The sequence below is a fragment of the Hymenobacter rigui genome, assembly GCF_003944715.1.
Lineage (GTDB): Bacteria > Bacteroidota > Bacteroidia > Cytophagales > Hymenobacteraceae > Hymenobacter > Hymenobacter rigui.
In genome coordinates this window covers 285,379-343,049 of record NZ_RWIT01000004.1, presented here as the reverse complement: position 1 = coordinate 343,049, position 57,671 = coordinate 285,379, and the positions used below count along the sequence as shown (strand labels likewise).

General features: G+C 60.0%; 47 protein-coding genes (2 of these 47 only partly in view). 20 read left to right on the top strand and 27 right to left on the bottom strand.

The window, feature by feature from the left end; translation table 11 throughout:
* The 5 genes from EI291_RS10535 to EI291_RS10515 all read left to right on the top strand — a co-directional run.
* Window positions 1–2,390 carry the 3' portion of an Ig-like domain-containing protein gene (locus tag EI291_RS10535; RefSeq protein WP_125419775.1) on the top strand. Its footprint begins 817 nt before the window's first position, so only the last 2,390 of its 3,207 coding nucleotides appear in the window; its start codon lies off the left edge, out of view; it ends in the stop codon at window positions 2,388–2,390.
* A 234-nt stretch (window positions 2,391–2,624) separates the two neighbouring features.
* Window positions 2,625–3,737, top strand: a complete 1,113-nt coding sequence (gmd, locus tag EI291_RS10530) for a GDP-mannose 4,6-dehydratase (protein WP_125419774.1) — start codon at window positions 2,625–2,627, stop codon at window positions 3,735–3,737.
* Between the two features lie 138 nt (window positions 3,738–3,875).
* Complete coding sequence (locus EI291_RS10525) at window positions 3,876–4,832, top strand: GDP-L-fucose synthase family protein (RefSeq protein ID WP_125419773.1); 957 nt, start codon at window positions 3,876–3,878, stop codon at window positions 4,830–4,832.
* 58 nt (window positions 4,833–4,890) lie between these two features.
* On the top strand, window positions 4,891–6,135 hold the full coding sequence (locus EI291_RS10520; RefSeq protein WP_125419772.1) for a glycosyltransferase family 61 protein: 1,245 nt from the start codon (window positions 4,891–4,893) through the stop codon (window positions 6,133–6,135).
* A 23-nt stretch (window positions 6,136–6,158) separates the two neighbouring features.
* Window positions 6,159–8,117, top strand: a complete 1,959-nt coding sequence (locus EI291_RS10515; protein WP_125419771.1) for a glycosyltransferase family 2 protein — start codon at window positions 6,159–6,161, stop codon at window positions 8,115–8,117.
* 142 nt (window positions 8,118–8,259) lie between these two features.
* On the opposite strand, the gene EI291_RS10510 is transcribed toward EI291_RS10515, so the two are convergent.
* The 12 genes from EI291_RS10510 to EI291_RS10455 form a co-directional block, all read right to left on the bottom strand.
* Window positions 8,260–9,627 (bottom strand): glutamate-1-semialdehyde 2,1-aminomutase, encoded by a 1,368-nt coding sequence (locus tag EI291_RS10510; protein WP_125419770.1) that lies wholly within the window; start codon window positions 9,625–9,627, stop codon window positions 8,260–8,262.
* 1 nt (window position 9,628) lies between these two features.
* Window positions 9,629–10,561: a hypothetical protein gene (locus EI291_RS10505; RefSeq protein WP_125419769.1), complete on the bottom strand. Its 933-nt coding sequence runs from the start codon at window positions 10,559–10,561 to the stop codon at window positions 9,629–9,631.
* A 34-nt stretch (window positions 10,562–10,595) separates the two neighbouring features.
* A complete protein-coding gene (locus EI291_RS10500) occupies window positions 10,596–11,924 on the bottom strand; it encodes a DUF4910 domain-containing protein (protein WP_205701590.1) in 1,329 nt (442 codons plus the stop codon).
* 35 nt (window positions 11,925–11,959) lie between these two features.
* The gene (locus tag EI291_RS10495; RefSeq protein WP_125419768.1) at window positions 11,960–12,616 is read right to left on the bottom strand and encodes a PIG-L deacetylase family protein; all 657 of its coding nucleotides are present in this window, start codon (window positions 12,614–12,616) and stop codon (window positions 11,960–11,962) included.
* Window positions 12,604–13,449 (bottom strand): sugar phosphate nucleotidyltransferase, encoded by an 846-nt coding sequence (locus EI291_RS10490; RefSeq protein ID WP_125419767.1) that lies wholly within the window; start codon window positions 13,447–13,449, stop codon window positions 12,604–12,606. Before EI291_RS10490 ends, EI291_RS10495 begins: the two co-directional genes overlap by 13 nt.
* Before the next feature lie 94 nt (window positions 13,450–13,543).
* Window positions 13,544–14,887, bottom strand: coding sequence for a class I SAM-dependent methyltransferase (locus EI291_RS10485; RefSeq protein WP_125419766.1), 1,344 nt, complete (start codon window positions 14,885–14,887; stop codon window positions 13,544–13,546).
* A 55-nt stretch (window positions 14,888–14,942) separates the two neighbouring features.
* Window positions 14,943–16,283 carry an NAD(P)H-dependent oxidoreductase gene (locus tag EI291_RS10480; RefSeq protein WP_125419765.1) on the bottom strand — a complete coding sequence of 447 codons (1,341 nt, stop codon included), beginning with the start codon at window positions 16,281–16,283 and terminating at the stop codon, window positions 14,943–14,945.
* A 106-nt stretch (window positions 16,284–16,389) separates the two neighbouring features.
* Window positions 16,390–16,944 carry a dTDP-4-dehydrorhamnose 3,5-epimerase gene (gene rfbC, locus EI291_RS10475; protein WP_125419764.1) on the bottom strand — a complete coding sequence of 185 codons (555 nt, stop codon included), beginning with the start codon at window positions 16,942–16,944 and terminating at the stop codon, window positions 16,390–16,392.
* 54 nt (window positions 16,945–16,998) lie between these two features.
* The gene (locus EI291_RS10470; RefSeq protein ID WP_125419763.1) at window positions 16,999–18,093 is read right to left on the bottom strand and encodes an NAD-dependent epimerase/dehydratase family protein; all 1,095 of its coding nucleotides are present in this window, start codon (window positions 18,091–18,093) and stop codon (window positions 16,999–17,001) included.
* A 130-nt stretch (window positions 18,094–18,223) separates the two neighbouring features.
* Window positions 18,224–19,117 carry a glucose-1-phosphate cytidylyltransferase gene (gene rfbF / locus EI291_RS10465; protein ID WP_125419762.1) on the bottom strand — a complete coding sequence of 298 codons (894 nt, stop codon included), beginning with the start codon at window positions 19,115–19,117 and terminating at the stop codon, window positions 18,224–18,226.
* A 265-nt stretch (window positions 19,118–19,382) separates the two neighbouring features.
* Window positions 19,383–20,165, bottom strand: a complete 783-nt coding sequence (locus EI291_RS10460) for a WecB/TagA/CpsF family glycosyltransferase (RefSeq protein ID WP_125419761.1) — start codon at window positions 20,163–20,165, stop codon at window positions 19,383–19,385.
* A gap of 107 nt (window positions 20,166–20,272) precedes the next feature.
* A complete protein-coding gene (locus tag EI291_RS10455) occupies window positions 20,273–21,676 on the bottom strand; it encodes an undecaprenyl-phosphate glucose phosphotransferase (RefSeq protein WP_125419760.1) in 1,404 nt (467 codons plus the stop codon).
* 949 nt (window positions 21,677–22,625) lie between these two features.
* Between EI291_RS10455 and EI291_RS10450 the strand changes: the two genes are divergently transcribed.
* Window positions 22,626–23,051 (top strand): Fur family transcriptional regulator, encoded by a 426-nt coding sequence (locus EI291_RS10450; protein WP_125419759.1) that lies wholly within the window; start codon window positions 22,626–22,628, stop codon window positions 23,049–23,051.
* Window positions 23,052–23,122: 71 nt separating this feature from the next.
* Here EI291_RS10450 and EI291_RS10445 read toward each other — a convergent pair whose 3' ends face one another.
* The 6 genes from EI291_RS10445 to EI291_RS10420 all read right to left on the bottom strand — a co-directional run bounded on the left by EI291_RS10445 (window position 23,123) and on the right by EI291_RS10420 (window position 35,629).
* On the bottom strand, window positions 23,123–24,646 hold the full coding sequence (locus EI291_RS10445) for a glycoside hydrolase family 32 protein (RefSeq protein ID WP_125419758.1): 1,524 nt from the start codon (window positions 24,644–24,646) through the stop codon (window positions 23,123–23,125).
* 240 nt (window positions 24,647–24,886) lie between these two features.
* Window positions 24,887–25,777 carry a carbohydrate kinase family protein gene (locus EI291_RS10440; RefSeq protein WP_170172595.1) on the bottom strand — a complete coding sequence of 297 codons (891 nt, stop codon included), beginning with the start codon at window positions 25,775–25,777 and terminating at the stop codon, window positions 24,887–24,889.
* Between the two features lie 130 nt (window positions 25,778–25,907).
* Complete coding sequence (locus tag EI291_RS10435; protein WP_125419757.1) at window positions 25,908–27,242, bottom strand: sugar porter family MFS transporter; 1,335 nt, start codon at window positions 27,240–27,242, stop codon at window positions 25,908–25,910.
* A gap of 149 nt (window positions 27,243–27,391) precedes the next feature.
* Entirely contained in the window at window positions 27,392–29,113 is a 1,722-nt protein-coding gene (locus EI291_RS10430; protein ID WP_125419756.1) for a RagB/SusD family nutrient uptake outer membrane protein, read from the bottom strand.
* Between the two features lie 117 nt (window positions 29,114–29,230).
* Window positions 29,231–32,386 (bottom strand): SusC/RagA family TonB-linked outer membrane protein, encoded by a 3,156-nt coding sequence (locus EI291_RS10425; RefSeq protein ID WP_125419755.1) that lies wholly within the window; start codon window positions 32,384–32,386, stop codon window positions 29,231–29,233.
* 474 nt (window positions 32,387–32,860) lie between these two features.
* A complete protein-coding gene (locus EI291_RS10420; RefSeq protein WP_125419754.1) occupies window positions 32,861–35,629 on the bottom strand; it encodes a substrate-binding domain-containing protein in 2,769 nt (922 codons plus the stop codon).
* A gap of 72 nt (window positions 35,630–35,701) precedes the next feature.
* Between EI291_RS10420 and EI291_RS10415 the strand changes: the two genes are divergently transcribed.
* Entirely contained in the window at window positions 35,702–36,124 is a 423-nt protein-coding gene (locus tag EI291_RS10415) for a DUF3592 domain-containing protein (protein ID WP_125419753.1), read from the top strand.
* Window positions 36,125–36,134: 10 nt separating this feature from the next.
* Window positions 36,135–36,611 (top strand): hypothetical protein, encoded by a 477-nt coding sequence (locus EI291_RS10410; RefSeq protein WP_125419752.1) that lies wholly within the window; start codon window positions 36,135–36,137, stop codon window positions 36,609–36,611.
* Between the two features lie 79 nt (window positions 36,612–36,690).
* Here the strand turns inward: EI291_RS10410 and EI291_RS10405 are convergent, their stop codons facing one another.
* Window positions 36,691–37,692, bottom strand: coding sequence for an SDR family oxidoreductase (locus tag EI291_RS10405; RefSeq protein WP_125419751.1), 1,002 nt, complete (start codon window positions 37,690–37,692; stop codon window positions 36,691–36,693).
* 207 nt (window positions 37,693–37,899) lie between these two features.
* Here EI291_RS10405 and purU point away from each other — a divergent pair, with 207 nt between their 5' ends.
* Entirely contained in the window at window positions 37,900–38,733 is an 834-nt protein-coding gene (gene purU, locus EI291_RS10400) for a formyltetrahydrofolate deformylase (RefSeq protein WP_125419750.1), read from the top strand.
* A gap of 133 nt (window positions 38,734–38,866) precedes the next feature.
* On the opposite strand, the gene EI291_RS10395 is transcribed toward purU, so the two are convergent.
* The 4 genes from EI291_RS10395 to uvrA form a co-directional block, all read right to left on the bottom strand.
* A complete protein-coding gene (locus EI291_RS10395; RefSeq protein WP_125419749.1) occupies window positions 38,867–39,142 on the bottom strand; it encodes a hypothetical protein in 276 nt (91 codons plus the stop codon).
* Window positions 39,143–39,191: 49 nt separating this feature from the next.
* A complete protein-coding gene (locus tag EI291_RS10390) occupies window positions 39,192–39,533 on the bottom strand; it encodes a hypothetical protein (RefSeq protein ID WP_125419748.1) in 342 nt (113 codons plus the stop codon).
* 29 nt (window positions 39,534–39,562) lie between these two features.
* On the bottom strand, window positions 39,563–39,829 hold the full coding sequence (locus EI291_RS10385) for a hypothetical protein (RefSeq protein WP_125419747.1): 267 nt from the start codon (window positions 39,827–39,829) through the stop codon (window positions 39,563–39,565).
* A gap of 227 nt (window positions 39,830–40,056) precedes the next feature.
* Entirely contained in the window at window positions 40,057–42,594 is a 2,538-nt protein-coding gene (gene uvrA, locus EI291_RS10380; RefSeq protein WP_125419746.1) for an excinuclease ABC subunit UvrA, read from the bottom strand.
* Window positions 42,595–42,693: 99 nt separating this feature from the next.
* Between uvrA and EI291_RS10375 the strand changes: the two genes are divergently transcribed.
* Together EI291_RS10375 and EI291_RS10370 are read left to right on the top strand one after the other, a co-directional pair.
* Complete coding sequence (locus tag EI291_RS10375; RefSeq protein WP_125419745.1) at window positions 42,694–43,623, top strand: peptidase associated/transthyretin-like domain-containing protein; 930 nt, start codon at window positions 42,694–42,696, stop codon at window positions 43,621–43,623.
* The gene (locus EI291_RS10370; protein ID WP_125419744.1) at window positions 43,620–44,204 is read left to right on the top strand and encodes a hypothetical protein; all 585 of its coding nucleotides are present in this window, start codon (window positions 43,620–43,622) and stop codon (window positions 44,202–44,204) included. The genes EI291_RS10375 and EI291_RS10370 overlap by 4 nt, the downstream gene beginning before the upstream one ends.
* Before the next feature lie 12 nt (window positions 44,205–44,216).
* Here the strand turns inward: EI291_RS10370 and EI291_RS10365 are convergent, their stop codons facing one another.
* Together EI291_RS10365 and EI291_RS10360 are read right to left on the bottom strand one after the other, a co-directional pair.
* The gene (locus tag EI291_RS10365; protein ID WP_125419743.1) at window positions 44,217–44,957 is read right to left on the bottom strand and encodes a hypothetical protein; all 741 of its coding nucleotides are present in this window, start codon (window positions 44,955–44,957) and stop codon (window positions 44,217–44,219) included.
* Between the two features lie 37 nt (window positions 44,958–44,994).
* Window positions 44,995–46,506, bottom strand: coding sequence for an NCS1 family nucleobase:cation symporter-1 (locus tag EI291_RS10360; protein WP_125419742.1), 1,512 nt, complete (start codon window positions 46,504–46,506; stop codon window positions 44,995–44,997).
* Window positions 46,507–46,895: 389 nt separating this feature from the next.
* Between EI291_RS10360 and EI291_RS10355 the strand changes: the two genes are divergently transcribed.
* The 7 genes from EI291_RS10355 (at window position 46,896) to EI291_RS10325 (ending at window position 52,040) form a co-directional block, all read left to right on the top strand.
* Complete coding sequence (locus EI291_RS10355) at window positions 46,896–47,213, top strand: ArsR/SmtB family transcription factor (RefSeq protein WP_240635485.1); 318 nt, start codon at window positions 46,896–46,898, stop codon at window positions 47,211–47,213.
* A 70-nt stretch (window positions 47,214–47,283) separates the two neighbouring features.
* Window positions 47,284–48,099, top strand: coding sequence for a sulfite exporter TauE/SafE family protein (locus tag EI291_RS10350; RefSeq protein WP_125419741.1), 816 nt, complete (start codon window positions 47,284–47,286; stop codon window positions 48,097–48,099).
* Between the two features lie 87 nt (window positions 48,100–48,186).
* Entirely contained in the window at window positions 48,187–49,542 is a 1,356-nt protein-coding gene (locus tag EI291_RS10345) for an MBL fold metallo-hydrolase (protein WP_125419740.1), read from the top strand.
* Window positions 49,543–49,584: 42 nt separating this feature from the next.
* Window positions 49,585–49,923: a rhodanese-like domain-containing protein gene (locus EI291_RS10340; protein WP_125419739.1), complete on the top strand. Its 339-nt coding sequence runs from the start codon at window positions 49,585–49,587 to the stop codon at window positions 49,921–49,923.
* 108 nt (window positions 49,924–50,031) lie between these two features.
* Window positions 50,032–50,592, top strand: a complete 561-nt coding sequence (locus EI291_RS10335; protein WP_125419738.1) for a YeeE/YedE family protein — start codon at window positions 50,032–50,034, stop codon at window positions 50,590–50,592.
* An 11-nt stretch (window positions 50,593–50,603) separates the two neighbouring features.
* Window positions 50,604–51,014 (top strand): DUF6691 family protein, encoded by a 411-nt coding sequence (locus EI291_RS10330; RefSeq protein WP_125419737.1) that lies wholly within the window; start codon window positions 50,604–50,606, stop codon window positions 51,012–51,014.
* A 633-nt stretch (window positions 51,015–51,647) separates the two neighbouring features.
* Window positions 51,648–52,040, top strand: a complete 393-nt coding sequence (locus tag EI291_RS10325; RefSeq protein WP_125419736.1) for an STAS/SEC14 domain-containing protein — start codon at window positions 51,648–51,650, stop codon at window positions 52,038–52,040.
* 54 nt (window positions 52,041–52,094) lie between these two features.
* On the opposite strand, the gene EI291_RS10320 is transcribed toward EI291_RS10325, so the two are convergent.
* Window positions 52,095–53,702, bottom strand: coding sequence for a protein adenylyltransferase SelO (locus tag EI291_RS10320; protein ID WP_125419735.1), 1,608 nt, complete (start codon window positions 53,700–53,702; stop codon window positions 52,095–52,097).
* A gap of 323 nt (window positions 53,703–54,025) precedes the next feature.
* Here EI291_RS10320 and EI291_RS10315 point away from each other — a divergent pair, with 323 nt between their 5' ends.
* Entirely contained in the window at window positions 54,026–54,871 is an 846-nt protein-coding gene (locus EI291_RS10315) for a universal stress protein (RefSeq protein ID WP_125419734.1), read from the top strand.
* A gap of 8 nt (window positions 54,872–54,879) precedes the next feature.
* Here EI291_RS10315 and EI291_RS10310 read toward each other — a convergent pair whose 3' ends face one another.
* Window positions 54,880–56,172, bottom strand: a complete 1,293-nt coding sequence (locus EI291_RS10310) for a hypothetical protein (protein WP_125419733.1) — start codon at window positions 56,170–56,172, stop codon at window positions 54,880–54,882.
* A 366-nt stretch (window positions 56,173–56,538) separates the two neighbouring features.
* Here EI291_RS10310 and EI291_RS10305 point away from each other — a divergent pair, with 366 nt between their 5' ends.
* Window positions 56,539–57,671, top strand: partial view of a SulP family inorganic anion transporter gene (locus EI291_RS10305; protein WP_125419732.1) — the 5' portion only. 406 nt of this gene lie beyond the right edge of the window; the window shows 1,133 of its 1,539 coding nt (coding positions 1–1,133); its start codon is at window positions 56,539–56,541; its stop codon lies off the right edge, out of view.

Sequence of the window (57,671 nt, the reverse complement as noted above, 5' to 3'; positions counted from 1 at the left end):
CCACGGCGGCCTTCATTGAGGCCTACAACAACCAGTTCATCAGCACGTGTAATGCGGCAATGAACATTGCCGCCGGCCACGACATCTATTACCACGACAACCGGATGATCACCAGTGCACTGATGCCTGATGGCTCGCCCCTGAACGCCACGTATGCGGCCACGGCCGTGTTCAACGCGTATCAGCAGCCCGGCTCGGTATTCTACGGTAACCGCATCCAGAATAACACCATTGGCTTCGTGAAGAATGGGTACAACGTGCCCTACCCTAACCGCCACGACCTGAGCACGGGTGCTTGCTCTACCTGCTCGGGCACCAACCACCTGCCCAACCCCATCACGCTCCAGACGGAAACGGATGAGATGACCCGCTGGCAGCAGAAACTCCAGCAGAACGGTATTACTATTGGTGCGGGTGGTACTAACACGGGTGGCACTACTACCACCCCGACTACGCCTACCACGCCCACTACCCCAACTACGCCCACTACCACCACCCCGCTCCCCACGCCCACTAACGCTACGTTTGTTCGGGCCATCAACATCAACGGTGGTGCTGCCACTATTGATGGCAAGAGCTGGGACGCTGGCAACGGTGCTACCGGTTTCCAGATCAACGGTACGCCTTTTGCCAACCAGGGCGTAACCCTGAACCCGGCCACTGACGCCGCCCGCGCTAATCTGATTCGGTCCTCGGTGTATGGCAATGCCTTGTCGGCTAACGTGACCGTGGCTAATGGTACATACCAGGTGTACACCTACGTGTGGGAAGACAACAATGCCGAAACCTACAGCCTGGCGCTGGAAGGCCAGACGGTGCAGAGCAACTTCAACAGTGGCTCGGCCGGTAGCTGGAGCCGCCTCGGTCCCTTCACGGCTAACGTAACCGACGGTAACCTCACGCTGACGTCTTCGGGTGGTACTATCAACCTCTCGGGCATTGAAATCTGGAAGTCGAACACGACTACTCCTACCACGCCCACTACCCCTACCACGCCTACCTCGCCTGCTCCTACCTTCACCGGACCGGCTAACGCATCGTTCTTCCGCGCCATCAACCTGGGCGGCACTGCCTCTACGCTGGACGGCAACAGCTGGGAAGCTTCGGCCGGCGCTACTAACCTCCAGGTAACGGGTATGGCCTTCAGCAACACCTCTACCACGCTGGAGCCCAGCACCGACGCGGCGCACGCCAGCATGCTGAACACGGCTATTGGCGGCACCAACGTGGGCGCTACGCTCAGCAACGTGGCTAACGGCACCTACAGCGTGTATGCCTACATCTGGGAAGACAACGGTCCGGAAACCACGAATCTGGTGGTGGAAGGCCAGACGGTACGCGCCAACTACAACACTGGCGCGGCCGGTCACTGGGAGCGTCTGGGCCCGTACCAGGTTAACGTAACCGATGGCAACATCGTCGTGGCTACTTCCGGTGGTCACCCCAACCTCTCGGGCATTGAAGTGTGGAAGCACAACAGCACCACCCAGAACCAGGCCCCGACGGTAAGTCTGGCCGCTGCCAGCACCACGGTAACGGTGAACACGGCTCTGGCCCTGACGGCTACGGCGGCCGATGCCGATGGCTCGGTAGCAAAAGTGGAGTTCTTCAACGGCTCAACCAAGCTGGGCGAAGACACTTCGGCTCCCTTCCAGCTGAGCTGGACGCCCACGGCCGCCGGCACGGTTGCCCTCACGGCTAAAGCCACCGACAACGCCGGTGCCACTACTACCTCCGCTGCTGTTAACGTAACCGTAAACACGGCCTCAGTTGCCACGGCCACGTTCTACCGTGCTATCAACCTCAACGGTGCCGCTACCTCCCTGGATGGCAACGCCTGGCAGGCCAGCACGGCGGCTAACTACAGCACCAACGGCACGCCCTTCGCCAACCAGGGCGTAACCCTGAACCCGGCCACCACTACGGCCCGGGCGCAGATGATCCGCTCTTCGGTGTATAGCCGCAACCTGAGCTTCACGATGACCAGCGTGCCGAACGGCTCGTACGACGTGTATGCGTATGTATGGGAAGACAATGCGGCCCAGACGGTGAGCATTGCCTTGAACGGCCAGACGGTGCTGAGCAACTACAACACCGGCGCGGCGGGCAACTGGAAGAAGATTGGTCCTTTCGCTGTAACGGTAACCAACGGCTCTATCCAGCTGACCAGCAGCGGCGGCGACCTGAACCTTTCGGGCGTGGAAGTATGGAGCAAAACGGGCGGTACGGCTTTCCAGCCGCTGAACCCCTTCCAGCCCGCTACGTCGGCTATGGCTACGGTACTGAACCCGGCCACGGGTAACGCTTCGGCTCCGGCGGCCCTGCGCCCCACGCTGGTTGCTACCCCGGCTTCGGTTTCGCGCCAGCGCGTTGCCACCCGCCTGATCTAAGCATCAGCTAATCACGCAGCAGGCTTCGGCGGCTGACCATAGAAAAAGCCCGGTTTCTCAGGAAGCCGGGCTTTTTCTATGGTCAGCCGCTTTTATTTTACTTATTCAATATTTAAAATAAATATTTCCATAGATGAAGTTGGAAATATGGTTTATAATACAATAATTTGTCGTAAAAGTTCTACACGTGAATAACACGTGTCTCCTGCTGTATCACTCCTCACTTCACTTCTTATGAAGCGCGCACTTATTACAGGCATCACGGGCCAGGACGGCTCTTATCTGGCAGAATTGCTGCTGAGCAAGGGCTACGAAGTACACGGCATCAAGCGCCGCTCCTCCATGTTCAATACCGAGCGGGTTGACCATCTGTACCAAGACCCCCACGAGGAGCACGTGCGCTTCAAGCTGCACTACGGCGACCTGACCGACTCCACCAACCTGATCCGGATTGTGCAGGAAGTGCAGCCCGATGAGATTTACAACCTGGGGGCTATGTCGCACGTGAAGGTGAGCTTCGACACGCCCGAGTACACGGCCGACGTGGATGGCATTGGCACGCTGCGGCTGCTGGAAGCAGTACGCATTCTGGGCCTCACGCACAAAACGCGCATCTACCAGGCCAGCACCTCCGAGCTGTACGGGCTGGTACAGGAAGTTCCCCAGCGCGAAACTACGCCCTTTTATCCCCGCTCACCCTACGCCGTGGCCAAGCTCTACGGCTTCTGGATTACGGTGAACTACCGTGAGGCCTACGGCATGTATGCCTGCAACGGCATCCTGTTCAACCACGAAAGCCCGCAGCGCGGCGAAACCTTCGTAACCCGCAAGATTACCCGTGCCGCTGCCCGCATTGCTCTGGGCCTGCAGGACAAGCTGTACCTGGGCAACCTAGATGCCAAGCGCGACTGGGGCCATGCCAAGGACTACGTGGAAGCCATGTGGCGCATGCTCCAGCAGCAGCACCCCCGCGACTACGTGGTGGCTACCGGCGTAACTACTACTGTGCGCGAGTTTGTGCGCCTGGCTTTTGCTGAGTTGGGCATTGAAGTAGGCTTCAGCGGTACCGGCGCGCAGGAAACGGGCTTTGTGGCGGCGTGCAATCATCCTGATTTTCAACTGCCGCTGGGGCAGGAAGTAGTAGCCGTGGACCCCGCTTATTTCCGGCCGACTGAAGTGGAACTGCTCATTGGCGACCCGACCCGCGCTAAAACGGAACTGGGCTGGGAGCCTCAGTACGACTTACCGGCCTTGGTGCAGGATATGGTGCAGGCCGATTTGCGCCTGTTCCGCCGCGACGCCGTGCTACTGGAAGCGGGCCACCAGATCATGTACCACGATGAGTAGGCGGTGAACTGGTGAGCTGGTGAAATGGTGAGTTTGACGGGCTGATGACGCCACTTGCGCAGCTTGCCCTGATATAACCGCCAGAACATCAAACTCACCATTTCACCACCTCACCATTTCACCTATTCTCTCTCCCTCATGGAACAGAATGCCAAAATATACGTGGCTGGCCACCGGGGCATGGTGGGCGCGGCCCTCATGCGCCGCCTGAAACAGGCTGGCTACCACAACCTGGTCACGCGCACTTCCCAGGAGCTGGACCTGCGCGACCAAGCCGCTGTGGAGGATTTTTTCGCGCTGGAAAACCCGGATTACGTGCTGCTGGCGGCCGCCAAGGTGGGCGGCATCGTGGCCAACAACACGTACCGGGCCGATTTTCTTTACGATAACCTGATGATTCAGAACAACATCCTCAGCCAGAGCCACCAGCACGGGGTGAAGAAGCTGTTGTTTCTGGGGTCCTCCTGCATCTACCCAAAACTGGCACCGCAGCCCATTAAGGAGGAGTACCTGCTTACCGGCCTATTGGAGCCCACCAATGAACCCTACGCCATTGCCAAAATAGCCGGCCTCAAACTCTGCGAAGCCTATCGGAGCCAGTATGGGTGCCACTTTATTTCGGTGATGCCGACCAACCTCTACGGCCCCGGCGACAACTACGACCTGCAGAACTCCCACGTGCTGCCGGCCCTGTTGCGCAAGTTTTCCGAGGCGGTAGCCCTGGGTCTGCCCCGGGTACAGGTGTGGGGCACGGGCACCCCGCGCCGCGAGTTCCTGCACGTGGATGACCTGGCCGACGCCTGCCTGCACCTGCTGCTGCACTACGATGAGGCCGGACCCGTTAACATCGGAACCGGCCGCGACATCAGCATTCAGGAACTGGCCGATTTGATTGCCGAGCTGACGGGCTACGCCGGGGAAATCCTGTTCGACTTCTCTAAACCCGATGGCACCCCCCGTAAGCTACTGGATGTAAGCAAGCTGCACGGCCTGGGCTGGCAACACGCCATTGGCCTGCGCGAGGGCATAACGGCCGTGCTGGAATCGGCGGAGTGGCAGCAGGCTACCCGGCTACCCGAGCCCCAGCTGGCCTGAGCTGCCGGCTTCCGCCAGGCCCATTTCTGAGTTAGTATTCCTCAACATACTGGTTGCTATGCACGACACTTTACTCAGAGCCCGGCGCAAAGCGGGCCGCCTGCTCCGCGAATGGGTTCCGCTCAATGGCCAGTACCGCCCTACTGGCGTACATATCAGCAGCTGGGTGCTGGCAGCCATGCCGGGCAGCACGGCCTCGTACTACGGCGTAGTGCCCGCGTACATTTCCCGCCTGGTTATTCCGAACGACTTCTACGAGCAGGCCTCCGTGTACGAGGGGCTGCACGATAAGCCGCACCGGGAAGAGTCGGTGCCGGAAGCTTTTGTGGTAGCCCTGCGCGGTGGCCGCGTGTACGCCGATAACTTCGACAGCGTAGCCATAATTGCGGCTGATAACAAGCTGGTGGGCGACGCGTCCTTCCAGTACGATAAGCAGCACTGGGACCTGACGCCTCCGCAGCGTAACAACATCTTCCAGCAGCGGTATTTTTTGCCTCCTTTGGAAGTACCGGGCACTGTGTGCTCCCTGCTTTCGGGGGGTGGGGCGGCCAGTGGCAACTACTATCACTGGCTTATCGACTCGCTGCCCAAGCTGTACTTAGTGCGGGAAGCGGGGCTGCTGGATACGGTGGACTACTTTCTGGTGTACGACAAATCCAGGCAGTTTGTGGTTGACTCGCTGGCGGCGCTGGGTATTGTCCCGGAGCGAATCTTGGACATTCGGACCTCTCCGCACATCCGGGCGCGCACCTTGCTGGCTACCTCCGCCGTGCGCGGCCGCCTCACGCACACACCGGTGTGGGCCTGTGATTTTCTGCGTACCCTGCTGCTGCCACCACCGGTGGTAAACCGCTCCTTCGGCCCGCTTATCTACATCAGCCGCCGCGATGCACCGGGCCGGCACATTCTGAATGAGCCGGAGCTGGAGGCTATGCTGCAGGAATATGGTTTCGAAACGCACGTCCTCACGCCCTATACTCAGGATGAGAAAACGGCTTTGTTTGCCCAGGCCCGCGTTATCGTGTCATCGGTAGGGGCCGGTTTGGCCAACATTGTGGTGAGTCCGCCCGGCGCGGAGCTGATTGAGCTATTCCCGACCAGTTTTGTGGTGGCCGATTACCTCGAATTCACTTCACGCCTGAGTATTGGCCATCAGTTTCTAGTGTGCGAAACACCCAACGCCAGCACCACGCGCACCAACGCCCAGCGCGACGATTTGCGGGTGGACCTAACCGCGCTGCGCCGGCTGGTGGTGAAGGCCCTCAGCCGCCAGCCAGTGGCTGCTGAAACTTCCACTTCCTGATTTTTTCTTGCCCCTGAACTGCTATGCCTACCGTTTTACTTTCGCTGGTAACCTGGAATAGCGCCGACACCATTGAGGCCTGCCTGACCTCCGTACTGGCCCAGTCGTACCCTGATTTTGAGGTGTGGGTGGTGGACAATGACTCGCACGATGACACCTGCAGCCGGGTGGCAGCTCTGGCCGCAACCGATGCCCGCCTGAGCTTGCATCAGTTGCCCCGCAACACGGGTTTCTGCGGGGGCCACAACTTTTCGCTGGACCGTACCAACCACGAGCTGGTGCTGCTGGTGAACCCCGATGTGGAAATGGAGCCCGACTACCTGGCGCGGGCCGTGGCTGCTATCCGGCAGCACGAGCAGATTGGCACCGTATGCGGCCTGCTACTGCAAAGCCAGGAAGATGACCCACGCATCGACAGCGCCGGGATGAACGCCCTGCCCGACGGCCGCTTCGGCCTGCGCCTGCACGGTCAGCGCCTGAGCGAGGCCGGTCCACTGTCTGCCACCTACGTAGATGGTGCCGATGGTGCATTACCCCTGTTCCGGCGGCGGTTCATTGACGACCTGCGGGTGCAGGGTGAGTTTTTTGACTCCCGTTTTTTTGCCCACAAGGAGGACTGGGACATTGCCTGGCGCGGCCACCTGTACGGGTGGAAAACCCTGTTTGAGCCCGCCTGCCGGGCCCTGCATCCCCGGCAGTTTCTGCCCGCCAACCTGCGCCTGCGCCGCCGCCTCAGTGGCGCTATCCGCACGGATGCCGTGAAGAACCAGTGGCTGCTGCTGCTGAAGAACACCACGGCCCGCCAGGCACCGGGGCTGTTGCTGCGGGCCATTCCCCGCCAACTGGCTATTCTGGGCTATGCGGCCCTGGCCGAGCGGGAATCGTTGCAGGCGGTGCGCTACCTGTGGCAACACTGGCGGGAAATAAAAGCCACCCGGCAGCTGGTGCAGCTGCGCGCCCACCAGCCCTGGCTACCGGTTGCAACACCAGGGGCCGCTCCCCTACTCAGCATCTGTGTACCCACGTACCACCGGCCAGAGCTGCTGGCCCGCACCTTACGCTCACTTGGCCCACTGCCCGCAGAGGTGGAAGTCATCATTTCCGACAACTCCACTGACAACGACTTCAGCCAGAAGGTCTGCGCACACGTGCTGCAGGATCAGCCGGCAACCCAATGGCGCTACTTCCGCAACCCCGCCGGCGGCAGTGCCGCCACCAACTGGGTAGCCTGCGTGGAAAGAGCCCGGGGGCAGTACATTCTGATGCTGCACGACGACGACTACCTGCTGCCGGGGGGGCTGCTCACGATGCTGCATACCCTGCGCCGTGTACGGCAGCAGCAGCACGCTGTATTATTTGGCGTGAGTGTGGTTGATAGTGGCCGCCAGGAGCTGCAGCGGCAAGTGCCCCGACAGGAGAAATACCTGCCGCCAGCAGCGGCCGTGGAAGCCCTGCTCACCGATTCCTCCCTGATCCGGATACCAGCGCTGGTAGTGAGCCGCGAGGCGTACCTGAAAACCGGCGGGCCCGACCCCAGCCAGCGTGATACCGACGATACCGACTTGTGGCTGCGGGTATTCGCCTATGGGGGCGTACTCCAGGTGCCAGCTGTAACGGCCGCTTACTCCGTGCACGATGGTGCCCTGACTACGGGAGTTTTTCAGGAACAGAACATTCAGCTGTTGCTGCGCATTTTCCAGAAGGCCCGTACTCAAAATCTGCTGCCCGAAACCCGTCTGCGCCGAGCGGAGTCTCACTTTTTTCACCAGTTTGTGCTGGCCGGGGCCTACCGCGCCCTGCGGCATCAGGATGCCTCCGGAGCACGCAAGGTGCTCCAGTTGCTCAGATTGCCTGCCCTGCGCCACTTGCCGGTTTCCCTGCGGTGGCTTCCTGTACAGTGGGGCCTGCGCCTGCTGACCCTCATCAAATGGAGCCCCCCAACACCACCTAGGTTAGTTTCCTGGCTCCGAACCAGCTTATAGGCGTATGGTCAGGTAACCTGGCATAGCAACAGTTCCTTTCTCTATACCGGTCCCGGGAATGAATATAGCCCGGCCGCCCCTTCTGCTTTGCCAGCAGAAAGAGGCGGCCGGGCTACCCGTTATGACCAATGTAGTGGTGGCATTAGTTGTAGCGCCGGTACACAATTTTGAGCGGACGGCCAGCCAGGTAGTTTTCCACCCCTTCATCCAGAGCTCGGCGGTAGATGGCCAGCACCTCAAACAGGCTGTCGATGGTTTGGTCGATAATGTCGTCGGTCATGGAATAGTTTGTTACAAAGGACGGGCACAGGATACCGCGGCGAGTGGTTTCCTGCAGAAACAGGGCCCGCATTGCCTGGGAGGGCAGCCCATCCTGGCCACGCGTGGCGTAGGTGAGGCAGCAGGGCTTCCCCAGCAGCTCCACGTAGGGCTGCAGGTCATATTGCACCACGGCCTGCCGGAAACCAACCGCCAGCCGCTCTCCCAAATCATACAGCTTTTCTACGACAGGCTCTTCCTGATAGATCTGCATGACGGCCCGAGCGGCGGCCAGTGCATGAGTTTCGGCCCCGTACGTGGTTGAAAGTAGAAACACCCGCTCGTGCGGATGATAGATGCCGCCCCGCTCCATCAGTTCGCGGCGCCCTGTGAGGGCTGCCAGGCTGAACCCATTAGCAATGGCTTTGCCGAAGGTAGATAAGTCGGGCTGAATGCCATGCCGATACTGGGCTCCTCGGTTATCCCACCGGAAGCCAGTAATTATTTCATCAAAAATTAGCACAACGCCCTCCCGGCGACACAGCGCCTGTACGCCGGCTAGGTAGCCGGGGGCTGGCTCCTGATCCTTTTCCACCTCCATAATCACGCAGGCTACCCGGCCCGCATGGGCAGCCAGCAGGTTTTCCAGCCCTGGCAGGTCGTTGTAGCGGAATTTCAGGCTCAGGGACTTGGTAGCCTCCGGAATGCCGCCCTGCACGGGCGTAGTACCCATAAACCAGTCATCTACCGAGAAAAATGGATGATCCTGGCACAGCGCCACTAAGTCGCGGCCGGTGTAGGCCCGGGCCAGCTTGATGGCGGCGCTGGTTACATCGGAACCGTTTTTGGCAAATTTCACCATTTCTCCGGCTTGGGTGCAGGCCAGAAATTCTTCGGCTACTTCCAGTTCCAGCAGGGCCGGCCGCCCAAAATTAGTACCCATCTCCATCTGTTGTTGGGCAGCCTTCACTACCGGCGCATAGGCGTGGCCCAGTGTAACGGAGCGCAACCCGGCATTAAATTCCACGAACTGATTGCCATCCACATCCCATACGTGGGTCCCTTTGCCCCGCACAATATAAGGTGCCATAAACTCCGGGAACTGGTCGTCACCTTTGGCATAGGTATGGCCCCCACCCGGAATTATCTCATTAAATCGGCTCTTGAGCAGGTTGGCTCGGGTAAAACTGCGGGGCTGATCCGCAAATGAGAAAGTTGGAGAAAGGGGAGCGGGAGCGGATTGGTGCAGCATATCAGAAGGGCTCCGACTGGAGCGTTTGAGGTAGGTAGGTAGCCGATTCAAGTGGAGTGCCTGCTTCGTACTCTGCAATCAGTGCTGGCGGAAGCCGGCAAAGGTCGGCGAGCCGATAATAATCTGCCAGAGTAGTTCCGGTGCAGGCGGAGTCGTAGTTGGGAGCCCCACAGTGGGCCTGCAGATCATCCAGATTCACCGTTCGGAAATCAATGCTGAAACGGGTTTTGCCGGTATGGTTTGGCACAGTGGAGTGCATCTGGGCAGCTGAAAAGACCGTAATGCCTCCCACTGGAGAAATTACCCGTACCTGCGGATCGAGGCGCAGGGCCTGCACCGGCTGCGGCCGCTGCCGCCGGTCGGGTACGCCGGGATTCTGAGCAAGGCGGGCGCCTTCATTGTACCACTCGTGGCAGTTGTAGCCTTCCGAGCCGTTAGGAATAGCTTGCGCCCAGTACTCCGGATGAAAGGCCATCGTATTGCCCGATTCATGCTCATAAATCGGGAACCACCAGTTCACCTGGCACAAAGGTCCGGAGAACCACGTGTCGCGGTGCGCTTCAAACGAATAGGCAATACCCCGACTCAGAAACTGATTGCTGGTGGCCGTGCGCATGCGGGGCACATCGAAATAGGTTTTCTCCGGGTCGCACCCCATTTCCAGTAAGATGGCCTGTACCAGCTGCTTGGAGCGCGCATGGTTGATAAAAGCCGGCTTGAAGCTATTGAGCAGGCACTCGTACTCAGGAGCCGTGAGCTGATGCTGGGCCGTCACAGGGTCCAACTCACCGAAGGCTTCCTCGATCATGAGGCGGGCAAACTCCACCAGCGCCAACGAAGCGGGCCCCGGAGGATACACGCAGATCTGGCCATCAAATAGCCGTTTCCGGCGCTCATCATCGGAAAGAGCAGGATTAATGAAGAGGGTGTTCATACAGCAGACAATTGAGGGGATGAAGCATAGTTTGTCAGGGCAATGGCTGCAGCAGCCCCACGCCTTCCAGCGCCACGGCCGCTTTGTGGAGCAGCGGCACGGGCAGCGCGGCCTGCTCGGCAATGGAAAGTAGACTGTGCTGCCCATCGGAGAGATTCAGCACCCAGAGCAGCGCCATCTGCCAGTCGGCACCTTCCTGCCCGCCGCCAACGCCCTTGTATAGCCCCCGGCGGCCTAATTGTGGCTCGCCGTAAGGGCTGAGGTTGCGGTAGGTGCGGTTGCCTTCCAGGGCCAGGCACAGGGTTTCCACCAGGATCAGGCTTTCGGCCAGCTGCTCGGGGGTTACAAAGGCTAGGTTATCGGCGGAAGTGTGGTACTCCGGAAACTCCCCAAACGGAGTGCGCGACAAGCAGCCCACCGGTAAATTGAAGCCCGGGGAGCAATACTGGCGCTCATCGTACCCATACGGTAGCCAGGGGCGCACCACGTGGGGCACCTTCGCATCGCGCAGTAGCAGGGCCATGGCCCGGTCGACCTCGGCGGTGGCGCGGCGGCTTTGTTTGTAGGTGAACTCCCCACTCCCGCCCAGCAGCGTGAGCACCAGCCCGTGCCGGATAAGGCCCACGGTATCCAGGTGGCGGCTAAGCCATACAATGGACCCAATGGTACCGGGTCCGAACACAAACCGGTACGTGAAGCGCCGGGGCCGGCGGGCCAGCTCACGGGCCAGAAACGTAGCCACCACCAACCCGGAAAGGTTATCATTAGCCAGCGACGGGTGACAGCAATGACAGGAAATCAGCACCTCTTCTTCGGAGGTTCCCGTCAGCACCAGTTCCCCATAGGTGAGGGAGCCGTGCTCATCCAGGGTGCTGTCGATGCATACTTCGTAGTAGTCATCCTGAAGCTGCTCACGCTGCTGATGAGTGAGGCAGAACCCCCAGTTGGGCTGGTAATAGCTGGTGCGGTACGGAATCAGGTCGGGCTGCTCGGGCATGGAAAACAGATGGTGCTCCAGCTCCTCGCGCGAAAACCACCCTTGCACCGGCGTACTATACTGCAGCACGTGCAGGGTGTGCTGCCGGAAATCAATGACCCGCTCTCCGGCCGCATTCTTCACCCACGCGTCCCGGATGTTCCACTCGGCCGGCACCGTCCAGTCGAGGGCCGGGGTACCGCTGGGCACTTCATGCACCCGCAGTTCCGGCAGATACTCGCGCAGAATGGCCAGCGTTTCGCGCACGCCATTACCAGTGATGCTGCGGCAAATAGGATACAGCCGCTCCATGAGCGTGTGCATAGCTGTGCCGGGTGTAGGGGCGGCTACCGGAACGGGCGTATCAGGGAAAACAGCAGCAGACATGATGGATGTGGCGTTGATAAACCGGTCATTTTCAATCAGGAACCCGGTGCACTGCCCAGCAGCAGCTTACGCAGATGGAATGCCTCGGCGTAGCGGGTGGCACACTGGATACCGCGCAGGCGGGGCAGCGCCCGGAAGGTTTCCTCATCGTACCAGTGCTTGCCGGCCTGACTCGGAAACCCCTCCCGCAACAACGCCAGCTTCTGGTGCAGCACCTCGGCAGACAAGGCTACGAAAGCCGCCGGGTTGCCCAGGTCGCCGTCGTATTTGGGTATCTCGTATTCCAGAATGAAGTGGCTGCGAAAAGTATTCCAGGTAAGCTCCGACACCAGGCGGTGGTCCTGGTGCAAATCGTGCTGGTAATGGGTCAGGATAAGATTTGGCGTGAAGGCCTTCAGCTGTTCAAACTCTGCTTTCAGGGCTGGCCGCTCCGAGAGCAGTGAGCCATCCGGAAAGCGGTGGATGCGGATGCTGACGGCCCCGGCCGGCGCGGCCTGCAGAAACAGCCGGGCACTGGCTTCAGCTTCCCGGGCTCGCTCATCGGTAGCGGCCCACACCACCCAGTGCACGGCCTCCACGCGCCCTTCCTGTAGCCACTGCAAAATGGTGCCACCGGCCCCAATCTCAATATCGTCGCAGTGGGCCCCCAGGCAGAGCAGGCGCAGGCCAGCCGAGGGGGTTACGCTGAGCATGCGGCCGAATGCGCTACGGCGGCAGCGGGCACACGCAGGCGCTGCACGGGCGCGGCAGTTTCCCGCCACACTTCCCAGGGTGCATTGCCCCGCGCGCTCAACTCGTCCAGCTGCTGCTTATCCTTGAACGTATCCATGGCCGCCCAGAAACCCGCGTGCCGGTGGGCCTGCAGGCGGCCCTCAGCAATCAGGCGCTGGAAGGGCTGCTCAACCAGTTCTTCGCCCTCACCCAGATACTCGAATATCTCGGAGCGAAACGCAAAGTAGCCGGCATTGATCCACAGGCCCGATTTGGCAATGGGACTGATGTACTCCACCTGATTTTCCTGGCCCAGCGCCACCACATGGAAGCTGTGCGGCGGCTGATAAGCCATGAAGCTGCCCACGGCTCTGGTTGCCTCAAAATTGGCGAGCTGCTGGTTCAGATCCAGGTCGGTGAGGCCATCGGCGTAGTTGGCCAGAAACATTTCCTCGCCCTCCAGAAACGGCTGCACAGCCCGCAGCCGCTGGCCTACGTTGCTGTGCAGGCCGGTATCCACGAACGTGATGTTCCAGTCATCAATATCGGAGCTGAGCAGCTCCACCTGCCGGCCCCCTTTTGAGTAGACAAAGTCGTTCGATAGGCATTCGTTGTAATTCATGAAATACTGCTTCACCATGTCGGCTTTGTAGCCCAGGCACAGGATGAAGTCTTTGTGCCCGAAGTGAGCGTAGTACCGCATGATATGCCACAACATAGGTCGGTAGCCAAGTGGCACCATCGGTTTGGGGGTGTTTTCCGAGAATTCCCGCAGGCGCATCCCCTGCCCGCCGCAGAACAGAACAACTTTCATGATTGGTTGGGAAAGAATGAGAGGCGAAACCGGCCGGAAGGTCGTACTATCCCGGACCAGGTGCTGCTCCCGGTCCGGAGCTATTGGCAAACGCTTATTCGTACACCTGCACTTCCGGGATAGGTACCACGAAGCGGCCGCCCCAGTCCCGGATATCCTGCATCTGCTCCATTATCTCCTCGCGCAGGTTCCAGGGCAGAATCAGCACGTAATCGGGCCGGGTTTGCCGGATCCGGTCGGGGTGGCAGATGGGAATGCGCGTGCCGGGCAGGAAATTGCCCTGCTTGTGAGGGCTTACATCCACGGTGTACTCAATAAAATCGGTCCGGATGCCGCAGTAGTTCAGCAGCGTATTGCCTTTGCCGGGAGCTCCGTAGCCGACCACCGTTTTGCCGGCGCGCTTGGCCTCAATGAGGAATTCCAGGAGCTTGCGCTTGGTTTCCTTGGCATTTTCCTCGAAGTCGGCGTAGTAGGCCAGGTCGGTTACGCCGGCAGCCAGCTCCCGCTCCCGCAGCTCGCGCACGCGGCAGCTGACGGGGTGTGTGTCATCGGGGGTGTGGCGGGCGAAGATGCGCAGGGAGCCGCCGTGGGTCGGCAGCTCTTCCACATCAAACAGCGTGAGGCCATGATGCGCAAAAATGCGCTCCACGGTGTAGAACGACAGGTAGCTGAAATGCTCGTGGTAGATGGTGTCAAACTGGTTGCCTTCCATCAGGCGCAGCAGGTGCGGAAACTCCATGGTAATCACCCCCGTCGGCTTGAGCAGGATGCGCATACCAGCCACAAAATCATTGATATCGGGCACGTGGGCCAGCACGTTGTTGCCCAGCAGCAGGTCGGCCTGCCCGCTCAGCTCGGCCACGTAACGGGCCGTTTCGCGCCCAAAAAACCGCACCAGGGTGTTAATGCCTTTGGCCTGAGCATAGCCGGCCACGTTGGCGGCCGGCTCAATGCCTAGCACCGGAATTTCCTTCTCCAGAAAATACTGCAGCAGGTAGCCGTCGTTGGAGGCCACTTCCACCACCAGACTATCCTTGGTCAGGCCGAACCGCTCAGTGGCCATATCGGTGTAGCGGCGGGCGTGGCGCAGCCAGGAGGCGGAGTAGGACGAGAAGTAGGCGTAGTCATTCTGGAAGATTTCCGCTGAAGTCACAAACTCATCCAGCTGCACCAGAAAGCACTCCCGGCACACGCGGGCGTGCAAAGGATAAAAGGCTTCGGCCCGGTTGAACTCATGCGGCCGCACATGGTCCTGGCACAACGGCGAGGTACCCAGGTTCACAAACGTGAAGTCGAGGGGAGTTCCGCAGAATCGGCAGGGGCTGGCGGGCGGTTCTACCGGCTGGCGCTGCACCTCGGCGGTATCAGCAGTCAAATCAGGTTGCACGCTGATTTCAGCCAGTGCAGCAGCGGGCGAGAACGAGGACAACTGTTCCATAGCCATGTGTGAGAGAAAATTGTTGGAACGACTAATCTGGTAACCCTTAAAAAAATCAGAGCACTACCCGGGTAGCGGCATGCGCGGCAGCCGGCACGGCGGCCCGGAAATAGTCTTCCTGTTCGCGGCGCAGCTGATCAATCAGGCGGCCTTCGGGCAGTAATACATCATCGTAGGTCAGCACCTGGTCCTGGGGCACGTCGTGGAGCAGAATGCAGCCTTCGGCCACTCCAATGGGCAGCAGGTTTTCGAGGCGGGTCGTGTCGGCGTTTTCGGCCAGGCCGTAGGTGTGGTAGTGCCCGATGCCATCCAGCACCTGGCCGGCGTGCAGCGGTACTTTGGCGGCGGTTACCACCTCCACGCACATGGGGCCGGCCGGGGCCAGCGCGGCATCCTGAAACAGCACGGCCCGGGCTACGGTAGTGGGCGTTTCGAAGTGGCACAGGTGGTAGGGCGTGTAGAAGCAGTACAACGGGCCGGGGCCCAGCTTGTAGAGCTTAAGGTAGTGCTGCTGCACGGGGTCATCAATAGTACCCAGCACAAACACGCCCGGCCCCGGCTCGGCCCCCACTACATAGTCGACGATGCCTGGGCCGCCGCTCAGCAGCAACTCCTGCGGGTACCATTCGGCGGCTTTGGTGATGGGCGTACCGGGCTCCACGGTGGGGCCCAGCATCCCGCGCCGGGCCACCTGCATGCCCAGGGCATTGGCAATTACGGCCTGCTCGAAGCTGATTTTGCTGCCATCGGCGAAGCTGGTGACCATGCTGGGATTCTGCCCCCACTGCCGGGCAAAGCCCTCCTGCGTGGTGGGGTTACGGTAGGGGTCGTGCAGGCCTTTGATGTTGCCGCACAGCACCGGCTTCACGCCCAGTCCCTTCACAAAACGGGCCAGGTTCAGCGTCACGCCCGGCTGGTCGCCATCGGCCACGGTGTACACTACTCCGGCTCGGTCGGCGTACACTTTCAGGATGGGGCCCACGGTACCGTCCAGCTCGGCATTCAGCAGCACAATGTGCTTCCCGTGCTTGATGGCTTCCAGCACCACGTGCGCCCCGTGCTCCACGGCGCCGGTTACCTCAATAATTGCATCGATACCGGCCGCGCGGCTCAGCAGCAGCGCATCATCGGTAATAGCGTAGCGGCCCTGCTCCAGGCAGGTTTCCAGCTGGGCGGCGGTGCCTACTTCCACCACGTCGGCCACGCCGGCTTCGGCATAAATGGCACGGGCTTTTTCGGGGGTGCGGTTGGCAATGGCTACCAACTCCATCCCGGGCACGTAGCAACAGATCTGACGGGCTACCCCCCGGGCCATAAAGCCCGCTCCAATCATACCTACCCGAATGGGCCGGCCTTCGCGCTGGCGTTTCTGTAGCGCCGTATCAATGATGAGCATGAGCTTCAGAAGTTAAAAGTTGAGTTATCGGAGCTGCGCAGCAGCATTGTTGAAGAAACCTGGGCCCCACACTGCTTCGTTTTTCCAAGGAAGCCACCCGGGTTGGTCAGCCGCCTACCTCAACCGGTACATTCAGGTAGAAGTCCGGGTGATGCTGGTCCTTATCCGATATCAGCGTGGGCACAATAGGCCACTGGATACCAATGGTGGGGTCGTTCCAGCGCAGGCCCCGCTCGTGGCCGGGGGCATACTTGGCCGACACTTGGTAGCAGACGTCGGTATTATCCTGCAGTGTGAGGAAGCCATGGGCAAACCGGCCGGGTACAAACAGCATCCGGAACGAATCGGCCGTTAGTTCCACGCCCAGCCACTGCCCGTACGTAGGTGACTCTTCCCGCAAATCCACGATGACATCGTAGATAGCGCCCCGGGTGCAGCGGACCAGCTTGGTTTCCTCGTGGGGCGGCAGCTGGAAGTGCATGCCGCGCAGCGTACCCCGGCGCGGATTGGAGGACACGTTAGCCTGCAAAGGCGGCATCAGAATACCGTGGGCCGCAAATTCATCTTCGCACCAGGAGCGGGCGAAGAATCCTCGCTCATCCGCCATGCGGTCAACATCGATGATGTAAGCGCCGGCCAGTTCGGTTTCGGTAAAAATCATAATGGTAAGCGGTTGGAGTGGTCGAACGGTGGAATCAGGGGCAGAGGGAATAAATCAGAGCAGCGCGGGCACGGGTGCAGCAACTGGCCGTGTGCCGACGGCACGCACCCAGTTCAGGTCGTCGCCCAGCTCATGGGAGTCGCGCAGGGCCGTAAGTACCCGCAGGCGCATCAGCTCTGAGGAGCGGAAGGCGGCATCCCGGAAGTTCATTCCCAGCAGTCCGTCGCGCAGTTCCACAATGGCATCGGCCAAGGTCCGGCGGGGCTGGTGCAGGGGGGCCAGCTCCTGGTACAAGCTAAAATCAACGCGGTACGAGCGTTTGTCTGGCGGTGCGTCCGTATTGAGCGTCACGCGGGTTCCCGGCAGGGCCTCCGCCACGGCATAGGCCAGGTCACGTACCTGGTAGTTCCACTGGTCGGAGCCGGTATTTACGGCCAGGAACGTACCGCCTACTTCCGCCGGCCGGCCAATGGCCCACTCAATAGCGCGGGCCATATCCTGCACGTGAATGAGGGGCCGCCAGGGCGTTCCGTCACTCAGAATGCTGATTTCGCCGGCGGCTACGGCCCCGGCCACAAAGTCGTTTACCACCAAATCCAGCCGCAGCCGGTCGCTCCAGCCGCAGGCCGTGGCAAAGCGCAGGCAGGTAATAACAAAGCTGTCGTCGGCCAGAGGGCGCAGGTCCTGCTCACTCATCACTTTGGAGCGGGCGTAGGCCGTGAGGGGGTTGAGCTGGGAGCTTTCGGTTTTGGCACCCTCGCCCCCCGCTCCGTACATGCTGCACGACGAGGCAAACACGAAGCTGCTCACACCGGCGGCTTTAGCCTGGCGGGCCAGTTCAATGTTGGCGCGGTAGTTTACGTCCAGCGTGGCCTGCTCATAGGTCTGGCCCATGGGGTCGTTGCTAATGGCGGCCAGGCTCACTACTGCATCAATACCCTGCAGCAGCCCTTCAGGCAGGTGGCGCACGTCCCCGAAAATCTGGCGGTCCAGGCGCGACTCGGGCAGCCGCGCGGCCCCGGTGAGGCAGTGCGCAAAGTAGCCCATGTCGTAGCCAATCAGCTCGGCCTGCGGAAACTGCTGGCGCAGGTGGCGCACTACGCCGGGCCCCACGTAGCCCATGTTACCCGTAATAAGAATGCGTTGCATACGGTGAAAGGTGAAGTAGTGAAGTGGTGTAATGGTGAGTGGCTTGTGAGTGGCGTGAGCGGCCAGCGGGGTGTATATGGGGCTTCCTAAGCGGCAAACGCACCAGTTCACCACTTCACAAATTCACCTCCTAGTCGGCGGGCATGATGGTGGGGGCAGCTACGCGCTCCGAAGGGGGCGCTACCAGCGGTGAGGCCAGTATTTCGGCCAGCACGGGGTCAGGCTCCATGGGTTCGGGGGTGTTATCCCACACTTTCCACTTGGCGCGGCCCTGCTGCCACATTTCTTCCAGCATGTTCTTATCCCGAAGGGTATCCATGGGCTGCCAGAAGCCGGTGTGGCGGAAAGCGGCCAGCCGGCCCTCGGCGGCCAGGCGCTCCAGCGGGGCCTTTTCCCACACGGTATCATCGTCGGTGATGTAGTTGAGCACTTCCGGCTCCAGCACGAAGAAGCCACCGTTGATCCAGGGCGTTTCGCCGCCCTCGGGCTTTTCGGTAAAGCTGCTCACGCGGCTGTTGGAATCGGAGAGGTTAAATACCCCGAAGCGCCCGGGCTGGCGTACGGCCGTGAGGGTGGCCAAAGCGCCCTGCTGGCGGTGGTAGCGCACGGCGGCCCGGATGTCCACGTCGCCCACGCCGTCACCGTAGGTCAGGCAGAACGGCTCGCCGGGCGTCAGGTAGTCGCGTACCCGGCGCAGCCGGCCGCCGGTCATGGTTTCCTGGCCGGTATCCACCAGCGTCACGGTCCAGGGCTCGGCGTGGTTGCGGTGGATCTGCATCTCGTTGCGGTCCATCCGGAACGTCACGTCTGAGTTATGCAGGAAGTAATCGGAGAAATACTGCTTGATCATGTGCCCCTTGTAGCCGCAGCACACCACAAAGTCGCGGATGCCGTGGTGGGCGTAGATCTTCATGATGTGCCACAGAATGGGCTTACCCCCTATTTCCACCATGGGTTTAGGCCGAACGCCACTTTCCTCGCTGATCCGGGTGCCGTAGCCGCCCGCCAGAATTACTGCTTTCATAGGGGTCAGAAGTTGAGAGATATTACATCAGGAGAGAAGACAGTCAGAGAGGCTCAAAACGTGTTTTAGCACGGCGTACACGTTGAGCTAAAGTTTCTGAAATATAGAACAAATTATAATCTTGTCAATATTTTTTATTACTATTTTTTACAACCAGTAAAATCAAGATTCTTATTATCCTGTAAAAACACGCACATAGTAGGGCAGCCATTTACTGGTCGCCTCTGGCACTTGTACTATAATGGGTGGGGAAGTGAAAAACAGCCTATATGGCCGTACGGGCAGCTGGCCGCCCGGCCAGTTGGGCTATTATGCGGCGGCTGAGCAGGTACACAAACCGGGTATTGGTGACGAGGTAGCGGCGCCACAGCCGGCGCGGCTCCAGCCACAGCCGGTAGGCCCATTCCAGCCACAGGCGGCGGGCCCACACGGGCAGCCGGCTTTCCAGACCAGCATACACCGGAAATGCCTGCCCGACTCCCAGCATACACGCTTTGATATGGCCGCGGTGGGCGGCCATCCACCGCTCCTGGCGGGGACAGCCCAGGGCCACAAACAGCAAATCGGGGTCGGCGGCGTTGATGGCGGCTACCTGGGCGGCATCTTCTTCCGGAGTCAGCGGCCGGAAGGGCGGTGAGCAGGTGCCGGCAATGCGCAGCGTGGGCAGTTCGCGCCGGGCCCGGGCCACCATGGCCGCCAGCACATCTTCCGTAGTTCCGTAGAAGTACACCGACTGACCACTGGCCGCTGCGCCTTCCAGCAGGGCCGGCAGCAAATCCATCCCGGCCACGCGGGGCTGCGGGGTACCGGCCGAATTCAGCCAGCGGACAGCGGCGGCTACCGGGCTGCCATCGGGGGCTACCAGGGCCGCCTCGTCCAGAATCCGGCGAAAACCGGCATCCCGCTGCGCCTCCACCACCATGTGCACATTGGCAAAGCACACGTACGCCGAGGTGCGCTGGGCTCCCAGCGCCAGAATAGTGGTTACGAACTCAGCCGGAGTACCAGTGGAAATCCAGGAGTCCAGCACGGGTAGTTTTGGCAGCATCGGTGAGATGGTGAAGTGGTGGATTTTTGAAATGAAGGCGGGCTATTCGTGTCAACTGAGCAGGCGCAACGGCAAACTCACCATTTCACCACCTCATTATTTCACCACTAGTAGGCATTCTTTTCACCGCGCAGCATATTCCACACGGTCAGCCCGATAATCTTCATATCCAGCCCGAACGACCAGTTCTCCACATATTTCAGGTCGTATTCCACCCGCTTTTCCATGGTGCCGGCTTCGCGGGTTTCACCCCGGTATCCGTTTACCTGCGCGTAGCCGGTAATGCCGGGTGTTACGGCGTGGCGCATCTGGTAAGTGCGAATGTGCTTGCTGTACTCTTCCAGTTGCGAAATCATATTGGGGCGCGGCCCTACCACCGACATATGCCCCAGCAGCACATTGAAAAACTGGGGCAACTCGTCCAGGTTGTACTTGCGCAGGTACTGCCCCACCCGGGTAATGCGCGAGTCGCCTTTGGTGGCCTGCAGTTCCGTCTGGCCGTGGTTGGTGCGCATGGTGCGCAGCTTATAGCACGGAAACAACTGGTTGCGCTTGCCGGGCCGCATCTGCTTGAAGAACACCGGCCCCGGCGAATCGAGCTTAATCAGGATAGCCAGCAGCGTCAGAACCACCGGGAATATCAGGATAATAACGGCCAGGGAAAAGATAACATCGAATACCCGTTTCACGGCCATGTTGGCCCGGATGCCCAGGGGCTCGTGCCGGATAGTGAGAATAGGCAGATGGTCGTAGAAATATACGTTCACGTCTTTTCGGACAGTGCCGCGGAAATCAGGTACAATTCGGAATGACAGGAAATGGTCGTCGGCAAAGCGCGACAGGTCTTCAATCAGTTGCCGCCGGTCCAGGGGCATGGCGAAGTATATTTCATCAATCTGCTCGTGTAGGCAGTAGTTTTTCAGCTCGGCCAGGCGGCCGTGTACCAGTGGCCTGAGTTCCGTAGGCAGCGTGGCGGGTGTATCCGTGAAGAAACCCATGAACTGGTTGGCAATGGGGTCGTGCGACTCCAGGAAGCGGTACAGCTCCTGGCCGCTGGGGCCGGCTCCTACTATCACAAAGCGGCTGTGCGGCCGGGCCAGGTGCTTGTGGTAGGTGCGGTACAGGAAAGTTATCAGGAAGCGCCCGGCCACCACCGTCGTTACCGAGAAGGTATAGACGGAGAATAGATATTCAGCCGGCGGCCAATACAGTTTCAGCAGCAGGATAGCCAGCAATACCACCCCGGCGTGCAGCACAAACGTGCGAATCAGGTATAGCAGCTTCTCAGGGTAGGTAATCAGCCGGTCGGTGCGGTAAAGGTTGGCAAACTGCCCGGACAGAATCCACCAGAGCAACGCGAAAATGGCATAGAAGAACGGGTAGTATCCCCCGAAATGCCAGCTACCCAGCTGCTGGAAACCCGCCAGCCGGAAAGCGCCGAAAATAAGCAGCACATCTACCAGGGGCAGAATGATGCGGGATGTGTCAGTGTAGTGCCGGTAACGTTCCATGTGGCAGGAAGTGAGGTGTGCGCAGGAAACTCAAACAGGACAGGTGGGAACAGATCAGAGCGTGGCAACATTCGCAACTTTCATTTGCACAAAGGAAGCATTATTTATGTTTTAAACAATAATTTATATGACTATTTTAAATGTAAATTCTAAAATAAATCGAAATGATACATTTATATACCACTGTATCCCGCAAACGCACAACCCGCCCCCAGGTTAATGGAGCGGGCTGAAATGCCCAAAAGTTGTATTACTGATTATTTCGAGCGGCCGAAGAACTGGTCAGACTGCTCCCGGTGCGCGTTGCTGACAGGAATGGTCACGTCGGGGCTACTATGCACAGTGCCCCGGGTAACGGCCGTAATGTGGTTAAGCCCTAAGATGCAGGAGCGGTGTATGCGCGTAAACTGCTACGAGAACAGGCGCTGCTTCAGCAGCTTCAGGCTGGACAAGGATAGTCGGAGCCGGGTTTCGCCCACCCGATACACTTTCATGTAGTACTTCAGTCTTTCTATGTACAGAAAATCACATAATGACACCCGTACCAGTTGATCATCCACTTTCGAATTCTTCCTACACTCAATTCTCCCTCACCGGCTACGGCAAAGCTCTGCTTACTTGCTCCAACGACGCCACTGGCACTGCCGGACTAAAATGGGCCCAATAGCCCTGGCAATACCGGATCTACCAATCTTGATACATCTTTTTGATAATCAGTATATAATTCATATTACTACTATATTTTATCCCGGTAATACAACGCTCCACCGAGGTTTTCCGTAGTTTCGTCTTGCCAGGCAGTTACAGGTGTGTGTCTGTCGGCAAGAGCTTCCTATTGCAACACAGAGCCCCGGCTGACGAGCCGGGGCTTTTTTGTGGGCACTAAACTACCTTCCCAACGGTTTTGCTCCTGTATCCGCGACGCGGAACTGCGTACCTTTGTGCATCTATGGCAAGCCCCGACCGTATTTCCCAAACGCTGACCCGCCACAAGCTGCGCCACACGCCCGTGCGTCGGGCGGTGTTGCAGGCGCTGTCGGCCTCTCCCTTTGCGTTGTCAGGCCATGAGGTAGAGCAGTTACTCGGTGGTGATGTAGACCGGATTACGTTGTACCGCACGCTCAAAACCTTTGAGGAAAGTGGCCTGATCCACCGGGTTATTGATACCAGTGATACCGTGCGCTACGCGGCGTGTTCCATGGAGTGCAATGTCCACGCCCACGCCGATGACCATGTGCATTTCAAATGCACCAGCTGTCAGCACATTTACTGCCTCAACCAAGTAGCTATTCCGGCCGTTACGCTGCCCGCCAAGTTTCAGGCCCAGACCCGCGACTATCTGCTGGCCGGCGTGTGCCAGGAGTGTCAGGAATAGTTTTTATGCGCTTCTATCACAGCAACGGCCCACTCAAGTGAGTGGGCCGTTGCTGTGATACCCAACTTTGCTTACTTGGCCGATGCGGCTAACTGAGCGTAGCTTAGAGTCTCAACCGTGAGGCCGCTGGGGGCCCGGAGGCTGAGTGTGGTAAGGGGTTGTTTCGGGAAGAAAATATCCGTCAGCGTGGTCAGGCCGTCATCGGCAAACACTTCCACCGAGGCAGCATCGAAGAGCAGCGTGAGGTCGGCAGCGGGGCTGGTAGCCAGGCGCGGACCGGGTGCCCGGCCGGCAAACTTCGGACTGAAGCTGTTGTCGCCGACCTTGCTCCGGTCGATGTAGTATTCGTTTTTGGCCTTATCGAAGCCAACCACCAGTTCCTCACCCTGCGCATTGCCGAATACCAGTTGAAAATCCCGGAGCTGTTTGGTGCTCATCCGGAGTTGGAACTGCGTGCCAGGACTAGGCAGCTTTTCGGCCAGACTCAACTCGTTTTTCACCGTGAGGCTGGTGAGCTTCCGGGCCGGCTGAGCGAGTTTGGCCACTTCCGGTACGGGTTGCGAAGTCAGATAGATTTCGGAGCCTACCTGCCGCAGGGCTAAGTCGCGCGGGGTGGTCATGGCGCTGCGCCAGGGCGAGGTGGGCACCTGGTTGGCATAGTCCCAGTTGCTCATCCAGCCCAGAAAGATTTTGCGGGCACCGGTGTTGGCCCAGGTTACGCCAGCGTAGTTGTCCCGGCCCCAGTCTACCCACTTCTGGGTAGTGGTAGTGGGCGTAAACTTCCTGCCATCAAACTGCCCCACGAAATACTGCGTGGCCGAGCCGCCGTTGGGTCCGCCGGGATTAATGCTCACCAGCAGCACCCAGTAGGTTTTGCCACCCAGCGTCAGCGGAAATAAATCGGGGCACTCCCACACGCCGCCGTGGGACCCCAGCTTCTCGCCGAACTCGCTGAGCTTGGCCCAGGTTTTCAGGTTGGGGGAGCCATAGAAGGTAATCCGGTCTTTGGTAGCCAGCGTCATCACCCATTGTTTGGCCACCGGATTCCAGCTCACTTTCGGGTCGCGGAAGTCCTGAATGCCGGGGTTAGGCAGCACGGGGTTGCCAGGATACTTCGTCCAGGTTTTGCCCTCGTCGAGGCTGTACGCTATGCCCTGGTACTGGTGTTTGTTGGTCCCTTTCTTTTCCTCATCGGGGTTGTGGTAGGTGAAGATGGCTACCAGCGCATTTTTGCCGAACCCGGCCGTATTGTTGACATCCAGCACCGCCGAGCCCGAGAAAATCATCCCCAGCTTGTCCGGAAACAGGGCAATGGGCTGCTCCTGCCAGCTTACCAGGTCGCGGCTGGTGGCGTGGCCCCAGTGCATGGGCCCCCATACCATACCCTCGGGGTAATGCTGAAAAAACAGGTGGTAGGTGCCGTTCACGTACACCATGCCGTTGGGGTCGTTCATCCAGTGTGCGGCGGGCGTGAAGTGGTAGGCGGGCCGGTATTGCGGCGTAGCGGGCGGCACCGGCGCGGCCGGCTGGGTTTGCGCCTGGGTCAGTTGGGTGCCAATGGCCAGGGCCAACGTAAACAGAAAGGTTTTTTTCATCGAAAGGAATGGGTGGGGCGAAAAGCAGTGACGCCGAGCGGTGGTTGCGGGCACTGACATGTATTGCTGTCCGCGGGGCATGCGGAGCGAAGTCAGGAAAGCCCGCGTGCTAATATTGAGGTGGTAATTTCAACGAAGCGGTAGAGAGGCTTCCACTTCGCTCAGCATGACGTTACCATTGCAACATCAGCACGCGAGATTCCTCGGCTACGCTCGGAATGACGTGCTGGTGTGGTGCAGCTACACCGCCGGTTCGGCCTGCAGGGCTCGTACATCGGCTTCGGTGAAGGTGGGTGTGGCTCCCTGATGGGTAGCTACCAGCGCACCGGTAGCACAGGCGAAACGTAGAGCCTCGCCGGGCTCCTGGCCAGCCTGCCAGCCCTTGAGCAAAGCCGCCAGAAACGCGTCGCCGCTGCCAATGGTATCGCGCACCTGCACGCTCACGCCGGGGGCACGGTACAGGTGGCCGTTGGTCCAGAGCATGGCCCCGTCGGCGCCGCAGGTAACGCACACGGCAGCCAGCTTAAACCGCTCGGCCAGCCATTGCATGGCCGCTTCCCGGTCGGTTTCGGGGGTAAACCACGCCATGATTTCGGCCAGTTCGTGGTGGTTCATCTTGACGAGGTCGGCCTTTTCCAGCAGGTATTTCACCACTTCCTTGGTGTAGTGCGGGGGGCGCATGTTTACATCGAACACCTTAAAGCGGGCGTGCTCCAGCAGGCGGTACAGAGTTTCGCGGGTGCCGGCCTGCCGGGCGGCCAGGGAGCCAAACACCAGCATATCGGCCTGGGCTACCAGCTGCTCCAGCGCGGGCTCATACTGGATATAGTCCCAGGCTACGGGCTGCACAATCTTGTAAGTTACTTCGTTGGCGTCGTCCACGTTGGCTTTCACCACGCCGGTGAGGTGGGTTTTGCCCTGTTGTAGGTATGCGGTGGAAAGCCCTTTACTGGCCACAAAATCCGTCAGTTCCTGGCCCAGCTCGTCGTCGCCCACGCGGCTGATGAGCTCTACGGGCAGGCCCAGCTGATGCAGGTGCACGGCCACGTTGAAGGGCGCGCCGCCCGGCTGCTTGCCGGTGGGCAGCACGTCCCAGAGAATTTCGCCGAAGCAAACGATTGTCTTAGACATTTTACTTGAAAATTGGGTCCCAAAACGACTGTCATGCTGAGCCTGTCGAAGCATCTCTACCGCTTCGTTGGTCTAGCATTGCAACGAAGCGGTAGAGATGCTTCGGCAAGCTCAGCATGACGGTCAATTCTTAATGCAGCACCAGCGTTTTGTCCATCTGCTCGAGGCTGGTGCCTTTGGTTTCGGGCATCAGACGCCACACGAACAGCAGCTGCAGCACCATCATGGCGCTGAACAAGCCAAAGGTCAGGGCTCCACCCATCTTCTCTGAAAGCGGTACAAAGGCAAAGGAAATCAGGGCGGCCATCACCCAATGAGTGCTGGAACCTAACGCCTGTCCTTTAGCACGAACCGAGTTGGGGAATATCTCCGAGATGAACACCCAGATAACTGCACCCTGCGAGAAGGCAAAGAAGGCAATGTACACGAACAGTAAACCTGGAACCAGCATGCCACCAAATGCCTGAAAGCTATGCGTTGCGTACGCCCACGACACTAAGGCCAAGGTAATAATCAGACCTACTGACCCCACAAACATCAACTTACGACGACCAAAATGGTCAATGATCTGGCGAGCCAGCAATGTGAATATCAGATTTATCAGGCCCAGGCCCGCTGATGATAATAATGCCGATTCCGCTCCCAGGCCGGTTTCTTTGAAAATGCGCGGGGCGTAGTAAATAATGGCATTGATGCCCGACACTTGGTTGAACACCGCAAATAATACCGCCAGTAGTACCGGCATGCGGTATTGCGGGGCCAGCAACGAAGCTCCGCCTTTGGTTTGATCATCCGTATTCGTGGTAAGAATGGTAGTTACCAACTCATCAGCTGATGTTGAATCAATTCTGTGCAGCACGGCACGACCTTCCTCTACCCGTCCCTGTCCAATGAGCCAGCGGGGGCTTTCAGGCACAAGAAATAGCAGGCCGAAAAATGCGGCGGCAGGCACGGCCTGTACACCCAGCATCCAGCGCCAGTCATTCTGCCCTGTGCCCGCCAGCAAGTAATTAGACAGATAGGCTATCAGAATTCCGAACACGATGTTGAACTGGAACATGGCCACCATCTGCCCGCGCTTGGCTGCTGGTGCTATTTCTGATATGTAGAGTGGAGCTGTCACGGAGGAAGCTCCTACTCCTAAACCACCAAGAAATCGGAATACCATGAACAGCACCCAGTTGGAGGTAACCGCCGCGCCCAGCGCTGACACGAAATACAGCACGGCAATCCAAATAAGGGTTTGGCGACGACCAAGCTTGTCGGATGGAATACCACCGAACATAGCCCCGAACACAGTGCCAATGAGTGCTACAGAAATAGTAAAGCCATGCTTTACTGAATCAAGGCCCCAAAGCTTTTGAATGGCCTGCTCGGCTCCGGATATCACGGCCGTATCAAAGCCGAACAGAAAGCCGCCCAGCGCCACGACGAGTGACCAAAAGAATACGTTGTTGTTTTTCACGGGTGGAAAATTCAAGTGGTGAATTAGGCAAGCAGCACGTCATGCTGAGCGTAGCCGAAGCGTCTCTCCCGCTTCGTTGCAATGCCGATTGGTTAGTCAGAGAGAGAGATGCTTCGGCTGCGCTCAGTATGACGGTTTGACTACCCCCGTTACCAGCCGGGATTCTGCTTGTAGAGGCCTTTGCTGAAGTTAATCTGATTTAGCGGAATCGGTAGGTATTCGTCGCGGCCCACGGTGAAGCGGGCGGTTTGCAGGTACTGACGCTTGGTTTTCTCCTTATCAAAGTAGGTATTCAGATACGGGCCGGCAATGCCCCAGCGCACCAGGTCAAAGAACCGGTAGCCTTCCATGGCAAATTCCAGCCGCCGCTCAAAGCGCAGCGCCTCCCGGGCGTACTGCTGGGTCCACTGCCCGCTCTGGTACTGCCCGATTTTGTAGTTGGAGGTGCTGGTGCCAGCCGTGGTTTTGAGGCGGGCAGTACTATTGGCAGCCCGCTGCCGAATCTGGTTGATGATGGGCAGCGCTTCCGACTGCCGGCCCAGCTCAATGAGGGCTTCGGCTTTCCAGAGCAACACATCGGCGTAGCGAATGAGGGCCCAGTTCTTGGACGAGCCCATGAAGGGCGGCGTTTTCTGGAAGCTGGGGTCCGAGGGCAACACCGTTTCCTTCATCGACATGTATACGCCGTAGGTGTTCTGGTCGCGCAGCCAGGATGTGTCGAAAATGAACGGCGGTGAGTATTTGTACGGGTGCGAAGGAATGGCCACCGTATGGTCGAGGCGCGGGTCCACGGTGTTGGTCTGGAAGTCCTGGGGCGTGGTCAGGTCGGTGTTATTGAAGGTGGTGAACAGCGGCAGACCCTGGGCATCGGTCTTGAAGGAATTCACCAGGTTCTGGCTGGGCTGGTGGAAGCCGCAGCAGCCGTAGTCGGGGTTCATGGGGTAGGCCAGTTCGTTGCCGCGCTGCACCCGGCCCTTGGGCGTGCCGTCGTTGCGCGAAAACTGAATAGCGAATACCGATTCCACCCCGTTGTCGCCCACCGTGAGGAAGTTGGTGGCGAAATCCGGGTGCAGGGAGTACTTGCCCGAGCTGATAACGGCATCCGTCAGGGTCACCACTTCCTGCAGCTTGGACTGGTTGATGCTGGTTACCGCGTGGGTTTCGCTCTGCACATAGGCCTGGTACAGCAGCGTTTTAGCCAGGTACGCCTGCGCCGCCGACTTGGTAGCCCGCCCGATTTCGGGCTGGGTTTCGGGCAGGTTGGCGACGGCGAAGCGGAAGTCGTCGGCAATTTTCGTCCACAGCTCGTCGTTGCTCAGCGCCACGTTCGATACCTCGCCGTACTTGTCCGTGGGTACGATCTGGTCGATGTAGGGCACGCGCTTGAACAGCTCTTTCAGCAGGAAGTAATAATGCCCGCGCAAAAAGCGCATTTCGCCCTGGCGCACGGCCTTGTTGGGCATGGCTGAGGCATCCACTACATCCAGCCGGCGCAGTGCATCGTTGCAGCGCGACACCCCGATGTAAATCAGGAACCACAGCTCGTCGGTGTTGCCCACGTCCACGCGGTTGAACGAGAAGGTTTCGTAGAAGTGGAACGCGTCCACGTCGGCGGTGCCGTTGCCGCCCTTATAGGCGTCGCCGCCGCGTACGTTGCCGTAGGGCCACATGCTGGTGTAAGGAGCCCGGTACACGTCATTACCCAGCTGCGAGTAAGCGGCAATAACCTGCTTTTCAATGTTGGCGGGCGTGTTCAGCTGGTCGTCGCTGAGAGCCCCAATGGGCTCCACGTCCAGGAACTTACTATCGTTGCAGGCCGTGGCCGAAGCCAGCAGGCCCAGGGCCAGTATGGTGGGTTTAAAGAATTTCATGGGAATTTAGTGCTTAGTTGTTCGTGCCTAGTGCGTAGTTGCAGAGTTGTGCGGTTGGTAGCGTGGGTGCTGAGGCGCGTTTACACCTTCTAAGCACTCAACACCAAGCACCACGCTCTAAAAAGTCACGTTGAGGCCAGTCGAGAAAATGCGGGGTACCGGGTACTGATAGTTAGTTACCTCGGGGTCGGGGCCAGTGAATTCCTTGCTCTTGATGGTGAAGAGGTTCTGGCCCTGCACATACACCCGCACGCCCTGGAGCTTCAGCTTCGTGGTGAAGCCTTCCGGCAGGGAGTAGCCTACCTGCACGTTGCGCAGCTTCAGGTACGAGGCATTTTCGATGAAGTAAGTGGAAGCGCGGCCCTCGTTGTTGGTGTTGATGAGCGTAGCGGCCGGAATGGTGGAGCCGGTATTGGTGGGCGTCCAGGCATTGAGCAGGCGCTGGCCCCAGTTCTCACCTGTCGCCAGAGACGCGAAATCCGTACGGAACTTGGAGTTGTTGAAGGCATCGAGGCCCTGCACGCCCTGGAAGAACACCTGCACATCAAAGCCCTTGAAGCCCGCGCCCAGGTTCAGACCGTAGTTGAAATTCGGCACGCCTTCCGTAATCCAGGTCTGGTCGAAGTTGTCCACTTTGCCGTCGCCGTTCAGGTCTTTGTAGCGGATGCGGCCGGGGGCGGCGCCAATTTGCGTGGGACCTTCGCTTACTTCCTGCGCATTCTGGTAGAGGCCATCGGCCACATAGCCGTACACCGCGTTAATGGAGTGGCCCAGGCGCGTTACATCCTGGCCGTTGCCACCGTAGGCATTGATTACCTCAGCGGGCAGGTAGGTGAGCTTGTTCCGGTAGCTGGCCAGATTGCCGGAGATGTTGTAGCTGATGCCGTTTTCCAGCTTGTTCTGGTAGCTGAGCAGGAATTCCCAGCCCTTGTTCTGAATAGAGGCCCCGTTCACAAACTGGTCGCCGCCCTCCCCTACTACCGCCAGGTACGGCAGGTTTACCAGAATGTCCTTGCTGTTCTTCACGAAGTAATCCACCGAGCCCGACAGGCGGTTTTCCAGGAAACCGAAGTCCACGCCCACGTTGGTTTGGGTGGTGGTTTCCCACTTCAGGGCGGGGTTAGGGCGCTGGAAGCGGCGGTAGCCCGAGGGCAGTGCTGTGTCGTTGCCGTAGATGTCGTAAGCCGTGCCTCGGTCGTACTCGAAGTTCGGGTCCAGGGTGCCCAGCAGCGACTGATACAGGCCCAGGGAGGCGAAGTTGGCAATGTCCTGGTTGCCGGTCTGGCCCCAGCCGGCCCGCAGCTTCAGATCCGACAGGAATCCGGCATTATCCTTCACAAACGTTTCCTCACTCAGGCGCCAGCCCGCCGACAGTGCCGGGAATACGCCAAAGCGGTTATCGGCCCCGAAGCGGGAGGAACCGTCGCGGCGGATGGTGGCCGAAAGCAGGTACCGGTCGGCGAAGCTGTAGTTGATTTTGCCGAAATACGAGGCCAGCCGATAGGCCGTGGCCCCGCCGCCGTTGTCCTTGTTAGCCGCGCCGCCGTCGAGGTAGGCGTAGTTGGGGTCTTCGGAGGCAAAGTTGGTGCGCGAGGCGTAGCTGCTTTCGTCGTAGTAACTGATGCGCTCCGAGCCGGCCACCACGCCCAGCTGGTGCTTGCCGCCCAGCAGTACGTCGTAGTTCAGCGTATTCTGCCACACCCAGTTACCCCAGAAACGGTTGTTGTCCGTCACGCGGTTGTTCTGCTCCGAGAGGAAGCCGGCCTTATAGGTCTTGTAGATCTGCCGGAACTTGTAGAGGCTGTAGTCGATGCCGAAGCTGGTGCGCAGGTGCAGGCCTTTCAGAATCTCGGCATCGGCGAACAGGTTACCGAAGGCCCGGCCGGTGTTGGAGCGGTTCTGCTTGTTGTCGGTGAGCAGGCGCAGGGGGTTGTCCCGGTCACTCATGCCGGCCACGGGGCCGCCCCAGCCCACGCCATCCACGGTATGCACCGGCACAATGGAGGGCAGTTGGGTGGTCCGGTCGCGCACCAGATTCAGGTCGTACTCCGCCCGCTGCGACTTCACAAGGGTTAGGTTCTCGCCCACCTTTAGCTTGCCGCCCAGGAAGTTGTAGTCCGAGTTCAGACGGGCCGTAATCCGGTCGAAGCCGGTGTATTTCAGCGTACCCGAGTTGTCGTAGTAGTTCAGCGAGAACAGGGCCCCGCCCCGCTCACTGCCGCTGCTCACGTTCAGGTTGTAGCTCTGGATGAGGGCGTTCTGCTGGGTTTCCTTGAACCAGTCGGTGTCGGCGGCGCGCATGGTTTTATCGGCGTCGATAAATTCCGGCGTGCTCACCCCGTTCAGCACAATGTTGCCGTTGGCGTCGCGCGAGGTCTGGAAGTTGTAGTATGGCAGGCTGGGCACTTTGCCGTCGTTGATGGCGGCCCGGGCGTACACCGTGCCGTAGTCCAGCGTGTTCAGCATCTGCAGGTGCGGGCCCGGCGTCTGCACGCTGAAAAAGGTCGAAAAGTCTACCCGGGTAGCGCCTTTCTTGGCCTTTTTGGTTGTGATGATAATCACGCCATTACCGGCCCGGGAGCCGTAGATGCTGGCCGCCGAGGCATCTTTGAGCACCTGAATGCTCTCGATGTCGTTCTGGTTGATCTGGTTGATGCCTTCCTTTGTGGGAATGCCGTCGATAACGTACAGCGGGTCGTTGTTGCCCAGCGTGCCGAAGCCCCGGATGCGCACAGTGGCGGCGCTGCCGGGTGCACCGTCGGTGGTGATTTGCACGCCCGGCACGCGGCCCTGCAGGTTGCGCGTCACGTCGTTGGAGGCCATGTCCCGGATTTCCTCGGTCTTCACCACGGCTACCGCACCGGTCAGGTCGGCTTTGCGCTGGGTCTGGTAGCCGGTTACTACTACCTCGTCCAGGGCCGCCGCATCGGGGGCCAGCGTCACGCTGATGGCCGCGCCGCTCACCGCCACTTCCTGCGACTTATATCCCACGAAGGAGAAGAGTAGGGTGGTCACGTTGTCGGGCACCGAGAGAGTGAAATTACCGTCGGCGTCGGTGGAGGTGCCCAGGGCCGTGCCTTTGGCTACTATAGTAACACCGGGCATGCCGGCGCCATTTTCGTCCACCACGCGGCCGGATACTTTCACGTCGGCCAGGTGCGGGGTGCGGGCTTCGGCGGGGGCCGCCGCAGCTGGGGTTGTGGCCGCAGCCGCCAAGGCCGAGAGCAGCGTCAGGCCAACTGCCGGACGCAGCAGGGGGTACTTGTCTTTCATGAAGTGGGAATTGGAAAGGTGTGAATTCCTAAGCTACCGACCCGCCGTCTGGGGAACTGCGCCCGGCTCAAGTCGGGCCAGATTTTCAGCCGACTTGGTGCCCAAATATTCACTCCCTCCTTCCCAGCCGCTTCTTCTATTCGCTCAAAGTGTTTCGATTTTGACTCACACTCAAACCTTTTCCTTAATCATTATTAATCAATCAATTAAACCCTACTTCATCCACGCCTGTATCCGATTGGGTTTCAATTTTGATACCTGATTTTCAAAAATTGAAGCCCTGATGCGCATCATGCGTCACGGTCACTTGAGATTCATGGATGGTAGGTTAGTAGGATCGTCATTCCGAGCGAAGCCGAGGCATCTCGCGTGCTGATGTTGCAGTGGTAATCCTGACGTCAGCACGCAAGATGCCTCGGCTTCGCTCGGAATGACAGCTTTGATAACAACAAGCCTTATGCTGCCTGCTGATACTTACGCCGTGGTGTGCAGGGCCCGGAACTCGGAGGGCGACACCTGGTAGCGGGCTTTGAAGGACGTGGAGAAATATGAGGGCGAGGAGAAGCCCAGCTGATACGCCACTTCGGCAATGGTCAGCTCATCGGAGAGCAGCAGCTGGCGGGCCTTGGTGAGGCGGATGCCCTGGATGAAATCCGTAACCCCGGTACCTAGTACGGCCTTCACTTTGCGGTACAGTTGCACCCGCGAAATACCCAGGCTGCGGGCCACGTCTTCCACGTTCAACTCGGAGCGTGAGAGGTTCGCTTCCACAATGGCGGTGAGGTCGGCCAGGAATTTCTGGTCCACACGCTGCGGGGCCACGGTGGCCGTCTGCACCGACAGCTCCCGGCGGAAATGCTCCCGCTGCTTCTCCCGGTTGCTCAGCAGCGTCCGTACACTTTCCAGCAGAAACGTGGGGTTGAAAGGCTTGGTCAGGTATAAATCGGCACCGGCCTGCACGCCTTCCACCTGCTGTTCCGAAGCGCCCCGGGCCGTGAGCAGCACCACCGGGATGTGCGAGGTGCGCCAGTCGCTTTTGAGTCGGGCCACCACTTCCAGCCCGCTCAGCTCGGGCAGCATCACGTCGCAGATAATCAGGTCAGGGATGCTGTCGGCGGCCAGTTCCAGGCCCCGGGCTCCATCAAACGCCGTGCTGACCTGGAAGTGGGGCCGCAGCTTCTGCACCAGAAACGCGTTAACTTCAGGGTTATCTTCGATGACAAGCACCAGCGCCTCGCTCCCACTCACGGCCGCTTCGGGCTCGGGGCGCAAAGCAGGCGGCAGGTCCTCCTCCACCGAGAAGCCAAGGTTGACAGGGGCTATGGCTTCCATTGATTTCAGCTCCTGGGGCAGTTCCAGCGGCAGCGTTACTACAAACGTGCTGCCCCGGCCAGGCTGACTGGTGAAGCTGAGTGTGCCCTGGTGCAGCCGCGTGAGACCCAACGCCAACGCCAGACCCATCCCCGAGCCCTTCGCCACCGACTGCTGGCCCTGGTAAAACCACTCGAAAATGTGGGCCCGGTCCTGCTCCGAAATACCCCGACCGGTGTCCTCCACGCTCACGCGCACGGCTTTTTCGGCGGGCACGCGCTGCATACTCACCGTAATCTGGCCGCCTTCCGGCGTGAATTTGAGGGCATTGCTGAGCAGGTTGAAAAACACCTTATCCAGCACGTTGGCATCAAACCAGAGCGGCAGGGCCGGCTCGGCGGGCAGAAACCGGAGCCGGATACCGCGCTGCCGGGCCGGCCGCTCAAACACGTCCATGATTTCGCGCACGAAAGCCACCAAATTTCCCTCGGTGGCGCGCACCGGCATCTTGCCCACGTCAATCTTGCGGAAATCCATGAGCTGATTGACAAGCTGTAGCAGGCGCTGGGCGTTGCGCCGCACCAGGCTCAGGTCGTGGCGCTGAGCGGCGGGTAGTTGGGGGCCACTGGTCAGCATTTCCTCCACCGGCCCCAGAATAAGGGTGAGCGGGGTGCGCAGCTCGTGGCTGAAATTGGTGAAGAAGCGCAGCTTGGCCTCCGTTTCCACCCGGGCCTGTTCGGCAAACTCCTGAATCTGGTTGCGCTGGGCCCGGATTTCCTCGTTCTGCAAGGCCAGCCGCCGCGTGATGCGCCGGTTGGCCCGGAAGGCCCGCCACACCAATATGCCCAGCCCGGCCGCGCCCAGCAGGGCCGCCGCCAGCACGTAGAGTACCGTTTGTTGACTGGCATACGTGGCCAGCTGCTGCTGCAACAGCCGCTGCTGCCGCTGAATATCCTGCTGCTGGCTGCTGAGCTTTTCGGTTTGCAGCTTCATCGTCAGCACGTTGGTCGAGTCGATGACCATGGTACTAAGCGGATTTTCCTTCTCGAAGGGCTGGCGCTGCAGAATGCGCATGGCAGTCCGGATGGCTTCCTCCCCACCCGGCGAATACAGCAGCGTGGAGTTGATGATACCGTCCTGCACCAGTTGAATGCCGCCGTGCGGCCCCGGCAGGCCATCTACCCCCACAATGCGCACCTGCCGCTCCCGGCCCAGCTGCTTGCACACCTGGTAGGCACCCAGCGCCAGCCGGTCGTTATGGGCAAAAATCAGGTCGATTTCGGGATGCTGCCGTAACACGTTGGGCAGCCGCGCCAGTACCGAAGGCCGCTCCCAGTTGCTGTTTACCTGCGCCACCAACTGCATACCCGGGTACGCGGCCAGAGCCTGCGCGAAGCCCCGGTGCCGGTCGATGGCGGGGCTGGAACCGGGGGCGCCCAGCACTTCCAGCACCTGCCCCCGCTCCCCCAGCAGGCCGGCGGCGTAGTTGGCCGCCGTCTGGCCCACCTCCAGGTTATTGCCGCCCACGTAGGCGGTGTAGAGCTTGGAGGTAGTGCGCCGGTCAAGAATCACCACCGGAATGCCCCGGTTGTACACCTCCTCCACAATGGGCGTTACCGGCTCGGTTTCGTTGGCCGATACAATCAGCAGGTCAATGCCTTCTTTGAGAAACTCCCGAATCTGCTGCTCCTGCAGGGCCGAGCTGTACTTGGCGTCCTTCATGCGGAAGCGCACCTCGGGGTAGAAGCTCAGCTCCTTCTGCATGCCGGCCAGCATGGCCTGCCGCCAGGCGTCGCCGTTGGTGCACTGCGAAAACCCAATGGTATACTGGCGCTTGGGAGTTGAGCGGGAGCAGCTCATCAGTACGAGCAGCACCGCGCACAGCCACCAATTGCTGCGCTTCAACCAGGAAGGGAGGATGAGAGTGGGCATTGCCGAAAGATACACAGAAGCTTATCTTCGCCGGGAATATCCCATTGCAGTATAGTTATACCTACAATAGGTATGGGTTCCGATACGCAGCTTTTCTTGTGGTTTATAGTCAGTGCTTTCGGCCTGCTTATGGGCAACTCCTTACGCAGTAAGTATCTGCGCCTGCAAGCGCATGGCCAGCAAACCACTGGTCTGGTAACCAGCGTTATGGATGATACCTGGTTTACGTTCTTCGATGGCCGGGGTATCTACTATCACTCGATTCGCTTTGTAACGGCAGATAAGCAGTGGGTTACGAAAAGTTACTGGCAACTTTCATCCCCTGATGAGGACAATTATCGGGAAGGCCAGCAAGTGGATATTTTATACAACCCTGCTAACCCGGAAGAATTTACTGTTAACTCCAGCGGATCAGGAATTGCTGCGTACCTGCTGCTGCTGTCTGGAGTAGCAGGTATAGGATATTGCTTTTGGCTTATTTACCAGCAGTTGTAAAGCATCTGCCATGCATACTTTACCCGTTTCTGTTGACCTGCGCATTTTCGACAACAGCCGGCTGACAAGGGTACTATCAGGCAGCTTTCTGACGCCGTTGCTGCTGGTCCTAACGTTCCTTTTTCTCCCCGATTTTCACCTGACCTATCATACCGGCCTATTGGTGGTGGGCGGCTTGGTGGCGGTGCTGGTACTGGCTTTAGGGGTAGGTATCTGGTGGAGTATTCGCCGGGTTCGGCTCACTCTATTGGAAACTGAATTGCGTCTCGACTGGCTCAACGGGCGCGGGGAATCGGAGAAAACACTCGCAGCAACTCGCTCTATAGTACGTAGCGCCGCCATTATACAGGGAGAGAAACCAGAGCAGTATTATTTGACGCTGGAAACAACAGAAGCCAACCCTATTGTACTGACGCTGGTTTCCACCTCCCGCCAACGAGCTGATGCCGAAACCCTGCTGCATAACTGGCTACCGGCTGCCGGTTGAATCAACGTGCCACTTTAACACATAACGCCCGGCTATTTAAGTGGCCGGGCGTTATGTGTTAAAGTGGCATGGCTATTTGTTAGGGCATGCCTTTGCCACCGGCCGCACCATACACCTGCCCGGTAGCATAGCTGGCCTGCGGGTCGGCGAGTTGCACATAGATGGAGGCCAGCTCGACGGGTTGGCCAGGGCGCATCATGGGCGTATCACCACCGAACTGCACCAGCTTTTCCTGGGTAGCACCGCCACTTACCTGCAGGGGCGTCCAGATGGGGCCAGGCGCTACACCGTTCACCCGAATACCCTTCGGAGCCAGCTGCTTGGCCAGGGAACGGACATAGTTGGTGGTAGCGGCTTTGGTCTGCGCATAGTCATACAGGTCGGCTGAGGGGTCGGTGGCCTGTTCAGAAGTGGTGCCGATAATAGCCGAGCCTGGCTGCAGATGCGGCAGCGCGGCCTTGATAATCCAGAACGGCGCGTAGATATTGGTTTTCATCGTCGCATCGAAATCCTCGGTGGTGAGGTCCAGAATAGACTGCCGCTGCTGCTGGCGGCCGGCGTTGCTGACCACAATATCCAGTCCACCCAACTGGCGTACGGCTTCGGCCACCAGCTTTTTGCAGAATGCTTCGTCGCGGATGTCGCCGGGAATGGCCACCCCCTTCTGCCCAGCCGCTTTAATAAGGGCAATTACTTCTTTAGCATCCGCCTCTTCGGCGGGCAGGTAATTAATGGCTACATCGGCCCCTTCGCGGGCGTAGGCAATGGCCGCAGCCCGGCCCATGCCGGAGTCGCCACCCGTAATGAGGGCTTTGCGGCCTTTGAGGCGGCCGGAGCCTTTGTAGCTCTGTTCCCCGTGGTCGGGTTTGGGGTCCATCTGGCTGACCAGCCCCGGCCAGGGTTGCTGCTGTTTTTTAAAGGGCGGTTTCGGGTAAGCGGTGGTAGGGTCTTTGAGTGGCACAGTGGGAGCAGAAGCTTCTGCGGCATCGGCTGAGAATATGGGGCTTACAGCGGCCACGGCCAGGCTGGCACCCAGGCCATTTATTACCTGACGGCGGCTTAGTTTGTTGTCTTCTTTCATAGCCCATTCCAACGCACTCAGCTGGCTTTGGTTAGGTCGAGCTTAACCCAGGCGTGAGAGTGACTATTTAATCGCACGGCAGAACTAATACGCAAAGCAAATGTGCCATAATGGTGGCTATTTGCATCTGCTTTCCTGGAACAGCCAGCGGGCCATATCACCGGTCCGCCACGGCACGTATGCTCCAAAAACCCTTACTCCGCCCCTATGATTCGATTCCTGCTGATTGACTGTCCCGACGAGCCGGGGCTGGTGTACCGCATCACCGAAATACTGTACCGCCACGGCCTGAACGTGCTGCGCAACGGCGAGTTTGTTGAGCGGGAGGACAGCCACTTTTTCATGCGCACCGAGTTTGAAGGAGACTTTGAGCAGGAAGCCCTATTGCGCGACCTGCGGGCAGCTTTGCCCGCCTCGGCCCGCATCCGGCTGCGCGACGACCGGCCCCGCCGCATTGTAGTACTGGCTACCAAGGAGCACCACTGCCTTTCGGAGCTGCTGGTACGGCACTTCTTCGGGCAGCTGCAGGCCGATATTCTGGCCGTTATCAGCAACCACAACAATCTGCGCGAGCTGACGGAGCGCCTGAACGTGCCCTACCATCACATCAGCGCCGAGGGCATCTCGCGGGAAGCGCACGAGGCGTCTGTACTGCAGCAGATTGCGCATTATGAACCGGAGTTTGTAGTACTGGCCCGTTACATGCGCATTTTGTCGCCGGAGTTCGTGGCGAATTTCCCGGAGCGGCTTATTAACATTCACCACAGCTTTCTGCCGGCCTTCATCGGGGCCAGCCCGTACGCACAGGCGTATGCCCGTGGTGTAAAAAGCATCGGAGCCACGGCCCATTTCGTTACCGACCAGCTCGACCAGGGGCCCATCATTGCCCAAAGCGTCATCCCGACAGACCATACCCAGAACGCCCACGACATGGCCCAGGCCGGCCGCGACGTGGAGAAACTGACTTTGGCCCGCGCCCTCACGCTGGTGTTCCGCGAGCAGGTGGCCGTGCACCGTAACAAGACTATTGTGTTCGAATAGAATACTCTGCCCCGCACCTCTCGCGGCCACCCACTAAGACGGCCCTTCCGGCAGCACTGCGCAAGTGCTGCCGGAAGGGCCGTCTTAGTGGGTGGCAACTTCAGGCCGGCTCAACCGCCCCCGGATATGCCCGCTATGATGGCGTGGACGTGTAGTGCTCATCAATGGCCCGGCCCATGGCTTCCCGAAACGTGACCAGCAACCGGCTCCGCTCCTGCTCCGGCATGCTTTGCAGGGCATGCTCAAAGGTGAGGCGGTACACGTGGGCCATAAACACAGCCCCGTACGTGACAAAAAAACCGTCGTGCACCTTAGTAAAGGCCTCTTTTTCGGCCGAAGAAATAGAAAGTGAAAGCGCCAGCCACTCCTTGGCATTATTCGCCAGACTCAATTGTAAATCCTTATCCATTTGACAGGTACACAGAAATCAGAAACCAGAAAAAAACTCATACTCTTGGCTACAGCTGCCGCCGATAGGGCCGAAACGTGCTGGGAGCAACGTAGGGAGCCGGCTGCCCCACTCCGCCGTGCGCCGTGAAAAAGGCTTGCACGGCGGCCTCCAGCCCGGGCCGGTCGTGCAGGCCAACCGACGCCAGTACGTCCTGCGCGGCCAGCGGCGCAGCCAGCAGACTCAGCCGGCAGGCATCAATGCCCAACGGGTGCTCAATGAACAGGCGGGCCCCATCTTGGGCCAGAATTTCGTGCTGGTAACGCCAGGCGTGGGCAAACGACGGGCGTTGGGCGCTGGGCGTATTGTCGGTAGCGACAAAGCCCAGGCTTCGCAGGTAAGAATCGGTCATGTGAATCGATGAAAAAGGATGAATAGAAGTCAGGTGGTCTGTACTTCGGCCGGCCAGTTTACCTGCCGCAGCAGCACCCGGAACTCGGCTTCCGACGCTATCCGCCCCTGAAAACAATACAACAGCTGCCCGTTCACGGCCTCCAGCAATGTCAGCTCATCATCTGAGTAGAGCACAATGGTTTCCTGGCCGCACTCACTGGGGCGGCTGTAGCGGGTTTGCCCCGCCGGGGAGGCAAACTGCGTGAAGCCAAATGCCCGCAAAAGCGCGGCGGTTGGCTGATAGAAGGCGGACATGGAAGAAACCCGTAAATGGGACGCCGGACCGGATGGCGGGGCGGTAAACCGAACCTGGAAACCGGCTTCGGCAAGCAACGTGCGGCCGGTTGCAGGCAGCACGCAGATCAGGCGCTTCCTTAAGAAAACGCCGTTTCTGAAAGATACGCAAATTCTGCCCGGCACAGCCGGACCGGGCTTCCGGCGCACTGCCCGTCCTTATCCCAATCCGGCAGAATACTGCCCGGCTACTCCCCCAGGAACCGCCGCAGAAACGGAGCCGTTTTGCTGGCTTTTGCCTGGGCTACCTCGGCCGGTGGGCCCTGGGCTACCACTTGGCCGCCTTCGTCGCCGGCACCGGGGCCCATATCCAGCACCCAATCGGAGGCGGCTACCACACGCATGTCGTGCTCCACTACTACCACGGTGTTGCCCGCGTCGGTGAGGCGCTGGAGCTGCACCAGCAGGCGCTCCACGTCGGCGGGATGCAGGCCGGTGGTGGGCTCATCGAGCACGTAGAGGGAGTTGCCGCGGCCGGTGCGCTGCAGCTCGGTGGCCAGCTTGATGCGCTGGGCCTCGCCCCCACTCAGCTCGGTGGCGGGCTGCCCCAGGCGCAGGTAGCCCAAGCCCACTTCGCGCAGCACCGTAAGGGCCCGGTGCACGGCAGCTTCATCCCGGAAAAACTTCCAGGCGGCATCCACCGTCAGGTTCAGTACCTCAGCAATGTTCTTGCCCTGGTACTGAATTTCGAGGGTTTTGGCGTTGTAGCGGGCTCCGTGGCACACCGGACAGGGCGCGTACACGGAGGGCAGAAACAGCAATTCCACCATCACAAACCCCTCGCCCTGGCAGTTCTCGCAGCGACCCTTGGCTACGTTGAAGCTGAAGCGGCCGGCGTCGTAGCGGCGCTTGCGGGCCTCGGGGGTGGCGGCGAACAGCTTGCGCACGTGGTCGAACAGACCGGTGTAGGTGGCCATGTTGGAGCGCGGCGTGCGGCCGATGGGCTTCTGATCCACTCGCACCAGCCGTTTGATGGTTTCCAGGCCACCTACGATGCGGCCGCCGGTTTCGGGCGCGGCGGCGCGTTCCAGCGGATCGGTTTCGGTTTCCTCTTCGGCTTCCACCGCTTGGCCCAGCTGCCCGGCCACCAGCTCCACCAACACCTGGCTGATGAGGCTGGACTTGCCGGAGCCCGACACGCCCGTAACGGTGGTGAGCACGCCCAAGGGCAGCTGCACGCTCAGGTTGTGCAGGTTGTTGCGATGCACGCCTTCCAGCTGCAGCCAGCCCTGCGGGTGGCGTACCGTGCGGGCCTCACCTGAGCGAGCGGCCGGGTACAGGAAGCGGCGGGTCTGGGAATCCTCCACGTCGGCCAAGCCTGCGGGCGGGCCGCTGTACAGGATTTGCCCGCCCAGCTCGCCGGCAGCGGGTCCTACATCCACCAGCCAGTCGGCTTGGCGCACCACGTCGAGGTTGTGCTCCACCACGAACAGGGAGTTGCCGGCCTGGCGCAGTCCGGCCAGGGCTTTCAGCAGGGCCTGGGTATCGGAGGGGTGCAAGCCGGCCGAGGGCTCATCGAGCACGTACACCACTCCAAACAGGTTGGAATACAGCTGTGTGGCTAACCGCAGCCGCTGCAGCTCGCCCGGCGACAACGTGGGCGTGCTGCGCTCCAACGACAGATAGCCTAGCCCTAAATCAAGCAATACGGTGAGGCGGGCGCACAAATCCTGGGTGATGCGACGGGCCACTTCGGCCTGCTCGGGGTGGTCCTGGTCGTGGGCCTGGGGGCGGGCCTTGCCCTCGGCGAAGGGTCGGATTAGGGCTTCTACCCGCTTGAGCGGCAGGGCCGAAAAGTCGGCAATGTCCAGTCCAGCAAACGTCACGCTCAGCGACTCCCGGCGCAGGCGCTTGCCGTGGCAGGTGGGACACTCGGTGCTCAACATGTACTGCAGGGCCCGTTTCTTCATGAGCGGGCTCTGGGTGGTGGCGAAGGTGTGCAGCACGTGCCGCCGGGCGCTGCTGAAGGTGCCCATGTAGTTGGGCGGCTCCTTCCGCTTGAGAGCCCGCTGGGTTTCCTGGGGCGAGTAGCCGGGGTACACCGGCACCACGGGCTGCTCCTCGGTGAACAAAATCCAGTCGCGCTGCTTCTGGGGCAGGTCCTGCCACGGGATGTCCACGTTGTAGCCCAGCGTTACCAGGATGTCGCGCTGGTTCTGGCCGCCCCAGGCCTGGGGCCAAGCGGCAATGGCCCGCTCCCGGATGGTGAGCGTAGGGTCGGGCACCATACTTTGCTCGGTTACCTCATACACGCGGCCCAAGCCGTGGCAGGTGGGGCAGGCCCCCTCGGGCGTGTTGGCCGAAAAAGCTTCGGCGTAGATGATGCCCTGCCCCGCCGGATAGTCGCCGGCCCGGGAGTAGAGCATGCGCACCAGGTTCGACAGCGTGGTGACCGAGCCCACCGAGGAGCGCGTGGTAGGCGTGCCCCGCTGCTGCTGCAGGGCCACGGCCGGCGGTAGCCCCTCAATGGCCTGCACCTGCGGCACCGACATCTGGTGAAACAGCCGCCGCGCGTACGGCGACACCGATTCCAGGTAGCGGCGCTGGGCCTCGGCGTACAGGGTGCCAAACGCCAAGCTGCTCTTGCCCGAGCCCGACACGCCGGTAAACACCACCAGCGCATCGCGCGGAATGTCCACGTCCACGTTTTTGAGGTTGTGCTCCCGCGCCCCGCGCACCCGCACGAAGCCGTTTTGGTTGGTAGTCGATGGAGAGGAATTAGGCATATAGGTCGGGCAGATGAGAGAGGCAGTATACGGCGGTGGTGGGGAAGTATGCGAAGCCAAGAAATGCTTTCTTTGCCGACGCCCTACTTATCCCACTATATGCGCCTGATACGTATCATTGGTATTCTCCTAGCAGTCATCTGGCTAGCTACCTGTCACCTCGCTTCGTCAGTTTCTGCGAAAACGATTGGTGGACCTGAGATAATCAGCGGCTACGTACTCGATTCCATTACCCGCCAGCCGGTACCGGGTGTGTTGGTACGGGCATCACTCATTGGCAAGACGGCGACGGATCAGCAGGGGCATTTCTCACTACCGGTTCCCAAACGCCCCGCAGCATGGCCATATGCACTGTACGTTTCCACTTTGGCTTATCAGGGCCGCACCCTCGTTACGCACGATATTGCCCGGAACGTAACGCTGCTGGTGAGCCGCCGGAAACTCGCCTTCCAATTCAAGGCCGATAGTTGCTTGTCGGCGGCGGCGGCACAAAAAGTTAATCCGTATGCTACACCAACACTCGCCGAAGATTGGCCGGGCAATCTGTACGCCGTTTTTGTGGCAAACAACATCCACACGGCTCGCACCATCCGCACTATTACCCTTCGCACCGCCGAGGTAGGTCCGTACATGAGTGACCCCACTTTTCCGCTTCGACTACGGATTTTCGCGGTGGACAGCCTTACACGGCAGCCCGCTGGGGATTTGCTCACTGAATCAGTTGTACAGTGCATATCCCGGAAAATCCACAGCACCACCATCGACCTGAACCAGTATGGTATACCAGCTCCCCGACAAGGGTTCTATGTTGCTTTTGAAACACTTATGCAAGGCGACCATTTTTACCCTTGCCCCGACGATATGCCGAATTATCATCCGAGAGGCCCCGTTCTGCGCGCGCCGTGCGCTTTGGCCGATTCGCGCAGTTGGCAGTACGCATACCCGGTGCGGCAGTGGCAGCCAACGCCCCCGGAAGAAAACTGCTGGCCTTTGTACGAGCGAATGTTCGAAGTAGAAGTGACGCCATGAACCTATTCCGCTTCGGCCGCAGCCTATTGCTTGGCTTATTACTCCTGCTGTCGTTGGCGGCGGGGCACGCGCAGCAGAGGGTTCCGCCGCCAACGCAGGCCGCGGGCTATTCCGCACCGGATTGGCAGTTGGCGTTCTGGGTGGCATCACCCCACACCGCTGAGCTACGGGCCGTTCGGATTTACTTCGGCTCGCCCGGCTTCCCTAACCTCCCGGTTCGGTTGCACCTCTACGAAGCTTCTGGGCCCGACCAGGCTCCGGGTGAAGATATCCTGACTGATAACGTGTTTATCTGCCCTACACGCTGGAACGGCTGGTACTGGTTTGACGTGCAAACGTACCAGCTGCAGATTCCGAACAGGGGATTTTTTGTGGCACTGGAGCCCATTCTAGGCAGTAACAATTTCACCTGCTTTCCCAGCCTGCCCACCTATCAGCCCACCGGCCCGCTGCTGAGCCCAGAGCAACCGGGTGCTGTTTGCTGGATCAAAACCACCCACACCGCCTGGCAACGGCTACCTAATTCAGCCAGCCGCCCCCGGTACGAGCAGTTGGTGCAACTGGAAGTGACCTATCAATAGGCAGCGGGGCTTTTACTTCAGCGTCACATCGAAAAACTGCCGCTTCATATCGGCCACTTTCTTTCCATTCATCAGGTCCTGCAAGCTGGCCATTTCCAGCCGCACTGTCTTGGATGCAACCCAGCCGCCGCTTACCACGAAGTAGTTTTTCAACCGCACCTCTTTAATAAGTTTTAGAGTCCCTTTACCAATGCGCCACAGTTGGAATCCGGGGTAGCAGTCCTCAAACATTCCATAGCAGTCATTCTGCTGAGTGAAGAGCAAGGCACTGGTTAGGTTCAGTTGGGGTTCATTGGCTATTTCAGTTATTCGACCGGTTTTCTGACTGATTAGCAACTGTTTGGTTTCTTCGTATAGGTTCTTCGTTATCCACACAAACCTATTCCGCCGGTCCGTGCCCCGGTAGCGGTAGGTAGGCACACCTGTTTCTTCCTGTTCAGTCCGGTCATTCCGCAGTACCAGCAGACGCTTGTCGTCCAAATCTATTTGTACGCCCGTAGTGGTTTGCTTTATTCCAGAGTTTAATTGGCTGAAAGTAGCCTGCTGAAAGGACGCAGCCCGGCCTTTCGCCGGTACTACCGTGGCCGCTGCGCCCAGCGCCTGCCGTAGCTCAGCCAAGGCACCAGCACCAGGAATTACTTTTTTCTGGTGACTACCAGTAGCAACTGGTGTCTGGCCTATTGTCAACGCAGCGTTGATAACGGCCAGATAAAACACAAATGCAAACCGAATCATCCGTACAGTAGTATTCAAGACAGGAAATGTACGGTTTCGGTGGTATTTCACCAGCTCAGTTTACTACCTCTACCAGCCCACCAACAGCCACGGCCCGCGCCTGCCGCTGCATCAGCAGCACGTAAAGCCCGCCCGAAAGGAAGAAACCCACGAACCAGGCGTAGCTGTACAGCCCCGCCAGCCAGGGCCACACTGCGCCAACCGGAATAGCGCCCACCGCTTGCAGAAACCCCGGAAGGTTGGGTAATATCCCCATAATCAAGGCCAGCACCGCGCGGTAGTTCACGCCGTTTTGGTAGCCGTAGCGGCCCTCATAGCGGTACAGGTCGGGCACATCCAGCTGCTGGCGGCGCAGCAGGTAGTAGTCGGCTATCATGATGCCACCGATGGGCCCCAGCAGCGCCGAGTAGCCCACCAGCCAGGTAAAAATGTAGCCCGAGGGGTCGGCAATGAGTTTCCAGGGGAAGATGAGCAGGCCAATGATGCCGGTAATGTAGCCGCCGGTTTTGAAGGTAATCTTCTGCGGACTGAGGTTGGCGAAGTCGTTGGCGGGGCTCACGATGTTGGCGGCAATGTTGGTGGCCAAAGTGCTCAGGGCCACGGCTAGCATGGCCACGCTCACCAGCAGCCGGCTTTCAAACTTGCCGGCCAGTACCACCGGGTCCCAGATGGTTTGGCCGTAAATCACCAGCGTAGCCGAGGTAACCACCACGCCCACAAACGAGAACAGCGTCATGGATGATGGCAGGGCCAGGGCCTGCCCCAGCACCTGGGCCCGCTGGCTCACGGCGTAGCGCGTGAAGTCAGGAATATTGAGCGACAGAGTGGCCCAGAAACCCACCATGCCCGTCAGGGCCGGAAAGAAATACGCCCAAAACTCCGCCGACGAGGCAAACCTGGCCGGCTGGCTGAGAATCGGGCCTAGCCCGTGGCCCGCCGCAATGGCCCACCACAGCAGCGCCACCGCCGCCACCGGCAGGAAAAACGCCTTGAATACCAATAGCTTCCTGATGCTGTCGACGCCCAGATACACCACGTACATATTCACCAGCCAAAACAGCACGAATAACAGCGCCGGCCCAGTAGCCAGGCCCCAGCTCGGCGGAAAAATTAGTGGCAGCTGCCCCAGGGCCGGCATCCATAGCACGGCCATCTGGTAGAGGGCGTATCCCCCTATCCACGTCTGAATACCGAACCAGCCGCAAGCAATAATAGCCCGCAGCAAAGCCGGTACGTTGGCCCCGCGCACCCCAAACGAAGCCCGCGCAAACACCGGAAACGGAATGCCATACTTCGCCCCGGCGTGGCCGTTGAGCAGCATGGGCACCAGCACCACCGTATTGCCCAGAAAGATGGTCAGCAACGCCTGCCACCAGTTCATCCCGCCCCCGATAAGCGAACTGGCCAGCATATAGGTAGGAATGCACAGGCTCATGCTGATCCAGAGGGCGGCGTAGTTGGCCGTGGTCCAGCGGCGGGCCGCGGGCGGCACGGGGGCTAGGTCGGCACTGGTCAGGCCGGCACTCACGGGGGTATCGACCGGGGTGGTGGTAGCAGTTGGATTCATGGGCGGAAGTGGCGGACGGGTTCTGTCCTAAAGAAAGCAGATTACGCAAGCATTTCACAATGAGCACCCTGTAGCCAGCCACGCCACGCAAGCCGGGTGTGTCGAGCACAACGCTACATCGCCCTGCTGAGCGCAGCCGAAGCCGTTTTGTCGCTTCGGCTGCGCTCAGCGTTATACCCCAATGGGTGCAAACCCCTGTTCAGGCCCAGCCCTGTGCAACACCAGCACACTAGGTGGTGCGCTCTGCATGACGTTTCTCCTGGTTGAGTCCGACGACTTCTTACACAGCTTTATTGCGCACGCCGCCTAGGCAAAAACAAGCATTGTGAGACCTTTAAATCATTCATAGTTGCACACATGAATAAATGATCATATATTTGCAGCATCATATGACACCAACTCCTGCCTCCGCCGATCTGAACCTGACCACCGAGAAGATGGAGAAGGTGGCCTTTATCCTCAAAACCACGGCCCACCCCACCCGCATTGCCATTGTGCAGCTGCTGGCCAGTCAGGAAAGCCTATCGGTAACGGACATCAGCGAGAAACTGAATGTGGAGCAGAGCCTGCTTTCCCATCACCTTACGGGCATGAAGCTGAAGGGCATTCTAAGCTCCTCGCGCGAGGGCAAAAACATCCTCTATTCGCTGAAAATGCGCGAAGTGGTGGATGTGATTCAGTGCCTGGCCGGCTGCACATTTCTGTAGAAATGTCGGCTTTTTTTTGCTTTAACACATGAAAACTCGTTCATAAATACATACGTTCACCTATCCATCCATGTCTCACCTTCTCGGCTACTTCGCGGCAATATTTATCGGCCTCTCTCTGGGCATTATGGGAGGTGGCGGGTCCATTCTCACGGTGCCGGTGCTGGTATATCTGATGGGCGTAAATCCGGTGCTGAGCACGGCCTACTCGCTGTTCGTGGTGGGCAGCACCTCGGTGGTGGGGGCGTCAGGCTATTTCCGCAAGGGGCTGGTGTCGCTGAAAACGGCCGTTGTTTTTCTGATTCCCTCGTTGCTGGCCGTATTTGCGGTGCGCAAGCTGCTGATGCCGGCCATTCCGCACGAGCTGTTCACGCTGGGCGGCATCGTCTTTACCAAGGACCTGCTGGTGCTGGTGGCGTTTGCCGTGCTGATGGTGGTGGCCGCCACGTCCATGATTCGCAGCCAGCAGGCCGAGGAGGTGCTCCGCGAAGAGCCACACCAGCCGCACGCTTTCAATTACCCGCTGATTCTGGGCATGGGGCTGGTGGTGGGTACGCTCACGGGCTTTGTGGGTGCCGGCGGCGGCTTCCTGATTATTCCGGCGCTGGTGCTGGGAGCCCGCTTGCCCATGAAGCTGGCCGTGGGCACTTCGCTGGCCATCATTGCCCTGAATTCGCTCATTGGTTTCACTGGTGATTTGAGTGCGGGCACGCCCATTGCCTGGGGCTTTCTGCTGGGCTTTCTGGCCTTCGCGCTGGCGGGCATTGTGCTGGGCACGTATCTGGCCCGCTTTATTCCCGGCACTAGGCTCAAGCCGGCCTTCGGCTGGTTTACCCTGGCAATGGGCACGTTTATCCTGCTGCGCGAGCTGGCATTTACGCACTAATAGACAGGTGTTTACCTACCTGACTCAACTGCTTTACCGGTTTCCCTCCTTTTCCGCTTCTCCACCCACCTCTCAACCACTTTGGTCATGAAAATTGAACAGTTTGAAGACAAGGGCCTGGCCCATTTCTCCTACGCTATTCTCAGTGAGTGTGCCCGCGAAATTGTGCTCATCGACCCCGCCCGCGACCCGCAGCCTTATTACGACTACGCCCAAGCCCACGACGCGAGAATCGTCAGCGTTATCGAGACTCATCCCCACGCCGACTTCGTTTCTTCGCACCTGGAAATTGCGCGGCACACCGGCGCTGTCATTCGCGTGAGCCAGCTGCTGGGAGCCGACTATCCGCACCAAGCTTTTGACGAAGGGCAGTCCTTTACGGTAGGCAAGCTCACCTTCCGGGCCCTGAATACGCCCGGCCACTCCCCGGATTCCATCAGCGTTGTGGTAAGCCGCGAGGGGCAGGATGTGGCCGTATTCACCGGTGATACGCTGTTCATTGGGGATGTGGGCCGGCCCGACCTGCGCGAGAAGGCGGGGAACCTGACTGCCAGGCGTGAGGAGCTGGCCCGGCAGCTATACCACTCCCTGCACGATAAGCTCATGCCCCTGGCCGACAACGTGCTGGTGTACCCCGCCCACGGTGCGGGCAGCCTGTGCGGTAAGGCCCTGAGCGGAGCCAGCAGCAGCACCATAGCCGATGAGAAATTCGGCAACCCCATGCTGCGAAATCTGAGTGAGGAAGAGTTTGTACAGGAGTTACTCCGGGACCAGCCCTTCATCCCCAAATATTTCGGCTACGATGTAGCCCTGAACAAAGCCGGCGCGCCCGATTACGCGCCCAGTGTGCAGCAGGTGCCGCGCCTGGCTGCCGGCACTGCCCTGGCGGCCGGAGTGCTGGTAGTAGATACCCGCCCCGTAGCCGAGTTCAAGCAGGGCCACGTGAACGGGGCGCTGAATATCCAGCAGGGAGGCAAGTTCGAAACCTGGCTGGGCTCCATCGTGGGTCCGGAAGAGGCATTTTACCTGGTGGCGGCTGATGAGGCCACCCTGGAAAACCTGATCCGGAAAACAGTTAAAATCGGCTACGAGGCCCTGATCAGGGGGGGCCTGATTGGCTCGCCTTCCTCGGAAGCCACGCTGCCGCAGCTGGATGTGGAGCAGTTCCGCCAGCACCCGGAGCAGTACACCATCGTGGATATCCGCAACGCCACGGAGCACCGCGACGAGCCCCTGTTTGCCGGTTCGCTCAACATTCCGCTGCCAGAACTGCGGGAGCGGGCCCGGGAAATCCCTACCGGTAAACCCATCGTGGTACACTGTGCCGGCGGCTACCGCTCGGCGGCGGGCTCCAGCATTGTGGCTGATGCCCTGCCCGGCACCGAAGTGCTGGATTTAGGCGAGGCGGTGAAGTCGTTTCCGTCGGTTTTGGCCCATCACTAGTCTAGGGTACACCTCTCTTCAACCTTGTTACTACTATCTGCCATGTTTGACTTTTTGAAATCCTCCGCCCCTGCTTACCAGAACCTGACGCCAGCGCAGTTTGCCGAAGGCCTGCGCCGACACCCGGTGACGCTGCTGGATGTGCGCCGCCCCGATGAGTTTGCCGGCGGCCACCTGCCCGGAGCGGTGAACATCGACGTTACTGCCCCCGACTTCGCCCAGCGCGCGGCGGCGCTGGATAAATCAAAGCCTACCTACGTGTACTGCCGCAGCGGAGCCCGCTCAGCCAGCGCCGCCGGCCAGCTTACCAAAGCAGGATTTGCCAATGTCGCCAACCTGCTGGGCGGCGTGCTCGACTGGCCCGAAAAGCTGGTTCGATAACCCCTTGGCTCCTCGTACGGATACCGTTTTCAGGAATTCTGGCCGGCGGCAGTTGCCGGCAGACCTGCATCCATTTTTCCTTCCGTATTCTTCCTCTGACCTGCTTTCATGCTTGAGTTACTTCGCCAGCCCTGGCCCTGGTACGTGGCTGGCCCCCTGATCGGGCTGACTGTACCCGCCCTGCTGCTTATCGGCAACAAAGTTCTGGGCATCAGCTCGTCGCTGCGCCACATGTGCGCCGCGTGCCTGCCCGCCAACATTCCGTTTCTGCAGTACAACTGGCGCGCCGAAATGTGGAACCTGTTTTTCGTGCTGGGCATCGGCATCGGCGGCTTTATCGGCTACCGGGTGCTGGGCCACCCCGATACCATTGCCATTTCCCCGGAAACCGTGCGCGACCTGAAGGCGCAGATGGGCCTCACGGATTTTTCGGGGCTATTACCTAAGGAGCTTTTCGCTCTGGAAAATCTCTCGAACTGGAAAGGCTGGGTATTTCTGGTGCTGGGTGGCTTTCTGGTCGGCTTCGGTACGCGCTACGCCGGGGGCTGTACCTCGGGCCACGCTATTTCGGGTCTTTCCAATCTGCAGTGGGTGTCGCTGGTGGCCGTTATCGGCTTCTTCGTGGGCGGGCTGCTGATGACCTGGGTGTTTTATCCGCTGCTATTTTAACTTCCGGTACCATGAAAAATCTGAAATACTTGGGGCTGGGCGTGCTGTTCGGCATTATTCTCACGAAAAGCGAAGTGGTGAGCTGGTGGCGCATCCAAGAGATGTTCCGCTTTCAGTCGTTCCACATGTACGGCGTCATCGGCTCAGCCATTGTGGTGGGCCTGATTTCTATTCAGCTCATCAAGCGCAACCGCCTGAAGACCATCAACGGCGAGGAAATCCGCATTGCCGATAAGCAGTACAGCCACGGCACATGGATTGGCGGCATCATTTTCGGGCTGGGCTGGGCCCTGACCGGTGCCTGTCCCGGACCAATGTTTGCCCAGTTGGGTAGCGGCGTAGCCGGCGCGGCCGTGCTGATACTCGCGGCCCTGGCCGGCACCTGGACTTATAGTGCTCTGCGCGACAAACTCCCGCACTAAGCCCAGAGCCTTCCTGCTCCGAAAGTGGGCACCTGTTCAACCGGCTCTTATGCCATCTTTTCGCCCCTGACCAGTTCCCGTTGCACGCCGCGGATTATATCAGCGGAGGTGGTGGGGTGAGATGCGCCCTCCTGGCGGCTTGCCAGCACACAGTAGCGCAGCACGTTACCAATGGCTCCGCCGGCCAGCTGGTGCCGAAAAGTTCACCTCCCGGTCCAGCTGAGCGTGCCGCCACAGGCCTGCCCCCACAGCCGCTCCTGCTCCCTTGGGCCGGGCAGGGGGAAATGAAGATGGGCCTGAAAACGGCGGTTCGCGGCGTGCTGGCACCCTACCTGCTGAGAAGGACAATTTAGCTCAGCGGCCAGCCGCCGACTCGCAAAACCAGATGCCAAGAGTGCATGGTAAGCCGGCTGGCAAGTGGTCGGGCTGTACACTGCTTTTGATTGCGCCAAGAAGTATCGGCAGCAGTGCTATGCTTGTCAGGTGATACAATGGATGCAAATATCTATTGCGGGCAAATGCGGGTATACCGATCCAGCGAGGCAGGTGGCTTCGCAGGTCTTGTACTTTTCTCTTATCTTCCGGTACTACGCAAGTGCGCGGCCCTGCTGACTCTCCCCTCTTCGCCCCATTATGGAGCATCTATTCGATACGCCTTCCCTATCCATCTCCTTCGACCCCAACCATCAGTGGCTCTATGTAGAATGGAAAGGCGCTCATGATGCCCACTCGGCCCGGACCGGGGGCGAGGAAGTACTGCACTACCTGGCGCAGCGTCCCTGCCACAAAATGCTCAACGACAATAGCCAGGTAACCAGCGACTGGGAACAGGGTGCCCGGTGGGTAGGCACGGAATACTACTACCGGTTGGCCCGGCAGGGCATCCGGCACGTGGCCTGGGTGTGTCCGCCGTACTGGCCCGCCCGCAAATCCATGGAAACCGCCATGCGCTTCGTCACTGCGCCTACTGTGCTCCTCTTCGACGACGTGGCGGCGGCCTACACCTGGCTGCTCCGGCAGGTTTGAGTTGCTGGTTGCTAGTTGCAGGTTGTCGTTCAAACCAGCAACCAGCAACTCGTTCTAGGAGCTGCAGGAAAGGGTGGCGCTGCCGGGTTTGGTGCGGGCCCACTCAGGGCGCTTGGCGGCCAGGTCCTCGTAGGCCGGGTGCTCTTCGAAGGGGGTTTTCAGGACGTGGTAGAGTCGTTCCAGGTCGGTCAGGTCGCCGGCTTCGGCGGCTTCGATGGCCTGCTGCGCCAGGTAGTTGCGCAGCACGTACTTGGGGTTGGCGGCCAGCATACCAGCCCGGATGGCCTCGGGCGCAGCGGTTTCCTGCTGTAGCCGCTCGGCGTAGCGGGCCAGCCAGTCGAGCAGCGGTGTGTGCACGGCTCCCAGCGGGTTGTAGCTGACTTCTTCGATGAATGACTGAAATGTCGCCGTCTGATCATCTGCCCCCGCCAACAGGGCCGGCACCAGGTGCGACAACCGCCTAAAAAATAGCGTCATGTCGGCTTCCGAGGTTTCCAGGGCAGTGTGCAGTGCTTTGGTGAGGGCATAGTCCGGCCGGCCATCGGGCAGGGGCGTGAGGCCAAGCTTGCGCAGCAACATGGCCTGGCGCGTCTGGTTGAAGGTGGCGGCGTAGAGGTCGAGGGCAGGGCGCAGGGTGGTGGTGGCATCCGGTACCAGCGGCGAGAGGGCCTGGGCCAGCTGCATCAGGTTCCAGAGGGCCACCCGGGGCTGCTGCCCGAAGGCGTAGCGGTAGGTGCTGAAATCGGTGGTGTTGGGCGTCCAGCCGGGCTCGTAGGGTTCCAGCCAGCCGTAGGGGCCGTAGTCGATGGTAAGGCCCAGAATGCTCATGTTGTCGGTGTTCATCACTCCGTGCACGAAGCCCACCGTCATCCAGTGTGCCACCATTACGGCCGTGCGCCGGCAGATTTCGGCAAACCACTGCGCGTATACCGCCTCTGAGGGCTCACCCAGCTCCGGGAAGTGGTGACGAATCACGTAATCGGCCAGCTGGCGCAGGTTGTCGAGCTCCTGGTGGGCCAGCAGAATCTGGAAATTACCGAAGCGCACGAACGACGGGGCCACGCGGCACACCACGGCCCCCGGCTCGGGCCGGGCATTGCCGTTGTAGAACATGTCACGCACTACCTCGTCGCCGGTGCTCACCAGGCTCAGGGCCCGGGTGGTGGGCACGCCCAGGTGGTACATGGCCTCGGAACACAGAAACTCGCGAATGGAAGAGCGCAGCACCGCCCGGCCATCGGCCCGGCGAGAATACGGCGTGGGGCCGGCCCCTTTCAGCTGCAACTCCCAGCGTGAGCCATCTGTGGCCTGCAATTCGCCCAGGGAAATGGCCCGCCCATCACCCAGCTGCCCGGCCCAGTTGCCAAACTGATGGCCGCCGTAGCGGGCGGCGTAGGGCTGCATGGTAGCGGCCACACGGTTGCCGGCCAATAGCTCCACGCCCGGCCCCTGCTCGGGCGGGCGCATCACGCCCAGAAAAGCCGCCAGCTCCGCTGACCAGGCAAACAGGCGCGGGTCGGCCACGGGCGTGGGCTGCACCGGCGAGTAGTGGTAGCCGGGCACCTGGCGGGGCACGTTTTCGCGGGATGGGTCGCCGAGCAGCTCCTCCACGAAAGAGTTGGTAAATGTGGTCTGGTCGAGGGGGTGAAGGGGGGAAGTCATGCGTGGTAAACAGCAGGTCTGGGGGAATAATGCCAGATAGACGGAAAGCTACGTACCGGCAACTTATTTGATTGTTTCGGGATGCAGGGGCCGGCACCCGGCGCGGGCACTGTGGGTTAACCTAAGCGAGAGACACACGCAGGGGCCGTAGGCACCGTTAGCCGGGCAAATAGCCGCCTTCGGTGCAATGGCAGGTATATTGTAATAATTCAACAATTAATAGTTGTATTTGAATAAGAAATATACTATATTTTCCGGCGTACTCCCCTGCTGGCCACGCGGTTACTGTTCTTCCGTTGCACCTAATTCCCGGCTTTTGCATCATGAAAAACCTGCTCGTTCCCACCGATTTTTCCCGTGAGGCGCACTATGCCTTTGAGGCCGCCCTGCAACTGGCCCACCGCAGCAATGGCCACGTCACGCTGCTACACGTGGTGGATGCACCGCCGGCTACCGGTATTGCCACCTCGGGCGGCCAGGTGCCCGGCGACGGACTCAGTAACGTGTACATGATCAAACTGCTGCAGGCTACCAAGCGCCGCATGCACGAGTGGATGGCTGAAGCCCACCAGCTGATGCCCGACGTGCCGGTGCGCGACCTGGTGGTCACCACCGAGTTTGAGCCGGCCGTACTCGAAACTATCCGGGAGCATCGGATTGATCTGGTGGTAATGGGGGCCCACGAGCACACCTCCTGGACGCGGTTTTTCCTGGATTCGCACACAGAGCAGGTGATGCGACTGGCTCCCTGTCCCGTTCTCACCGTGAAGCATCCGGCTACCGACTTCACCGTGCAGCACCTGGTTTTTGCCTCCGATTTTACGGCCGAGGCCGACCGCGCCGTACCTGGCCTGCAGCAGCTGCAAACTATGTTCCCGGAAGCCACGCTGCACCTGCTGGACGTGACACCCTCCGCCGACCGGCACGGGGCCGCTCTGCACGCTATGGAGGATTTTGCCCGCCGCCACCAGCTTACCCACTACGAGGCCGAGGTATTCGACTCGCCCCGGGTAAGCACCGGTATTCCGCGCTTTGCCGAGCAGGCCCACGCCGATTTGGTGGTAATGCTCACCCACGGCCGCTCCGCCCTCAGCCACCTGTTCCAGAGCAGCACCTCCGAAGCCGTGGCCCTGCACGCCCGGCAACCCGTGATGACGGTACATGCCTGAGCAAGTTCTTATTCGCGAGGTGTCTCGGTTGCGAGGACGAGGAGTTGGTTGGCTCTCTGCTGGAGCGTCATAGCCTGTTGCCAGGGTTTTATGCGGCGAATGTCGCGCAGGTTGGTGGGTTGCCATTGGGCCCCGCTGGTGGTAGTAGCCAGCACCTGGCCGACTGCGGTCAGCAGGTAGCCTTTGCCGGTACCCGCAACAAAAGCTACCTGCCCGAAACTCTGTGCCTCGGGCAACGCCACCGGCTGCCACCGCCCCTGGGAAAACCGCAGTAGCTGCCGGGTAGGCAGCGGAACGTAGCGCAGAATGCCTTTGGCGCGGCGCGGCTTGCGGTTATCCAGCGTGGCCCACAGCTCGCCGGTATCGGCTTGGGCCAGGGAAGTCACTTCCACGGTATCGGGCACATCGAGCAGGCGGTAAGGTGGATGCAACGACACGGGCAGCGCGTAGATATTGCCAGCCGTGGCGCTGATTTCATCGGGCGGCAGGGTCGGCATCCGGTCACTACCAAAAATCAACAGCTGGTCGCCGGCAGCCGAGAAGCTGAACCCCCGAATGGCCCGGTGCACCGACAACCCGTACGGCCGCGCCGGGCTGTTGCGGGCCAGCTCGGGACTGAAGGTAGAATCCCGGCCATACACCCAAACGTCGCCATCGGCGTGCATGGGGCTGCGGGTTCCTTCGTATGGATTGGCATACGTGCCCACCAGAAAATTGCGGCCAATGGCCGTGAGAGCCGAGACGTAAAAATTAGTCGGCATCGAATGGGTTTCCCAACTGGCCCCGGCCGTTTGGGTCAGGGCCACGAAGGCCGGCTGCCCTTTGTTGGCGAAGTACGTATGCCCACCGGCAAATGCGTGCAGCTGGCTGCGGCTGAGGTGCGTCACGCCTTCCGAGGCCGCGTCGGGAGAGCGAAACTGCTGCCACGCCCGGCCACACCCGAGCAGCAAACCGCCCGCTAGCAGCAGGCTTGCCAAACCGGCTCCGCGCCCCCAAGCTCCACCGGGCCAGCGCCGCAGCACCACCAGCCCCAGCAACACCGGCAGCAGGGAGGCCGCCCCTACGCTACCCTGCAGCAACGGCACCGCCGCCGGCCGCAGGTTGCCCGCTACAGCCCCGTGCGTGGCATCAAGAAAATGAAACTGGGTTACGGTGAAGCTGCCGGGCGTCGGGACTAGCTCGGTGCGGTTGCCCCGGAACCGATAGAGCTGCCCTCCATCGGCCAGCACGTAGCCGGAGGAATCGGTGAGAAACTGGAAATCCTGAATCTGCCTGATAGCAGCCAACGTGAAAACGCGCATACAATGGTTACATACAGGTCGAAAAGCCCCCGCGGCTGCCCTCACGGCTGTGTGCCATCAGGTTTCTGGCCAAAGCTACACGCCGCGCCCCCAAGAGCCACCGCCAAGCACCACGGTTGCAGCCGGCCGTACTTTTTGCGCCGCAACAGTCCGCAACCTCGCCGAGCTAGCCGGTAGTTACCACCTCGCTCAGCCGCGCGGCAACGGCCGGCTGCGTATCTTTGCGGGGCGTATGCAGTGCTTTCTTTCCGCTTTCTTTCGTACCAGCTCGCCCACTCCACCCTGAGAAATTGGCCCGCTTACCCCTTGCCGCCGCTTCCCGCCCGAAGCGTGCGGCTTTTCTTTTGCCAATTTTCAGCGTGTTTGATGAGTATCCTTTCTGCCTATTTTTCCCAGTACCGCGTTAACGCGAAGAATGAAGTGCTGGCCGGGCTGACTACCGCCCTGGCCTTAGTGCCCGAAGTAGTAGCTTTTGCCTTGCTGGCCCATATCAGCCCGCTGGTGGGCATTGGTTCGGCCTTCGTTATCTGTTTGCTCACCAGCGTATTTGGCGGCCGGCCCGGCATGATTTCCGGGGCAGCCGGCTCGGTGGCGGTGGTGATTGTGGCCCTGGTGGAGCAGCACGGCCCCGAGTACCTGTTTGCCGCTGTGGCCCTGATGGGGCTGATTCAGATGGGCGTGGGGTTGCTGCGCTGGGGCAAGTTTATCCGGCTGGTGCCACAGCCGGTGGTGTTTGGCTTCGTCAACGGGCTGGCCATTATCATCTTTATGGCCCAGCTGGAGCAGTTCAAAGTGCCCGGCGCGGGCGGCGAGGAGCAGTGGCTTAGTGGCACCCCGCTCCTACTGATGCTCGGGCTGGTGGCCCTGACTATGGCCATTGTGTACCTGCTGCCCCGCCTCACTAAGGCCGTACCGGCTTCGCTGGTGGCCATTGCCGTGGTGTCGGGTGTGGTTATTCTGGGCGGGCTCGATACCAAATCGGTGGGCGACATTGCCTCCATTGCCGGGGGGCTGCCCCTGCCGCACTGGCCCCAGATTCCCTTCACCTGGGATACGTTGGTCCTGGTGCTGCCCTACTCCGTGATTATGGCCCTGGTGGGCCTCACCGAAAGCCTGCTGACCCTGACGGTAGTGGATGAAATTACCGATACCCGCGGCCGCAGCAACCAGGACTGCGTGGCCCAGGGCCTGGCCAACGTGGCCTCGGGCCTGACCGGCGGCATGGGCGGCTGCGCCATGATTGGGCAGACGATGGTGAACCTGGAGTCGCGGGGGCGCGGGCGCTTGTCGGGGGTGGTGGCGGCCCTGGCGCTGGCGCTGTTTGTGGTGGCGGGGTCCTCCGTTATTGAGCGGCTGCCGCTGGCGGCGCTGGTGGGCGTGATGTTTACGGTGGTGATTAGCACGTTTGAGTGGGCCAGCCTGCGCATCCTGCGCCGCATGCCCCGCACCGATGTGGCCGTAATGGCCCTGGTGACGCTGGTTACGGCCGTGTCGCAGAA

Excerpts from the sequence above, each read along its gene's own strand:
- gmd (WP_125419774.1), top strand. The coding sequence starts at position 2,625 with ATGAAGCGCGCACTTATTACAGGCATCACGGGCCAGGACGGCTCTTAT.
- EI291_RS10525 (WP_125419773.1), top strand. The coding sequence starts at position 3,876 with ATGGAACAGAATGCCAAAATATACGTGGCTGGCCACCGGGGCATGGTG.
- EI291_RS10520 (WP_125419772.1), top strand. The coding sequence starts at position 4,891 with ATGCACGACACTTTACTCAGAGCCCGGCGCAAAGCGGGCCGCCTGCTC.
- EI291_RS10515 (WP_125419771.1), top strand. The coding sequence starts at position 6,159 with ATGCCTACCGTTTTACTTTCGCTGGTAACCTGGAATAGCGCCGACACC.
- EI291_RS10510 (WP_125419770.1), bottom strand. The coding sequence starts at position 9,627 with ATGCTGCACCAATCCGCTCCCGCTCCCCTTTCTCCAACTTTCTCATTT.
- EI291_RS10505 (WP_125419769.1), bottom strand. The coding sequence starts at position 10,561 with ATGAACACCCTCTTCATTAATCCTGCTCTTTCCGATGATGAGCGCCGG.
- EI291_RS10500 (WP_205701590.1), bottom strand. The coding sequence starts at position 11,924 with ATGTCTGCTGCTGTTTTCCCTGATACGCCCGTTCCGGTAGCCGCCCCT.
- EI291_RS10495 (WP_125419768.1), bottom strand. The coding sequence starts at position 12,616 with ATGCTCAGCGTAACCCCCTCGGCTGGCCTGCGCCTGCTCTGCCTGGGG.
- EI291_RS10490 (WP_125419767.1), bottom strand. The coding sequence starts at position 13,449 with ATGAAAGTTGTTCTGTTCTGCGGCGGGCAGGGGATGCGCCTGCGGGAA.
- EI291_RS10485 (WP_125419766.1), bottom strand. The coding sequence starts at position 14,887 with ATGGAACAGTTGTCCTCGTTCTCGCCCGCTGCTGCACTGGCTGAAATC.
- EI291_RS10480 (WP_125419765.1), bottom strand. The coding sequence starts at position 16,283 with ATGCTCATCATTGATACGGCGCTACAGAAACGCCAGCGCGAAGGCCGG.
- rfbC (WP_125419764.1), bottom strand. The coding sequence starts at position 16,944 with ATGATTTTTACCGAAACCGAACTGGCCGGCGCTTACATCATCGATGTT.
- EI291_RS10470 (WP_125419763.1), bottom strand. The coding sequence starts at position 18,093 with ATGCAACGCATTCTTATTACGGGTAACATGGGCTACGTGGGGCCCGGC.
- rfbF (WP_125419762.1), bottom strand. The coding sequence starts at position 19,117 with ATGAAAGCAGTAATTCTGGCGGGCGGCTACGGCACCCGGATCAGCGAG.
- EI291_RS10460 (WP_125419761.1), bottom strand. The coding sequence starts at position 20,165 with ATGCTGCCAAAACTACCCGTGCTGGACTCCTGGATTTCCACTGGTACT.
- EI291_RS10455 (WP_125419760.1), bottom strand. The coding sequence starts at position 21,676 with ATGGAACGTTACCGGCACTACACTGACACATCCCGCATCATTCTGCCC.
- EI291_RS10450 (WP_125419759.1), top strand. The coding sequence starts at position 22,626 with ATGGCAAGCCCCGACCGTATTTCCCAAACGCTGACCCGCCACAAGCTG.
- EI291_RS10445 (WP_125419758.1), bottom strand. The coding sequence starts at position 24,646 with ATGAAAAAAACCTTTCTGTTTACGTTGGCCCTGGCCATTGGCACCCAA.
- EI291_RS10440 (WP_170172595.1), bottom strand. The coding sequence starts at position 25,777 with ATGTCTAAGACAATCGTTTGCTTCGGCGAAATTCTCTGGGACGTGCTG.
- EI291_RS10430 (WP_125419756.1), bottom strand. The coding sequence starts at position 29,113 with ATGAAATTCTTTAAACCCACCATACTGGCCCTGGGCCTGCTGGCTTCG.
- EI291_RS10425 (WP_125419755.1), bottom strand. The coding sequence starts at position 32,386 with ATGAAAGACAAGTACCCCCTGCTGCGTCCGGCAGTTGGCCTGACGCTG.
- EI291_RS10420 (WP_125419754.1), bottom strand. The coding sequence starts at position 35,629 with ATGCCCACTCTCATCCTCCCTTCCTGGTTGAAGCGCAGCAATTGGTGG.
- EI291_RS10415 (WP_125419753.1), top strand. The coding sequence starts at position 35,702 with ATGGGTTCCGATACGCAGCTTTTCTTGTGGTTTATAGTCAGTGCTTTC.
- EI291_RS10410 (WP_125419752.1), top strand. The coding sequence starts at position 36,135 with ATGCATACTTTACCCGTTTCTGTTGACCTGCGCATTTTCGACAACAGC.
- EI291_RS10405 (WP_125419751.1), bottom strand. The coding sequence starts at position 37,692 with ATGAAAGAAGACAACAAACTAAGCCGCCGTCAGGTAATAAATGGCCTG.
- purU (WP_125419750.1), top strand. The coding sequence starts at position 37,900 with ATGATTCGATTCCTGCTGATTGACTGTCCCGACGAGCCGGGGCTGGTG.
- EI291_RS10395 (WP_125419749.1), bottom strand. The coding sequence starts at position 39,142 with ATGGATAAGGATTTACAATTGAGTCTGGCGAATAATGCCAAGGAGTGG.
- EI291_RS10390 (WP_125419748.1), bottom strand. The coding sequence starts at position 39,533 with ATGACCGATTCTTACCTGCGAAGCCTGGGCTTTGTCGCTACCGACAAT.
- EI291_RS10385 (WP_125419747.1), bottom strand. The coding sequence starts at position 39,829 with ATGTCCGCCTTCTATCAGCCAACCGCCGCGCTTTTGCGGGCATTTGGC.
- uvrA (WP_125419746.1), bottom strand. The coding sequence starts at position 42,594 with ATGCCTAATTCCTCTCCATCGACTACCAACCAAAACGGCTTCGTGCGG.
- EI291_RS10375 (WP_125419745.1), top strand. The coding sequence starts at position 42,694 with ATGCGCCTGATACGTATCATTGGTATTCTCCTAGCAGTCATCTGGCTA.
- EI291_RS10370 (WP_125419744.1), top strand. The coding sequence starts at position 43,620 with ATGAACCTATTCCGCTTCGGCCGCAGCCTATTGCTTGGCTTATTACTC.
- EI291_RS10360 (WP_125419742.1), bottom strand. The coding sequence starts at position 46,506 with ATGAATCCAACTGCTACCACCACCCCGGTCGATACCCCCGTGAGTGCC.
- EI291_RS10355 (WP_240635485.1), top strand. The coding sequence starts at position 46,896 with ATGACACCAACTCCTGCCTCCGCCGATCTGAACCTGACCACCGAGAAG.
- EI291_RS10350 (WP_125419741.1), top strand. The coding sequence starts at position 47,284 with ATGTCTCACCTTCTCGGCTACTTCGCGGCAATATTTATCGGCCTCTCT.
- EI291_RS10345 (WP_125419740.1), top strand. The coding sequence starts at position 48,187 with ATGAAAATTGAACAGTTTGAAGACAAGGGCCTGGCCCATTTCTCCTAC.
- EI291_RS10340 (WP_125419739.1), top strand. The coding sequence starts at position 49,585 with ATGTTTGACTTTTTGAAATCCTCCGCCCCTGCTTACCAGAACCTGACG.
- EI291_RS10335 (WP_125419738.1), top strand. The coding sequence starts at position 50,032 with ATGCTTGAGTTACTTCGCCAGCCCTGGCCCTGGTACGTGGCTGGCCCC.
- EI291_RS10330 (WP_125419737.1), top strand. The coding sequence starts at position 50,604 with ATGAAAAATCTGAAATACTTGGGGCTGGGCGTGCTGTTCGGCATTATT.
- EI291_RS10325 (WP_125419736.1), top strand. The coding sequence starts at position 51,648 with ATGGAGCATCTATTCGATACGCCTTCCCTATCCATCTCCTTCGACCCC.
- EI291_RS10320 (WP_125419735.1), bottom strand. The coding sequence starts at position 53,702 with ATGACTTCCCCCCTTCACCCCCTCGACCAGACCACATTTACCAACTCT.
- EI291_RS10315 (WP_125419734.1), top strand. The coding sequence starts at position 54,026 with ATGAAAAACCTGCTCGTTCCCACCGATTTTTCCCGTGAGGCGCACTAT.
- EI291_RS10310 (WP_125419733.1), bottom strand. The coding sequence starts at position 56,172 with ATGCGCGTTTTCACGTTGGCTGCTATCAGGCAGATTCAGGATTTCCAG.